At 60.3% G+C, this 47,629-nt stretch carries 40 protein-coding genes and 1 tRNA gene; 32 read left to right on the top strand and 9 right to left on the bottom strand.

What is annotated here, in order from left to right:
- The first annotated feature begins 393 nt into the window (after window positions 1-393).
- Window positions 394-1,836 (top strand): magnesium transporter, encoded by a 1,443-nt coding sequence (mgtE, locus tag GYA94_RS02400; RefSeq protein ID WP_110678699.1) that lies wholly within the window; start codon window positions 394-396, stop codon window positions 1,834-1,836.
- Between the two features lie 213 nt (window positions 1,837-2,049).
- On the opposite strand, the gene GYA94_RS02405 is transcribed toward mgtE, so the two are convergent.
- Window positions 2,050-2,376, bottom strand: a complete 327-nt coding sequence (locus tag GYA94_RS02405; RefSeq protein ID WP_009681471.1) for an Arc family DNA-binding protein — start codon at window positions 2,374-2,376, stop codon at window positions 2,050-2,052.
- A 346-nt stretch (window positions 2,377-2,722) separates the two neighbouring features.
- Here GYA94_RS02405 and phnN point away from each other — a divergent pair, with 346 nt between their 5' ends.
- From phnN to GYA94_RS02420, 3 genes are all read left to right on the top strand, one after another.
- On the top strand, window positions 2,723-3,319 hold the full coding sequence (phnN, locus tag GYA94_RS02410) for a phosphonate metabolism protein/1,5-bisphosphokinase (PRPP-forming) PhnN (RefSeq protein WP_110678701.1): 597 nt from the start codon (window positions 2,723-2,725) through the stop codon (window positions 3,317-3,319).
- Between the two features lie 108 nt (window positions 3,320-3,427).
- A tRNA-Arg gene (locus tag GYA94_RS02415) sits at window positions 3,428-3,504 on the top strand.
- Between the two features lie 216 nt (window positions 3,505-3,720).
- Window positions 3,721-4,719: a sensor domain-containing diguanylate cyclase gene (locus GYA94_RS02420; RefSeq protein ID WP_110678703.1), complete on the top strand. Its 999-nt coding sequence runs from the start codon at window positions 3,721-3,723 to the stop codon at window positions 4,717-4,719.
- Between the two features lie 81 nt (window positions 4,720-4,800).
- Here the strand turns inward: GYA94_RS02420 and lpdA are convergent, their stop codons facing one another.
- Genes lpdA through GYA94_RS02440 form a run of 4 tightly spaced genes read right to left on the bottom strand, consistent with a single transcriptional unit; the run spans window position 4,801 to window position 9,735 of the window.
- The gene (gene lpdA, locus GYA94_RS02425) at window positions 4,801-6,180 is read right to left on the bottom strand and encodes a dihydrolipoyl dehydrogenase (RefSeq protein WP_161891725.1); all 1,380 of its coding nucleotides are present in this window, start codon (window positions 6,178-6,180) and stop codon (window positions 4,801-4,803) included.
- 2 nt (window positions 6,181-6,182) lie between these two features.
- The gene (locus GYA94_RS02430; protein ID WP_161891726.1) at window positions 6,183-7,442 is read right to left on the bottom strand and encodes a dihydrolipoamide acetyltransferase family protein; all 1,260 of its coding nucleotides are present in this window, start codon (window positions 7,440-7,442) and stop codon (window positions 6,183-6,185) included.
- Complete coding sequence (locus GYA94_RS02435) at window positions 7,443-8,501, bottom strand: alpha-ketoacid dehydrogenase subunit beta (protein WP_110678709.1); 1,059 nt, start codon at window positions 8,499-8,501, stop codon at window positions 7,443-7,445.
- Window position 8,502: 1 nt separating this feature from the next.
- Entirely contained in the window at window positions 8,503-9,735 is a 1,233-nt protein-coding gene (locus tag GYA94_RS02440) for a 3-methyl-2-oxobutanoate dehydrogenase (2-methylpropanoyl-transferring) subunit alpha (RefSeq protein WP_029887003.1), read from the bottom strand.
- 198 nt (window positions 9,736-9,933) lie between these two features.
- Here GYA94_RS02440 and bkdR point away from each other — a divergent pair, with 198 nt between their 5' ends.
- Together bkdR and GYA94_RS02450 are read left to right on the top strand one after the other, a co-directional pair.
- Window positions 9,934-10,419 (top strand): Bkd operon transcriptional regulator BkdR, encoded by a 486-nt coding sequence (gene bkdR / locus GYA94_RS02445; protein WP_003254485.1) that lies wholly within the window; start codon window positions 9,934-9,936, stop codon window positions 10,417-10,419.
- A 231-nt stretch (window positions 10,420-10,650) separates the two neighbouring features.
- Complete coding sequence (locus tag GYA94_RS02450) at window positions 10,651-11,991, top strand: MFS transporter (RefSeq protein ID WP_054904782.1); 1,341 nt, start codon at window positions 10,651-10,653, stop codon at window positions 11,989-11,991.
- 390 nt (window positions 11,992-12,381) lie between these two features.
- Here GYA94_RS02450 and GYA94_RS02455 read toward each other — a convergent pair whose 3' ends face one another.
- From GYA94_RS02455 to flgA, 4 genes are all read right to left on the bottom strand, one after another.
- Window positions 12,382-13,125, bottom strand: a complete 744-nt coding sequence (locus GYA94_RS02455; protein ID WP_110678711.1) for a flagellar brake protein — start codon at window positions 13,123-13,125, stop codon at window positions 12,382-12,384.
- 79 nt (window positions 13,126-13,204) lie between these two features.
- Complete coding sequence (locus tag GYA94_RS02460) at window positions 13,205-13,672, bottom strand: flagella synthesis protein FlgN (protein WP_054913401.1); 468 nt, start codon at window positions 13,670-13,672, stop codon at window positions 13,205-13,207.
- A gap of 49 nt (window positions 13,673-13,721) precedes the next feature.
- Window positions 13,722-14,036 carry a flagellar biosynthesis anti-sigma factor FlgM gene (gene flgM / locus GYA94_RS02465; RefSeq protein ID WP_009684251.1) on the bottom strand — a complete coding sequence of 105 codons (315 nt, stop codon included), beginning with the start codon at window positions 14,034-14,036 and terminating at the stop codon, window positions 13,722-13,724.
- 163 nt (window positions 14,037-14,199) lie between these two features.
- The gene (gene flgA, locus GYA94_RS02470; RefSeq protein ID WP_054913400.1) at window positions 14,200-14,952 is read right to left on the bottom strand and encodes a flagellar basal body P-ring formation chaperone FlgA; all 753 of its coding nucleotides are present in this window, start codon (window positions 14,950-14,952) and stop codon (window positions 14,200-14,202) included.
- Window positions 14,953-15,029: 77 nt separating this feature from the next.
- Between flgA and GYA94_RS02475 the strand changes: the two genes are divergently transcribed.
- The 26 genes from GYA94_RS02475 to fleQ all read left to right on the top strand — a co-directional run bounded on the left by GYA94_RS02475 (window position 15,030) and on the right by fleQ (window position 47,524).
- Window positions 15,030-15,959, top strand: coding sequence for a chemotaxis protein CheV (locus tag GYA94_RS02475; RefSeq protein WP_009684249.1), 930 nt, complete (start codon window positions 15,030-15,032; stop codon window positions 15,957-15,959).
- Between the two features lie 49 nt (window positions 15,960-16,008).
- Entirely contained in the window at window positions 16,009-16,836 is an 828-nt protein-coding gene (cheR, locus tag GYA94_RS02480) for a protein-glutamate O-methyltransferase CheR (protein WP_009684248.1), read from the top strand.
- 323 nt (window positions 16,837-17,159) lie between these two features.
- Window positions 17,160-17,570: a flagellar basal body rod protein FlgB gene (flgB, locus tag GYA94_RS02485; RefSeq protein WP_009684247.1), complete on the top strand. Its 411-nt coding sequence runs from the start codon at window positions 17,160-17,162 to the stop codon at window positions 17,568-17,570.
- 2 nt (window positions 17,571-17,572) lie between these two features.
- Window positions 17,573-18,016, top strand: a complete 444-nt coding sequence (flgC, locus tag GYA94_RS02490) for a flagellar basal body rod protein FlgC (RefSeq protein ID WP_025340101.1) — start codon at window positions 17,573-17,575, stop codon at window positions 18,014-18,016.
- 15 nt (window positions 18,017-18,031) lie between these two features.
- Complete coding sequence (flgD, locus tag GYA94_RS02495; protein ID WP_054913399.1) at window positions 18,032-18,736, top strand: flagellar hook assembly protein FlgD; 705 nt, start codon at window positions 18,032-18,034, stop codon at window positions 18,734-18,736.
- 31 nt (window positions 18,737-18,767) lie between these two features.
- Entirely contained in the window at window positions 18,768-20,123 is a 1,356-nt protein-coding gene (flgE, locus tag GYA94_RS02500; protein WP_161891727.1) for a flagellar hook protein FlgE, read from the top strand.
- 72 nt (window positions 20,124-20,195) lie between these two features.
- Entirely contained in the window at window positions 20,196-20,381 is a 186-nt protein-coding gene (locus GYA94_RS02505) for a hypothetical protein (protein WP_161891728.1), read from the top strand.
- Window positions 20,382-20,671: 290 nt separating this feature from the next.
- Window positions 20,672-21,412, top strand: coding sequence for a flagellar basal body rod protein FlgF (locus GYA94_RS02510; protein ID WP_054913402.1), 741 nt, complete (start codon window positions 20,672-20,674; stop codon window positions 21,410-21,412).
- Between the two features lie 47 nt (window positions 21,413-21,459).
- A complete protein-coding gene (gene flgG, locus GYA94_RS02515) occupies window positions 21,460-22,245 on the top strand; it encodes a flagellar basal-body rod protein FlgG (RefSeq protein ID WP_015271239.1) in 786 nt (261 codons plus the stop codon).
- Window positions 22,246-22,295: 50 nt separating this feature from the next.
- Window positions 22,296-22,991, top strand: coding sequence for a flagellar basal body L-ring protein FlgH (gene flgH, locus GYA94_RS02520; protein ID WP_054913397.1), 696 nt, complete (start codon window positions 22,296-22,298; stop codon window positions 22,989-22,991).
- A 12-nt stretch (window positions 22,992-23,003) separates the two neighbouring features.
- On the top strand, window positions 23,004-24,113 hold the full coding sequence (locus GYA94_RS02525) for a flagellar basal body P-ring protein FlgI (protein WP_009684238.1): 1,110 nt from the start codon (window positions 23,004-23,006) through the stop codon (window positions 24,111-24,113).
- 11 nt (window positions 24,114-24,124) lie between these two features.
- Window positions 24,125-25,279 (top strand): flagellar assembly peptidoglycan hydrolase FlgJ, encoded by a 1,155-nt coding sequence (gene flgJ / locus GYA94_RS02530; RefSeq protein ID WP_161891730.1) that lies wholly within the window; start codon window positions 24,125-24,127, stop codon window positions 25,277-25,279.
- A gap of 12 nt (window positions 25,280-25,291) precedes the next feature.
- A complete protein-coding gene (flgK, locus tag GYA94_RS02535) occupies window positions 25,292-27,322 on the top strand; it encodes a flagellar hook-associated protein FlgK (protein WP_054913395.1) in 2,031 nt (676 codons plus the stop codon).
- A 13-nt stretch (window positions 27,323-27,335) separates the two neighbouring features.
- On the top strand, window positions 27,336-28,919 hold the full coding sequence (locus GYA94_RS02540; RefSeq protein ID WP_110680020.1) for a flagellar hook-associated protein 3: 1,584 nt from the start codon (window positions 27,336-27,338) through the stop codon (window positions 28,917-28,919).
- A gap of 72 nt (window positions 28,920-28,991) precedes the next feature.
- Window positions 28,992-32,570: a glycosyltransferase gene (locus tag GYA94_RS02545; RefSeq protein WP_161891731.1), complete on the top strand. Its 3,579-nt coding sequence runs from the start codon at window positions 28,992-28,994 to the stop codon at window positions 32,568-32,570.
- 227 nt (window positions 32,571-32,797) lie between these two features.
- Entirely contained in the window at window positions 32,798-33,568 is a 771-nt protein-coding gene (locus GYA94_RS02550) for a class I SAM-dependent methyltransferase (protein ID WP_054911396.1), read from the top strand.
- Window positions 33,565-34,170: an HAD-IB family phosphatase gene (locus tag GYA94_RS02555; protein WP_054911395.1), complete on the top strand. Its 606-nt coding sequence runs from the start codon at window positions 33,565-33,567 to the stop codon at window positions 34,168-34,170. Before GYA94_RS02550 ends, GYA94_RS02555 begins: the two co-directional genes overlap by 4 nt.
- Entirely contained in the window at window positions 34,146-34,808 is a 663-nt protein-coding gene (locus GYA94_RS02560; RefSeq protein WP_161891732.1) for an NTP transferase domain-containing protein, read from the top strand. Before GYA94_RS02555 ends, GYA94_RS02560 begins: the two co-directional genes overlap by 25 nt.
- Window positions 34,801-40,803, top strand: coding sequence for a CDP-glycerol glycerophosphotransferase family protein (locus GYA94_RS02565; RefSeq protein WP_161891733.1), 6,003 nt, complete (start codon window positions 34,801-34,803; stop codon window positions 40,801-40,803). The genes GYA94_RS02560 and GYA94_RS02565 overlap by 8 nt, the downstream gene beginning before the upstream one ends.
- Window positions 40,804-41,035: 232 nt before the next feature.
- Window positions 41,036-41,971, top strand: a complete 936-nt coding sequence (locus GYA94_RS02570) for a ketoacyl-ACP synthase III (RefSeq protein WP_110679962.1) — start codon at window positions 41,036-41,038, stop codon at window positions 41,969-41,971.
- 308 nt (window positions 41,972-42,279) lie between these two features.
- Complete coding sequence (locus GYA94_RS02575; protein WP_110679961.1) at window positions 42,280-43,128, top strand: flagellin domain-containing protein; 849 nt, start codon at window positions 42,280-42,282, stop codon at window positions 43,126-43,128.
- 72 nt (window positions 43,129-43,200) lie between these two features.
- On the top strand, window positions 43,201-43,566 hold the full coding sequence (locus tag GYA94_RS02580; protein ID WP_054911391.1) for a flagellar protein FlaG: 366 nt from the start codon (window positions 43,201-43,203) through the stop codon (window positions 43,564-43,566).
- Window positions 43,567-43,640: 74 nt separating this feature from the next.
- Window positions 43,641-45,038, top strand: a complete 1,398-nt coding sequence (fliD, locus tag GYA94_RS02585; protein ID WP_161891734.1) for a flagellar filament capping protein FliD — start codon at window positions 43,641-43,643, stop codon at window positions 45,036-45,038.
- Window positions 45,039-45,170: 132 nt separating this feature from the next.
- The gene (fliS, locus tag GYA94_RS02590) at window positions 45,171-45,566 is read left to right on the top strand and encodes a flagellar export chaperone FliS (RefSeq protein WP_054911389.1); all 396 of its coding nucleotides are present in this window, start codon (window positions 45,171-45,173) and stop codon (window positions 45,564-45,566) included.
- A 14-nt stretch (window positions 45,567-45,580) separates the two neighbouring features.
- Window positions 45,581-45,877, top strand: coding sequence for a flagellar protein FliT (gene fliT, locus GYA94_RS02595; protein WP_110679959.1), 297 nt, complete (start codon window positions 45,581-45,583; stop codon window positions 45,875-45,877).
- 171 nt (window positions 45,878-46,048) lie between these two features.
- Window positions 46,049-47,524 (top strand): transcriptional regulator FleQ, encoded by a 1,476-nt coding sequence (fleQ, locus tag GYA94_RS02600; RefSeq protein ID WP_054911387.1) that lies wholly within the window; start codon window positions 46,049-46,051, stop codon window positions 47,522-47,524.
- Window positions 47,525-47,629: the final 105 nt, after the last annotated feature.

The raw sequence follows: 47,629 nt of genomic DNA on the forward strand, positions 1-47,629 counted from the left end.
CGCCTCCTACTCGATTCTGCGTGTCACAGAATTGTCGACCATGGCCATCTAAGCTTTTCTGTAAAGGTTGTGCCGTGGCCGGGGCGCTTCGCAGCTCCAAGGCCGCACTGCCGCGACATATGCGAAATTCAATGTGCTTTCGTACCCATGACAACCGTCGCACTGTTGGCTTCGTGCGTTGTCCCAGCTTTATCGCGCAAACGATTGTTCTAGCCAAAAATTTAAGCGATCTGACAGCTTTAGCAGTGTATGATTGCGCCCGTCAGCCCCGCCGGGGCTTGTGGAAAACCACCATGGACTTACCCAGTAGTTACTCGCTAACACGATTCATACCGAAAGATCTGACCGATTGATTCTCCCGGCGTGCTCCGCTGCTGGGAGTGGAGTTCGCCTATGACCGAAGTAGAAGTAAAAAAAGCACAGGACAGCCTGCAGGATCGCTTGGCCCAGGTGATCGAGTTGCTGCAGCGCCAGCGTGTGGTCGAAGACCTGACCCACCGCCAGGAAGGTGCGCACAACGACCTGGTCGAGAACCTGGTCCACCGCCAGAACCTCGTCGAGTTGCAGCGCAAGCTCGATGACCTTCACCCCGCCGACGTCGCCTACATCCTCGAAGCCTTGCCGCTGGAAGACCGCCTGACGGTCTGGCAGCTGGTGCGCTCGGATCGCGACGGCGACATCCTGCTCGAAGTCTCCGACTCCGTACGTCAGTCGCTGATTGCCGACATGGACGACCACGAGCTGCTGGCGGCGGCCAAGGAAATGGACGCCGACGAACTGGCTGACCTGGCGCCTGAGTTGCCGCGTGACGTTGTCCACGAGCTGATGGAAACGCTGGATGCCCAGCAACGCGAGCGGGTGCGTTCCGCGCTGAGCTACGACGAGGAGCAGGTCGGTGCGCTGATGGACTTCGAGATGGTCACCATCCGCGAAGACGTCAGCCTGGAAGTGGTGCTGCGCTACCTGCGCCGCCTCAAAGAACTGCCCAACCATACCGACAAACTGTTCGTGGTCGATTACGACGGCATCCTCAAAGGGGTGTTGCCGATCAAGCGCCTGTTGGTCAACGACCCGGAGAAGAAAGTCGCGGATGTCATGGCGACCGACCCCGTGTCTTTCCAGCCCGAGGAAGATGCCTACGATGCCGCGCAGGCCTTTGAGCGTTACGACCTGGTATCGGCGCCGGTGGTCGACAAGAGCGAGCGCCTGATCGGCCGTTTGACCATCGACGAAATGGTCGACCTGATTCGTGAGGAAAGCGAGAGCGAAGTCCTCAACATGGCCGGTCTGCGCGAAGAAGAGGACATCTTCGCCTCGGTCTGGCGTTCGTTCCGCAACCGCTGGGCCTGGCTGGCGATCAACCTGATCACCGCGTTTCTGGCTTCTCGGGTGATCGGCGTGTTCGAGGGTTCGATTGAAAAACTGGTGGCCTTGGCCGCGTTGATGCCGATCGTTGCTGGTATTGGTGGCAACTCCGGTAACCAGACCATCACCATGATCGTCCGTGCCATGGCGCTGGATCAGGTGTCGCCGGGCAATACCAGTCGTTTGATGCGTAAAGAGCTGGCGGTATCGCTGATCAACGGCCTGGTGTGGGGCGGGGTGATCGGTGCGGTGGCTTTCTGGCTGTATGGCAGCTGGTCATTGGGGGTGGTGATGACCGCAGCGATGACCCTCAACCTGTTGCTGGCCGCGCTGATGGGGGTGCTTATCCCGATGACCCTGGCGCGACTGGGGCGGGACCCGGCGATGGGGGCGAGTGTGATGATCACGGCTGTGACCGACAGTGGCGGGTTCTTCATCTTCCTGGGGCTGGCGACGCTATTCTTGCTGTAACCCCTTTCTTGCCTTACGCGATCCCTGTAGGAGCGGCCTCGTGTCGCGAAAGGGCCGCAGCGCGGCCCCGGCAATGTCGGCTGTAACGCCAGAACCCGGGGCCGCTGCGCGCCCCATCGCGACACAAGGCCGCTCCTACAGGGGGGCGAATTCCCTGTGGTGACCCACAAAAAAGCCAGCTGACGCTGGCTTTTTTGTATCCGCTGGCAACCTTCAGGAAGCGTCGGCTGCCATCTCTGCATCGTGCGCGATCAGCGCAACCAAGGCGTTTTGCTGGCGGTGGGAGAGCTGACGGAAACGTTGCAGCAACTCGCGTTCATGCAGGGACAGCTCCGGGCTGTCCAGGCGCATGCTCAGCTCGTCACCCAACGCGCCTTCCTGGATAAGGCTTTGCTCCAGGCGTGCGATGATTTCGGAGTTCATGCTGCGGTGATGGTTGCGCGCTACCTCGGCAATGCGCTCACGCATTCCGTCTGGCAGGCGGACGACGAACTTGTCAGCGGTGCGGCTCGAATAAATAGCCTGTTTCATTGGGCGCATATAAATTGACCGGATTTTGGTTCAGGGGAAGCGGTTCTCAAATTGGCCGCACGGGGGTGAAAATACGACCGTCGTGGCGACAAAATGTTCAACCGTCAGTGAAAATTGGATGCTCATCTTGCCTCAAGGTCGCCGTTTCCTTGGCGTCAATTCTGTGACAAATAGTGGGCCGGGTAAAGGCTTTGTGCCAGTACCAATTATCAGAAATGAGTACTGGTTTGAAAAGTTTTACATGCTCCGGCTCGCCTGACCGTCAGCCTTTTGCCGTCAAAAACTGGTAAAAAACAGCAAAAGACCAGGAAAACCCCTAGAATGCGCCGGGTTCCCTCCATAGAGCATAGTGGCTATGCAACATGACGCAAGCGACCGCCGATCAGGGGCAGGGCGGCTGATATTTTTGATGGGCCCGTCAGGGTCCGGGAAGGATTCCATCCTGGAAGCTTCCCGTGAGCAACTGGCTGCCGCCGGCGTGGAAATCGCCCGCAGGGTCATTACCCGCTCGGCAGAAGCGCGGGGCGAAGCGGCCCATGGCGTAACCCCGCAGCAATTTGCGGCCCTGCTCGCGCAGGGCGCGTTCGCCATGCATTGGCAGGCCAATGGCCTGGAGTATGGCATTGCAGTGCAGGTGGACCACTGGCTGCAGGCGGGCAGGCCGGTGCTGGTCAATGGCTCGCGCGCCTATTTGGCCGAAGCCCGTGCGCGTTACCCGGACCTGTTGGCGGTGCTGGTCGAAGTCAGCCCCGAAGTGCTGCGCGAGCGCTTGTTGGCCCGCGGGCGGGAAACGGCGGCGCAAGTCGAGCAGCGCCTGGCCCGTAATGCACGTTTACAGCACACCAGCGACCCCACCGTGCATGTGCTGGACAATTCCAACCGCCTGGAAACAGCCGTCGCCGGCCTGTTCACACTGCTGCGCGAAACGGGCGTGCTGCCCGGGGCGACGTAGTGCCAGAAAAGGATTACGCGAAAAAGCCCGGTACAGGCATGACAAACGCTGGCATGCTGGTTAACATGCTCGCCGTCCCGCTGTGCAGCGCTCGCTGCCGGTGTTTGCGTCTCAGTAGCTCAATTGGATAGAGCATCCCCCTCCTAAGGGGAAGGTTGCAGGTTCAATTCCTGCCTGGGACGCCATTTCCCCCTCTGTTTGCCTACCTCTCCAAAGCCCTGAGGCTTGCCGCCGATCAGGCCGTCATGGCCGGTAAAAATATACGCCGTTGGATCTCTTCCGGTCTCCCAGCGCCAGGCTTATGCTTGCCACTGACAGACATGATCTTGCCGCCTGCGGCAAACACATAATGTCGGCAGCCCCTTGATGGGCACGCAGTTGCTGGGCATCAGGGAGAGCGCATGAATCAGGAAACCAGGCCGGCGCCCGCCGGCTTCAGTGAGCAGCAGTTGCACACCTTGTTCGAGTTGGTCAGCGATGGCATCTGGGACTGGAACGCCAACACCGGCTACGTTTATCGCAACCCCGGTTGGTACGCCATGCTGGGCTATGCCAACCATTCCAAGGCCAACTCGGTATTCACCTGGGAAAGTGTGATCCATCCCGAAGACTACCCCCGGGTGATGGCGCATTTCGAGGCCTACATCGAGCAGCGCACCGAGCGTTACCTTATCGAGTACCGTTGCCGCTGCCAGGATGGCAGTTACCTGTGGATCGAGGACACTGGCTATATCATCGACCGCAACGCCGATGGCTCGGTGGCACGCATGCTCGGTGCGCACCGCAACATTGACGCTGGCAAGCGCCTGGTTGCGCAACTGCAACAGAAAAACCAATCACTGGAGAGCCTGGTTGCCGAACGCACCCGCGAACTGTCCTGGGTCAACCAGCAGTTGCAGCGCCAGCTGGATGAAAACCGCGAGCTGGCCGAACGCGATGCCCTGACCCGCGTCGCCAGTCGCTACCGGCTGGAAAAGGAGCTGCAACTGGAGTGTCAGCGCGCTCAGCGCTTTCGCCAGCCGTTGTCACTGATTGCCATGGACATGGATGATTTCAAGCCGATCAATGACCGCTATGGCCACGCGCAGGGTGACAGGGCATTGGTGCAGGTGGCGGAAAACCTGCGCAGCTGCCTGCGTGATTTTGACCTGTTGGCGCGTTGGGGGGGTGACGAGTTCATCATCGTGCTGCCGCAGACCGCCCTGAGCGAGGCGTTGGATGTGGCAACACGCTTGCGCCAGGCCGTACAGCAGCTGGAGCCGGTAGGCGACTGCCGGTTGACCATGAGCTACGGCGTGGTGCAGCGGCGCGGCGGTGAGGACCAGGTTGAGCTGCTGGCGCGGGCGGACCAGGCGCTGTACCGGGCCAAGGGCAATGGCAAGAACGTCATAGCCGAGTAGCCTGTGCCGGCCCCGTGAGTAAAAAAAGACCCGCGGCGCCTCACGGCGCAGCGGGCCAAATCGGCCTTGGCCGCTTCAGTGTCAGATATGCAGGGCGTGCCCCAAGGCGCGCAGTGCCGCTTCCTGTACCGCCTCACCCAGTGTCGGGTGGGCATGGATGGTACCGGCCACATCCTCCAGGCATGCGCCCATCTCCAGCGACTGGGCAAACGCCGTGGACAGCTCGGAAACGGCCACGCCAACCGCCTGCCAACCCACGATCAGATGGTTGTCACGGCGCGCCACCACGCGCACGAAACCGCTTTTCGACTCCAGGCTCATGGCCCGGCCATTGGCAGCAAACGGGAACTGCGCGACGATGCAGTCCAGGCCCTGCTGGCTGGCCTGCTCCGGGGTCTTGCCGACTACCACCACTTCCGGGTCGGTGAAGCACACGGCGGCAATGGCTGCCGGCTCGAAACGGCGGGTTTTGCCGGCGATGATCTCGGCCACCATCTCGCCTTGGGCCATGGCCCGGTGCGCCAGCATCGGCTCGCCAGCCACGTCGCCGATGGCCCAGACATTGTGCATGCTGGTCTGGCAGCGCTCGTCGATGGCGATGCCGGCGCCGTTCATTTTCAGGTCCAGGCATTCCAGGTTGAAGCCGCGGGTGCGTGGTCGGCGGCCGACCGCCACCAGTACCTGGTCAGCCTCCAGGCGCAACTGCCCACCCTGGCCATCATTGGCCAGCAGGCAGCCATCTCGGTAACCCTCGACGGTATGGCCCAGGTGCAGGGCGATGCCCAGCTTTTTCAGCGACTCGGCCACCGGTGCCGTCAGTTCAGTGTCGTAAGTCGGCAGAATGCGCTCGCGCGCTTCCACCACGCTGACCCGCGCGCCCAGTTTGCGATAGGCGATACCCAGCTCCAGGCCGATGTAACCACCGCCCACCACCACCAGGTGTTGGGGCAGGGCTTTGGGTGCCAGCGCTTCGGTGGAGGAAATGACCGCGCCACCCAGCGGCAGCATCGGCAGTTCAACGCTGCTGGAGCCGGTGGCCAGTAGCAGGTGTTCGCACTGGATACGTTGGCCATCGACCTCGACCTGCTTGCCGTCGAGCAGCTTGGCCCAGCCATGCACAACCTTGACTCCGTGTTTTTTCAGCAAGGCGGCGACCCCGGTTGTCAGGCGGTCGACGATCCCGTCCTTCCAGGCCACGCTCTGGCCGATGTCCAGGCGCGGCGAAGCCACGCTGATGCCCAGCGGTGAGGCTTCGGTGTAGCGGGTTGCCTGGTGGAACTGCTCGGCCACGTGGATCAGTGCCTTGGACGGGATGCAGCCGATGTTCAGGCAAGTGCCGCCCAGCGCCTGGCCCTCGACCAGCACCGTGGGTATGCCCAGTTGCCCGGCGCGGATGGCCGCGACATAACCGCCAGGGCCGCCGCCGATGATCAGCAAGGTGGTTTGTAGGGTTTGTTGCATGATCACTCCACGAACAGACAGGCAGGTTGTTCGAGCAGGCCACGCACGGCCTGGATGAACAGGGCGGCGTCCATGCCATCGACCACCCGGTGGTCGAACGAGCTGGACAGGTTCATCATCTTGCGCACGACGATCTGGCCGTCGATCACCACCGGCCGCTCGACCATGCGGTTGACGCCGACGATCGCCACCTCCGGCGTGTTCACCACGGGCGTGCTGACGATACCGCCCAGCGCTCCGAGGCTGGTCAGGGTGATGGTCGAACCGGACAGTTCTTCGCGGTTGGCCTTGTTGTTGCGCGCGGCATGGGCCAGGCGCGTGATCTCGCTGGCGTTGGCCCACAGGCTGCCTGCTTCGGCGTGGCGCAGCACCGGCACCATCAGCCCGTTGTCCCCTTGCGTGGCGATGCCGACATGCACCGCACCATGGCGGGTGATGACCTGCGCTTCGTCGTCGTAGGTCGCGTTGATCTGCGGGAAATCACGCAGCGCCACCACCAGCGCACGCACCAGGAACGGCAGCAGGGTGAGTTTGCCGCGGCTGTCGCCGTGCTTGCTGTTGAGCTGCTGGCGCAGGGCTTCGAGGGCCGTGACGTCGATTTCTTCCACGTAGCTGAAGTGCGCGACCCGGCGCTTGGCGTCCTGCATGCGCTGGGCAATCTTGCGGCGCAGGCCGATCACCGGCACCTGCTGGCTGTCGCTGCGCTTGGCATAGCCATTCGGCGCCTGCCCAGTGCTGCTTTGCGGCTTGCTCATGAAGGCGTCGAGGTCTTCGTGCAGAATGCGCCCGGCCGGGCCGCTGCCATGCACGTAGCGCAGTTCGATACCCGCATCCAGGGCGCGCTTGCGCACGGCGGGCGAAGCCAGCGGCTTGTCGCCCGGCTGACGCGGCACGATGGGCGCGGTTTCATGGTTGGCCGGTGCCTGGCAGGCGACCGGTTTCACGGGTTCCTGCGGCGCTGCCGGCGCAGCTGCCGTTTCCACCTGTTTGGCCTGCGGCACATCCACATGGTTACCGCTGCCTTCCACCTCGATGCGGATCAGCTCGCTGCCGACCGCCATCACTTCCCCGGGTTGGCCGCCCAAGGCCAATACTTTGCCACTGACCGGCGAAGGGATTTCCACAGTTGCCTTGTCGGTCATGACATCGGCCACCACCTGGTCTTCGGCGATGGTGTCGCCGACCTTGACGAACCATTCCACCAACTCGACCTGCGCGATGCCTTCGCCAATGTCCGGCATCTTGATGACGTGCGTGCCCATTCAGACCTCCATGACCTTTTTCAGTGCCGCACCTACCCGCGAAGGCCCAGGGAAGTAAGCCCATTCCTGTGCGTGAGGGTAGGGGGTGTCCCAGCCGGTGACGCGCTCGATTGGCGCCTCCAGGTGGTGGAAGCAGTGCTCCTGCACCAGCGAAACCAGTTCGGCACCGAAGCCGCAGGTGCGGGTGGCCTCGTGCACTACCACGCAGCGGCCGGTTTTTTTCACCGACGCCACAATCGCCTCGAGGTCCAGCGGCCAGAGGCTGCGCAGGTCGATCACTTCGGCATCGACGCCGCTCTCTTCGGCTGCCACCTGGGCGACGTACACGGTGGTGCCGTACGTCAACACGGTCACGTCATTGCCTGGCCGGGCAATGGCGGCCTTGTCCAGCGGTACGCTGTAGTAGCCGTCGGGCACGGCACTGTGCGGGTGTTTCGACCAGGGTGTCACGGGGCGGTCGTGGTGGCCGTCGAACGGGCCGTTGTACAGGCGCTTGGGCTCCAGGAAAATCACCGGGTCGTCGCATTCGATCGAGGCGATCAGCAGGCCCTTGGCGTCGTACGGGTTCGATGGCATGACCGTACGCAGGCCGCACACCTGGGTGAACATGGCTTCCGGGCTCTGGCTGTGGGTCTGGCCACCGTAAATGCCGCCGCCGCAGGGCATGCGCAGGGTCAGCGGGGCGATGAATTCACCGGCCGAGCGGTAACGCAGGCGGGCCATTTCGGAAACGATCTGGTCGGAGGCAGGGTAGAAGTAGTCGGCAAACTGGATTTCCACCACCGGGCGCAAACCGTAGGCGCCCATGCCAACCGCGGTGCCGACGATACCGCTCTCGGAGATCGGCGCGTCGAATACGCGCGACTTGCCGTACTTGGCCTGCAGGCCCTCGGTGCAGCGGAACACACCGCCAAAGTAGCCGACGTCCTGGCCGTACACCACTACATTGTCGTCGCGTTCAAGCATGACATCCATGGCCGAGCGCAGGGCCTGGATCATGGTCATGGTGGTGGTGGCCATGGCGGTTTCCGGGTTGATGCTGTTGTTGTGGTCGTTCATGTCAAACCCCCAGTTCCTGGCGTTGGCGGCGCAGGTGGTCGGGCATTTCCTTGTACACGTCCTCGAACATCGAGGCAGCGCTCGGGATGTGACCGTTGGCCAGGGTGCCGTATTGCTCGGCCTCTTTCTGCGCGGCGATCACCGCCGCTTCGAATTCGGCGGTGGTGGCCTGGTGTTCTTCTTCGGACCAGTGGCCGATCTTGATCAGGTGCTGCTTGAGCCGGGCGATCGGGTCACCCAGCGGGAAGTGGCTCCAGTCATCGGCGGGGCGGTACTTGGACGGGTCGTCAGAGGTCGAGTGCGGGCCGGCGCGGTAGGTGACCCACTCGATCAGGCTGGGGCCCATGCCACGGCGCGCGCGTTCGGCGGCCCAGCGCGAGGCGGCATACACCGCGACGAAGTCGTTGCCATCGACCCTCAGCGAGGCGATGCCGCAGCCCACGCCACGGCCGGCGAAGGTGGTCGATTCGCCACCGGCAATGGCCTGGAAGGTCGAGATGGCCCACTGGTTGTTGACCACGTTGAGAATGACCGGCGCCCGGTACACGTGAGCGAAGGTCAGGGCGGTGTGGAAGTCCGACTCGGCGGTGGCGCCGTCGCCGATCCATGCCGAGGCGATCTTGGTATCGCCCTTGATCGCCGAGGCCATCGCCCAGCCGACGGCTTGCACGAACTGGGTGGCCAGGTTGCCGCTGATGGTGAAGAAGCCGGCCTCGCGTACCGAGTACATGATCGGCAGCTGGCGGCCCTTGAGCGGATCGCGCTCGTTGGACAGCAACTGGCAGATCATGTCCACCAGTGACACGTCGCGGGCCATCAGGATGCTTTGCTGGCGGTAGGTGGGGAAGCACATGTCGGTGCGGTTCAATGCCAGTGCCTGGCCGCTGCCGATGGCTTCCTCGCCCAGGCTCTGCATGTAGAAAGACATCTTCTTCTGGCGCTGGGCAACCACCATGCGGCTGTCGAACACCCGGGTCTTGAGCATGGCGCGCATGCCCTGGCGCAGGACCTGCGGGTCGATGTCTGCAGCCCACGGGCCCTGAGCGTTACCTTGCTCGTCAAGGACGCGGACCAGGCTGTAGGAAAGGTCGGCGGTGTCGGCAGCATCGACATCCACAGGGGGCTTGCGGGCTTGACCTGCGTCGTTCAGGCGCAGGTAGGAAAAATCGGTCTGGCAGCCTGGCCGGCCGGTGGGCTCGGGCACATGCAAACGCAGGGGGGCGTACTCGTTCATGCTTTTTACGCTCGCTCGGGTATTTGTTTTTGTGAGCTTTGAAGCGGCCGCCGCTGAGTGCCGGCTTGTGACTGGCAGGTCAGCGTCACCTACATCTTAGTGGCCCGGCAGGAGAATTTTTCTCTCAAGTTGATTGCCTTTGCCGTGCGCGGCAGATAAACATTCCGCATAACCAAAAAAAACCGGTGATTTTGTCTCATGCGCAAACTCGATCGTACCGATATCGGCATTCTCAACAGCCTGCAGGAGAACGCCCGCATCACCAACGCCGAGCTGGCACGCTCGGTGAACCTGTCGCCCACGCCCTGTTTCAATCGGGTGCGGGCCATGGAAGAGCTTGGCGTGATCCGGCAGCAGGTGACGTTGTTGTCCCCCGAAGTGCTGGGGCTGGATGTGAACGTGTTCATTCATGTCAGCCTGGAGAAACAGGTGGAGCAGTCGCTGCATCGCTTCGAGGAAGAAATCGCCGAGCGGCCCGAGGTGATGGAGTGCTACCTGATGACCGGTGACCCGGACTACCTGCTGCGGGTACTGCTGCCCAGCATCCAGGCGCTGGAGCGGTTTCTCGATTACCTGACCCGGTTGCCGGGTGTGGCCAATATTCGCTCGAGTTTTGCCCTGAAGCAGGTGCGCTATAAAACCGCCCTGCCGCTGCCAGCCAATGGCATGACCTTGCGCGAGTGAGCCATGCAGCGCCGTTGGCGTGGGAACTGTTGAACTGCGAATTCATCGAAGGCTAGGTCGCCAGCAACCGTGCCAAGCAGCGCGTGCTGGCAGTACCAGCCTGATCGCGACACCACCTGCACCGGACACGCCGCCATGGCGGCAAATCGCTCAAAGGGGGCCTGCGCCGAGCGGGTTTTGCCCTTATGCTGCTAGCAGCCCGCCACCTGACCAGGGAGCTCCTCGGTACCTATGCGAAATGTATGGAAGCCGTTTCAGTCGTTGTATTTCGCCGCGCTGATGATGTTGATCGGCTCGGGTCTGCTCAGTACCTACCTCGCCTTGCGCCTGGCTGCCGACCACGTCGACAGCCTGTGGGTAGGTGCCTTGATGGCGGCCAACTACTTTGGCCTGGCAGTGGGCGGCAAGGTCGGCCACCGGCTGATCGGTCGGGTCGGGCACATACGCGCTTATGCCACCTGCGCCGGCATCGTTGGCGCGGCGGTGCTCGGCCATGGCCTGACCGACTGGCTGCCGGCGTGGGTCGGCCTGCGCATGATTGTTGGCCTGGGCATGATGTGCCAGTACATGGTCATCGAGAGTTGGCTCAACGAGCAGGCGGATGTGAAGCACCGCGGCGCGGTGTTCAGCGGGTACATGATTGCCTCGTACCTGGGCCTGGTGCTCGGCCAGCTGATTTTGGTGGTGCACCCGGCGCTAGGCCCGGAACTGCTGATGCTGGTGGCTATGTGCTTTGCCCTGTGCCTGGTGCCGGTGGCCATGACCCGGCGTATTCACCCGGCACCCTTGCGCCCGGCCCCGATGGAGCCGAAGTTCTTCATCAAGCGCGTGCCGCAGTCGCTCAGCACCGTGCTCGGCTCGGGGCTGATCGTGGGTTCGTTCTACGGCCTGGCGCCGTTGTATGCCTCCAGCCAGGGCATGAGCACGGAGCAGATCGGTCTGTTCATGGGTAGCTGCATCTTTGCCGGCCTGCTGGTGCAGTGGCCGCTGGGTTGGTTGTCCGACCGTTACGACCGGGCGGTACTGATCCGCAGCGTGGCGGTGGGCCTGGCGCTGGCGGCAGCGCCGTTGGCGGTACTGCCCAGCGTGCCGCTGGAGTTGCTGTTCGGCATCGGCTTCGTGATTTCGCTGTTGCAGTTCTGTCTGTATCCGCTGGCGGTGGCGTTTTCCAACGACCACGTGGAAAGTGAGCGGCGGGTGTCGTTGACCGCGATGCTGCTGGTGACTTACGGCGTTGGCGCCTGTATCGGGCCATTGGCGGCTGGCGTGCTGATGAAGGTGCTGGGCGCGCAGATGCTGTATGCCTTCTTCGTGTTCTTTGCGCTGGTGCTGGTGTGGCGCATCCGGCCGAAGGCGGTTACCGGCTTGCACCAGGTGCAGGACGCACCGCTTGGTCACGTGGCGATGCCGGCGGCCGGTTCGCCATTGTCGGCGGCCTTGGACCCGCGCGTGGATGAGCAGACCGTGCAGGATGTAATGCAGGCGCCGGTGGCGGCAGAGGATACCGAGGCGGAAGAGAAGGGGGCCGAGCAACAGGCGCCCGAGGCTGAAGACGCGAGCAAGTCAGTGTAAGCCTGTGCCGGCCTCTTCGCGGGCTCGCCCGCTCCCACAGGTTCTGCACAGCCTTCGAGGCTGGCGATGACCCTGTGGGAGCGGGCAAGCCCGCGAAGGGGTCAGCACTGGAGAAACACAAACGCAAACGCCACCTCGAACGGTGGCGTTTCGCTGACGCTGGGCTAGTTGTCCGAGCAACAGGCGCCCGAGGCTGAAGACGCGAGCAAGTCAGTGTAAGCCTGTGCCGGCCTCTTCGCGGGCTTGCCCGCTCCCACAGGTACTGCACAGCCCTCGAGGCTGGCGATGACCCTGTGGGAGCGGGCGAGCCCGCGAAGGGGCCAGCACTGGAGAAACACAAACGAGAACGCCACCTCGAACGGTGGCGTTTCTGCTTCAACCAGCCGACGGTCAGTAGTCGTCTTTGTCGAACCGCCGCGCCTCACGCTGCAGCTGGTACACGAAACTCTCGACCTTGCGCTGTGCCGGGCCGCTGAGGTTGTGGAAGCGTACGCCGGCAAAGGTGGTGTTGATGCGCTCTTCATAATGCAGGTGGCGCAGCTCGACCATGGTGTCGACCAGGCCCAGCGGGTTACCCGCCTTGAAGCGCTCATACACCTGGCCCAGTTGCAGGCGGCTTTCGACATCGCCCTCGAAGCGCAGTTTGCAGCCGGTGGCGGAGATGTCCAGCAGCTTGCCGCGCAGGGCACCGTTGCCTTTGAGGTGGGTCCCGTCAAGGATCACGTCGACCAGTTGCGACAGCTTCAGCGCGGCGCGGAAGGCATTGCGGCGCTGGTGGTAGGTCATCTCGACTGGCATGGGGCCGCTGTAGCAGCGGTGGCCGTTGACTTCGCTGATCTTCAGTGCGTGGTTGCATTCCCAGGCAATACGCACGCCGTCGTGGAAGCCTTCGACACGGAAGTGTTCACCGCTCTCGATGAACTTCTCGCCGTCACGGGGGATCATTTCATCCAGCGCCAGGGTATTGCTTTCACGGTCCACGTGCGTCACGTAGCTCTGGAAGCGGTGGCTGCGGTCATGGAAGGTGATGATCAGCGGGTCGTGGCTTTCTTGCAGTTGCCGCAAGTTGGCCGCAATCTCCAAAGGGGTGCTCAGCACCTTTGGCGGTTGCGGGGCATCTGATTCATTGAACACGGCTTATCGTTCTCCAGGCAAAAGCGACTCACGCAAGTAACGGCATTTTGCCAGTATGTTCCGTGCCTTGATAGAAAAATCAGACTTGGCTGAGGGCGCGTGGCTTGCTCAGCAGCGACGTGCCGCCACGGCTATTGTACAGCGACGGTGAATCACCGCCTTGAAGGATGCGGATCTGGTTATTGGTGACGTGTTGCTGCACCTGGATGATACGGCCATTGGTCTCATTGACTTGCTGGCAGGCTTGCATCAGCTGGCTAATGACGTCGAGTTGCTGCAGTAGCAATGCACCATTTGGCGATTGAGCGGCAACGGCCTCGACCCCTGCGCGATCGGCGCTAAGGCCTAGGCTGGTGAGCAGGTTGCCGCGACGGATCCCTTGCTGCTCGAGCAGCACGATCAAAGACTGCTTGCGCGCCAAGATGCTCTCCAGTGGCGACATGTCGCGACCATGCAAAGCAACGGCTTCTTTCTGCAGGAGCTCAAGCAGTTCCTGCAGCGGGGCAATGTCATCTTCGATCAGTTGCAGCAATGTGGTGTCGTGCATGGCTAACTCTTGGCTTTTCTAGCGTCCGTGAAGTCAGCGCGCCGCTCGGTCAGCGCTGGGCTTCGAAATCAAGCAGTTTGCTGGCGACCCGGCCGGCATCGACCTGGTAGCTGCCGTCGGCGATAGCCTGTTTCAACTGAGCCACACGGGCGCTGTTGACCACCGGTTCGTCGCGCAGCTTGTCGCTGATCTTCTGCAACTGCTGGGCCTCTTGGCTGAGGTGTACCGCTTCTCCGCTGGCGCCGGTGTCTTTCACCGCTTCCTGGCTGGCTGCCGGTTTTTCGGCGCTGCCGGTGGCGCTGTTACCGCGCACGCCGCCCGTGACGGACGGAGAGTTATTCAAACGACTGAAGTCGATGACCATGATCAGAAACCTCTGGGTATTTGGACGCTTGCCTTGTTTTCGGCCAACCCGATAGAAACTTTAGGCACAAATGCGTTGCCGCCTGTCAGCAAGCTCGCCACCCGTTTTCTGACACAGTTTAGGAAATGCGGTTCCGCACCGCCAGCGCCTTCTGGCGATTGGTCTACATGCTGACCTCGACCTGGCCAGGGCCGGTGACCCTGGCCTTGACCACCCGTTTCGAATTGAGGTTGCGTACCCTTATCTGCTCGCTGAGGCCGCCCTTGCTCAGGGCTTCGCCTGGCATGCGCACGCTCAGGCTGCCGGTGCGCGCCACGATGACCACCTGATCACCCTTGCGCACCACCTCGGCCTGCTCCAGGTGCTGCGGGGTGAGCACCTGGTCGATCACCGTGGGGCGCAGCATCTTCATGCCCACGGCTTGGTCCAGTTCGCTGAGGAAGCCCTGGCCCAGGGTGCCGACATCCCGTTCGCGCAGGGCCACGTCGCCTTCACCAACGACGTTGTCACGCTTGAGCGGGCGGGTTACCACCACCACGTCGCGGAACAGCCGCACCGTGGCGGGAACGAATACCGTCCACGGCGCGGCGCCGTTGCAGCGCACCCGCACGGTCACCCGGCCCAGTGGCTGCGCGGGGCTTTCCAGCGAGGCGTCCAGTTGCTGGCTGCACAACGGCATGCGCAGGCGCGGGTCCAGCGAGCTGACCTCGATTTCATAGCGGCCGGCGGTCTGGGTGCTGGCCAGATAATCTTCGACGGTAAATTCAAGAAACCCTTGGGTGACACCGATAAGCTGTTCAGGCAAGGTGAACGCGTCCGCTAGCGTGCGAACGCCGGGCATCAGCAGGCACAGCGTGGCCAGCGAGCCAGTCAGCAGGCGCGTCAATCGTCGGAAAAATGTCGTTTTCGTGTACATGACGCTCAAAAAAGCAAAGCCCGTGCCGACTCACTGTTCGAGTTGCAACGTAAGGCTGAAATGTTAAGGAGTCTGGCATGGCGGGTGTGATGGATTCGGTCAACCAGCGCACGCAGCTGGTGGGGCAGAATCGCCTGGAGTTGCTGCTGTTCCGCCTCAATGGCGAACAGCTTTACGGCATCAACGTATTCAAGGTCAGGGAAGTGCTGCAATGCCCTGCGCTGACCCTGCTGCCCAAGGCGCACCCGGTGGTGCGCGGGGTGGCCAACATTCGTGGGGCGACCATCCCGATCCTCGACTTGTCGATGGCGACCGGGCTGCGACCGCTGCAGGAAGACACGCGCAAGAGTTTCGTGATCATCACCGAGTACAACACCAAGACCCAGGGCTTTCTGGTGCATTCGGTCGAACGCATCGTCAACATGAACTGGGAAGAGATCCACCCACCACCCAAGGGCACCGGCCGGGACCACTACCTGACCGCCGTCACCCGGGTGGATAACCGCATGGTCGAGATCATCGACGTGGAGAAAGTGCTGGCCGAGGTGGCACCTTCTTCCGAATCGGTATCGGCCGGGGTGGTCGATGCCGAGGTGCAGGACAAGGCCGTGCTGCTGCGGGTGCTGACCGTCGACGATTCGTCGGTGGCACGCAAGCAGGTCAGCCGCTGCCTGCAGACCGTCGGGGTGGAAGTGGTGGCGCTCAATGACGGCCGCCAGGCCTTGAACTACCTGCGCCAGCTGGTGGAGGAGGGCAAGAAGCCGGAAGAGGAGTTTCTGATGATGATCTCCGACATTGAAATGCCGGAAATGGACGGCTATACGCTTACCGCGGAAATTCGCAGTGACCCGCGCATGCAAAAACTGCACATCTGCCTGCATACTTCGCTTTCCGGGGTGTTCAACCAGGCGATGGTCAAGAAGGTCGGCGCTGATGACTTCCTGGCCAAGTTCAAGCCGGACGACCTGGCCCAGCGGGTGGTCGACCGGATCAAGGCAGCGCATTGAAGCAGCCGGGGCTAGCCCTGGCACCAGTGATTGAAAAGAGGCGGCAGTAGTGTCTACGGGTAATTTGGATTTCGAACAGTTCCGGGTCTTCCTGGAGAAAGCCTGTGGCATCCTGCTGGGGGAAAATAAGCAGTACCTGGTTTCCAGCCGTCTCAACAAGCTGATGGAGCAACAGGGCATCAAGAGCCTGGGTGAGCTGGTGCAGCGCATCCAGACCCAGCCGCGCGGCGGCCTGCGCGAGCAGGTGGTCGATGCCATGACCACCAACGAGACCTTGTGGTTTCGCGACACCTATCCGTTCGAAGTGCTGAAGAACAAGGTCATTCCCGAGTTCATTCGCAACAACCCTGGGCAGCGGCTGCGCATGTGGTCCGCTGCCTGCTCGTCGGGCCAGGAGCCGTATTCCATCTCGATGGCCATTGACGAGTTCGAGCGCAGCAACCTCGGCCAGCTGAAGATGGGTGCGCAAATCGTGGCTACCGACCTCTCCGGTACCATGCTGACCAACTGCAAGACCGGTGAGTACGATAGCCTGGCGATTGCCCGCGGTTTGTCCCAGGAGCGCCTGCAGCGTTATTTCGACCCCAAGGGGCCTGGGCGCTGGGCGGTCAAGCCGGCGATCCGCAGCCGCGTCGAGTTTCGTGCCTTCAACCTGCTCGACAGCTATGCCAGCCTGGGCAAGTTCGACATCGTGTTCTGCCGCAACGTGTTGATCTACTTCTCGGCGCAGGTGAAGCGCGACATCCTGCTGCGTATTCACAGCACGCTGAAGCCGGGTGGCTACTTGTTCCTCGGTGCCTCGGAGGCGTTGAACGGGTTGCCGGACCATTACCAGATGGTGCAGTGCAGCCCGGGGATCATCTACCAGGCCAAGTAAGCAGAAGGCCGGCGGCGAAAGTTGCCGGCCTTTTTGTTTGCCTGTACCGCCTTCAGGCTTGCATGGCCCCTGTGGGAGCGGGCATGCCCGCGAAGAGGCCGGCTCAGGAAAACCCTGACGTCAAATTTTTGTTTTGCCGCTTTTGCCAACCGGTAATTGCCGCTTTCACTGCCAAAGGCGGAAGGCCTTTGCCGCTTTTCTGGCATCACCCTGACAGCATGCCGCGCGCATACCCCGTATTTTCGGGGGTCCGGGGGGTTGGCACAGCCCTTGCTATAGCTTGCTCAACAAAACTCCGGTCAACCTCTGAAGGTTTCCCCGATATGAGCATCAGTTTCGACAAGGCGCTTGGCATTCACGAAAAGGCACTGGGCTTCCGCGCCCAGCGCGCCGAAGTGTTGGCCAACAACATTGCCAATGCCGACACGCCCAACTACAAGGCGCGTGACATGGACTTCTCTTCGGTACTCGCCGCCGAAACCAGCAAGCAGCAAAGTGGCCGCTTTGCCATGGAGCGGACCAACAGCCGGCACATCGAAGCCGAAGGCCTGGCCGTCGCTGCTGACGACACGCTTAAATACCGCACGCCGCTGCAGCCTTCGATCGACCAGAACACCGTCGACGCGCAGATCGAGCAGTCGAACTACACCGAAAACGCCATTGGCTTCCAGGCCAGCTTCACCTTGCTCAACAGTAAATTCAAAGGGCTGGTTTCCGCCCTGCGGGGAGAATGACCATGTCCCTTTCCAGTGTCTTCAATATTGCCGGTAGCGGCATGAGCGCGCAGAACACGCGCCTGAACACCGTCGCTTCCAACATCGCCAACGCCGAGACGGTCTCGTCGAGCATCGACCAGACCTACCGCGCTCGCCATCCGGTGTTCGCCACGACCTTCCAGGATGCACAGGCTGGCGGCAGCCAGTCGCTGTTCGAGGACCAGGGTGAAGCCGGGCAGGGCGTGCAGGTAAAGGGCATCGTCGAAGACCAGAGCAACCTTGAAGCCCGCTACGAGCCGAACCACCCGGCGGCGAACAAGGACGGCTATGTCTACTACCCGAACGTCAACGTGGTCGAGGAGATGGCTGACATGATCTCGGCCAGCCGCGCGTTCCAGACCAACGCCGAGCTGATGAACACGGCCAAGAGCATGATGCAGAAAGTGCTGACCCTCGGGCAGTGATAAGGAATCCAGACCATGGCAATCGAGACTACCGGCGTCAACCTCAATGATGTGCTCACGGCGTCCGGTGTGGGTAGCAGTACGAAGAAAACCACGGATACCGCTTCCAAGACCGGCACTGATTCGTTGGGTAAGGATGCTTTCCTGCAGCTGCTTGTAACGCAGATGCAGCATCAGAACCCGCTGGACCCGCAGGACAACGGTGAATTCGTTGCTCAGTTGGCGCAGTTCAGCAGCTTGGAAGGTATTACCTCCCTGAATGAGTCGGTTAGCAGTATCACCAATGCCATGGCGTCGTCGCAGGCGCTGCAGGCTTCATCGTTGGTAGGCCGATCGGTGGTGGTGCAGAACGATAAAGCTGTGGTTGATACCACTGAAAGCTTCAATGCCCAGTTCGTTGTGCCTCAGGCTATCAGCGAAGCGAAGATCACCATCAAGGACAAGGACGGCAACACCGTCAAGACCATCGAGTTGGGTGAGCAGAAGGCGGGTTACGCTGACTTCATCTGGGATGGCACCAACAGCAGCGGGGAGAAAGTCGACCCGGGCACCTACACGTTCACTGCCACCACCACAGTAGATGGACAGTCGGTGCAGATGAACACCCTCTTGCCGGCCAAGGTGACCAGCGTCAGCTTCAGCGCAACGGGTGAAATGGTGCTCAACCTCGCCGGTGTCGGCAAGGTGTCTCTTTCCGACGTACAAACCATTGGTATCTAAGGCCCGTTAGCGCGGCACAAGGAGCGAATTCATGTCTTTCAATATCGGCCTTAGCGGTCTGTCTGCGGCGAACAAGCAGTTGGACGTCACTGGTAACAACATCGCCAACGTCAATACAACTGGCTTCAAGTCTTCGCGTGCCGAGTTCGCGGATGTCTACGCGGGTGCCAACCGCTTGGGTGTCGGCAAGAACCAAGTGGGCAACGGGGTGCGCCTGGCTGCCATTTCCCAACAGTTCACCCAGGGCGATGTAAACACCACAGGCAACGTGCTGGACATGGGAATTCAAGGGCAGGGCTTCTTCGTGTTGTCCGATAATGGCTCGCGTGTCTACACCCGTGCAGGTGCTTTCCAGGCCAGCAAGGACAACTTCGTGGTGACTTCCGACGGCTTGCGCCTGCAGGGCTATACCGCTGATGCGGCTGGCAATATTCAGAAGGGTGTACTGAAGGACTTGCAGATTGATACCTCGGCGCTGCAGCCAAAGGCGACCTCCCTGATCGATCAGGGTATCAACCTGAATTCTTCGGCCGCCGATATCCCTCTCGAGGTCGATGACGGCAACGGCGCGATGGTGCCTAACCTGCCGTTCGATCCTGCCAGCGCGTCGACGTATACCAAGTCGTTCCCGACCAAGGTGTATGACAGCCAGGGCAACGAGCACACCATGGAGCAGTTCTACCGCAAGACCGGCACCAATGAGTGGACCATGTACACCCTGGTCGATGGGCGCAACCCGTTCGACCCATCCTCCACTACACCGCTGACCGGCACCATCAGCTTCAACAGCGATGGCTCGGTCAAGAGCATGGCGGCTGATAACACCGGTCACCCGGCGGGCTCGTCGTTCACCGTCACCAATAACACCTTCACCATGACCGGTTGGGTGCCTGCGGTGGAGGATTCGGCAGGTAACTGGGCTTCCAACGGCGCGGTGGGTAATGCCGATGGCATGCGCCTGTCGATGAACAGCACCACCTCGTACAACACCGAGACCGCGCGCATGTCGCAGTCCCAGGATGGTTACGCGACCGGTATTCTGTCGAGCCTGAGCATCGACTCGACGGGCGTGCTGTTCGCCAGCTTCAGTAACCAGCAATCCCGTGCCATCGGCCAGGTGGCCCTGGCCAGCTTCGCCAACGAGCAGGGCCTGCAGCAGATTGGTGGTACCCGCTGGACCGAAACCTACACTTCCGGCATTCCTGGTATCGATGCGCCGAAGACCGGTACGCTGGGTAGCGTCGAGTCCAATGCATTGGAGGGCTCGAACGTCAACCTGACCCAGGAGTTGGTCGAGCTGATCAAGGCGCAGAGCAACTACCAGGCGAATGCCAAAACCATCTCTACCGAAAGCACCATCATGCAGACCATCATTCAGATGGCCTGATGGTCGCTGGCTGAGCGTGTGTGGACGAACCCCTTTGTCGTGAAGGGGTTTGTCGTCTTTGCAGGGGGGGTTATGAAAAGACTGGTTGTGGCAGTGATCGCCGCTTTCTGTCTGTGCCAGGCCCTGGCCGGTACCGCGCCCTGGTGGCGTTGGGAAAGCCAGGTGGATGGTCGGCTGGTGTGCTCGCAATGGTCGCCGGGGGATGGCTGGAAGAAGTTCGCCGGCCCCTACAACAATGGTGGTTGCCGCGAGCGTTGATGAAGCCTGTACCGGCTCTTCGCGGGCACGCCCGCTCCCACAGCAAGCGCAGACCTCAAGGCCAGCGCTCTACCTGTAGGAGCGGGCGCGCCCGCGAAGAGGTCGGTACAAGTTTGCCGCCATCGGCAACCCGGCGCCGGATAACCGGCGTCCGCTACTTGAACACGACCCCCGAAAAGCCCGTATTCATGGGCTTTTTCACGATTTCAGAAAGTTGGTTCGGAACTTGCTTCTTTGCCAGTAAAGCAGCGGCGTACGGCAAACGAGCGCCAGTGCAGCGGAGGATGACTGTGGACAAGATGCTTTACGTGGCCATGACCGGCGCCAGCCAGAACGCGCTGGCGCAGAAGGCCCACGCCAACAACCTGGCGAACATTTCCACCAACGGTTTTCAGCGTGACCTGGAGCAGGCGCGTTCGATGCCGGTGTTTGGCGACAGCTTTCCGGCGCGCGCCTTTGCCATGACCGAGCGTCCGGCCACCGACTTCAGCGAAGGGCCGATGGTCGAAACTGGTCGAGATCTGGACGTGACGGTAACCGGCAAAGGTTTCATCGCTGTACAAGCCCCGGACGGTAGCGAGGCCTATGTTCGTACAGGCAGCCTGAATATCGATGCTTTGGGGGTGCTGCGTGCCGGCAACGGCATGCCCGTGATCGGCAACGGCGGCCCGATTGCCATCCCGCCAGAACAGAAGGTGGAGGTGGGCGCCGATGGCACCATCAGCATTCGTTCCATGGGTGAAGACCCGCGAGTGATGGCCGAGGTCGACCGTATAAAGCTGGTCAACCCGGACACCAAGGGTCTTACCAAAGGCCTCGATGGCATGATCCATACCACCTCTGGCCAGCCAGCCGACGCCGACGTCAACGTGCGGGTGGTATCTGGTTTTCTCGAGGGCAGCAACGTCAACGCCGTCGAAGAGATGACCTCGGTCCTGGCGCTGTCGCGTCAATTTGAACTGCACGTGAAGATGATGAATGCGGCCAAGGAAGGCGACGAAGCCATGGCGCGTGTTTTGCAAATCGGCTAATCACTTTTGAACGGGTGCCGTAAAACAGGCGCACGAGGAGAACACTAATGCTTCCGGCTCTTTGGGTCGCTAAAACCGGCCTGTCCGCCCAGGACACTAACCTCACGGTCATCTCCAACAACCTGGCCAACGTCTCGACCACCGGTTTCAAGCGTGATCGTGCCGAATTCCAGGACCTGCTTTACCAGATCAAGCGCCAGCCTGGCGCACAGTCTACCCAGGACAGCGAACTGCCCTCGGGCCTGCAGGTCGGTACCGGCGTGCGCATTGTCGGTACGCAGAAAAACTTCCAGACGGGTAGCCTGCAAACGACCGAGAACCCGTTGGACATGGCGGTCAACGGCCGTGGTTTCTTCCAGGTGCTGCAGCCTGACGGCACCGTTTCGTACACACGTGACGGGACCTTCCACCTGAACTCTGACGGCCAGATCGTCACTGCCAACGGTTTTGCCCTGGAACCCGCCATCGTTGTGCCTAACGACGCGCAGACCTTTACCGTCGGCCAGGACGGCACCGTGTCTATCACGACCGCCGGCAACCCTGCAGCGCAGGTGATCGGCAACATCCAGACCGCCGATTTCATCAACCCGGCCGGCCTGCAGGCAATCGGCGACAACCTGTTCCTGGAAACCGCGGCCAGTGGCGCGCCGCAAGTCGGCACCCCGGGCCTGAACGGTTTCGGCACCACCCTGCAGCAGACCCTGGAAAACTCCAACGTCAGCACCGTAGAAGAGCTGGTGAACATGATCACCACTCAGCGCGCCTACGAGATGAACTCCAAGGTCATCTCCACCGCCGACCAGATGCTGTCGTTCGTTACTCAACAGCTCTGAGGCCGGCAGCTCTGAGCCTGGTAGTTTTTTGCACTCGTGAGGTAAGCGTCATGAATCGTCTGTTGTCCGTTTTCGCCCTGGGGGGGGCGGTGTTGCTGGCAGGTTGCGTCGCGCCGACGCCCAAGCCCAACGACCCGTACTACGCGCCGGTTCTGCCGCGCACCCCACTGCCGGCAGCGGCCAACAACGGTTCGATCTACCAGGCCGGTTTCGAGCAGAACCTGTACAGCGACCGTAAAGCGTTCCGGGTGGGTGACATCATTACCATTACCCTCAACGAGCGTACATCGGCTAGCAAGAACGCCGGCTCGCAGATCGCCAAGACCAGCAAGACCGATATTGGCCTGACCTCGCTGTTTGGAGGCTCGCCGAATACCAATAACCCATTCGGCGGGGGTGATCTGTCGCTGGAGGCCGGTTACAGCGGTGACCGCGCCACCAAAGGCGACAGCAAGGCGACCCAGGGCAATACCCTGACGGGTTCGATCACCGTTACCGTGGCCGAGGTGTTGCCCAACGGCATCATCGCCGTGCGCGGCGAGAAGTGGATGACCTTGAATACCGGCGAGGAGCTGGTGCGCATTGCCGGCATGGTCCGTGCCGACGACATCGCCACCGATAACACCGTACCGTCCACCCGTGTGGCCGACGCGCGCATTACCTACTCCGGTACCGGCTCGTTCGCCGATGCCAGCCAGCCTGGTTGGTTGGACCGCTTCTTCCTCAGCCCGCTTTGGCCTTTCTGAGTACGGATGACCATGTTCAACGTAAGGCAGCTGATTGCCGCAACCCTGCTCCTGTCCTGTGCCTGTGTGGCCCAGGCCGAGCGCCTGAAGGACATCGCCAGTATTTCTGGCGTGCGCTCCAACCAGTTGATTGGCTATGGCCTGGTGGTTGGCCTGAACGGTACGGGTGACCAGACCACCCAGACCCCGTTTACCCTGCAAACCTTCAACAACATGCTGTCGCAGTTCGGCATCAAGGTACCACCAGGCTCCGGTAACGTGCAGTTGAAAAACGTCGCTGCCGTGTCGGTGCATGCCGACTTGCCGCCGTTCGCCAAGCCGGGCCAGGTGGTCGACATTACCGTGTCCTCGATCGGTAACTCGAAGAGCCTACGCGGCGGCAGCCTGCTGATGACCCCGCTCAAGGGGATTGACGGTAACGTCTACGCCATCGCCCAGGGCAACCTGGTGGTCGGCGGCTTCGACGCCGAGGGCCGTGACGGCTCGAAGATCACCGTCAACGTTCCGTCGGCGGGTAGGATTCCAGGTGGTGCCAGCGTGGAGCGGGCCGTGCCAAGCGGCTTCAACCAAGGCAATACCCTGACCTTGAACCTGAACCGCCCCGATTTCACCACTGCCAAACGTATCGTCGACAAAGTCAACGACCTGCTGGGCCCGGGTGTGGCCCAGGCGGTGGACGGTGGCTCGGTGCGGGTCAGTGCGCCGATGGACCCAAGCCAGCGCGTGGACTACCTGTCGGTCCTGGAAAACCTGGAAATCGATCCCGGCCAGGCGGTGGCCAAAGTCATCATCAATTCGCGTACCGGTACCATCGTCATTGGCCAGAACGTGAAGGTTTCGCCAGCGGCGGTGACCCACGGCAGCCTGACCGTGACCATTACCGAAGACCCGATCGTCAGCCAGCCGGGCCCGCTCTCCAACGGCCAGACTGCCGTGGTGCCACGCTCGCGGGTCAATGCGGAGCAGGAGGCCAAGCCGATGTTCAAGTTCGGCCCAGGCACCACGCTGGATGAAATCGTCCGTGCCGTGAACCAGGTGGGCGCGGCACCTGGCGACCTCATGGCCATCCTCGAAGCCCTGAAACAGGCCGGCGCCTTGCAAGCCGACCTGATCGTGATCTGAGGACGGCACCGATGAACAGCAAAAGCCTGGTTTCTGGCAGCGGCGACAGCGGTGCTTACACCGACCTCAATCGCCTCAGTGCGCTCAAGCATGGTGACCGCGACAGCGATGCCAACGTACGCAAGGTGGCCCAGGAGTTCGAGTCGCTATTCATCAGCGAAATGCTCAAGGCCTCGCGCAAGGCCAGCGACGTGCTGGCCGACGACAACCCGATGAACACCGAAACGGTCAAGCAGTACCGCGACATGTATGACCAGCAATTGGCCGTGAGCATGTCCCGCGAGGGGGGCGGTATCGGCCTGCAGGACGTGCTGGTGCGCCAGTTGTCGAAAAAGAAGAGTGCATCGGTCAATACCAGCCCGTTCCCGCACGTTGAAGGCCGCGCCCCGGCGCTATGGGGCAACAAGGTGGCTGAGCCCGTACAAGCCACCCTGGCGAGCGCTAACCGCAACGATGTAGCGGCGCTCAATTCGCGGCGCCTGGCCTTGCCGAGCAAACTCACCGACCGCCTATTGGCTGGTATCGTGCCGTCGGCGGCCAGCCCGAACAACGCCGCCGTACCTGCCCGTGACGGCCAGCAACCGGCCAAGGTCTTTGCCGTGCCGGACAACGGCCTGCGTATTGTCGGTCGCGCGGTGGCCCAGCCGCCGCTGGCGCCGAAAAAGGCGTTCGCCGACAGTGATGAATTTGTCGCCACCATGCTGCCGATGGCCGAGCAAGCCGCCAAGCGCATTGGTATCGACCCTCGCTATCTGGTAGCCCAGGCCGCCCTGGAAACCGGTTGGGGCAAGTCGGTGATGCGCAACAGCGACGGCAGTAGCAGCCACAACCTGTTTGGCATCAAGGCAACTGGCAACTGGGAGGGCGGCGAGGCGAGAGCGATTACCAGCGAGTTCCGCGATGGCCAGTTCGTCAAGGAGACGGCAGCGTTCCGTTCGTACGATTCCTATCAGGACAGCTTCCATGACCTGGTAAACCTGTTGCAGAACAATTCGCGCTATCAAGATGCGGTGAAAGCCGCCGATAAACCTGAACAGTTCGTGCAAGAGTTGCAAAAGGCCGGGTACGCCACCGACCCGAATTACGCCAGCAAGATCTCGCAGATAGCAAAACAGATGAAGTCGTACGAGCACTACGCACTGCTCGGTACCGCAACGAAAATTTAAAGGTAGGAAACCATGGCGAGTCTGATCAACATTGGTATGTCGGGGCTGGGTGCCGCGCAGTCGGGGATGTATACCCTCGGTAACAACATTGCCAATGCCGACGTCGAGAGCTACTCGCGCCAGCAGAACGTACAGAAGAGCAAGGGCGGCCAGCAGGTCGGCCAGGTCTTTATTGGCAGTGGCACTACTTTGGCCGATGTGCGTCGAGTGTATAACGCGTTCCTCGAGAACCAGCTGCGTACTACAACGTCGCTCAGTAGTGAGGCGAGCACGTACCTTAACCAGATCACCCCGCTGGATACTGCCCTGTCGAGTAGCGATACCGGTATCACCGCAGCGTTGCAAAGTTTCTTCACTGCCATGCAGGACTCTGCGGCCAAGCCCACCGAGGACGCCTCGCGGCAGTTGCTGTTAACCAGCGCGCAGTCCTTGGCCAAGCGCTTCAACACGCTGTCGGCGCAGCTCAACCAGCAAAACAGCAACATCAACGCCAATATGGCGTCGCTCACCGATCAGGTTAACAACCTGACCAAGACCATCGCTGATCTGAATGAGCAGATATCTCGCGTCAGCGCAATCTCCGGCCAACCCAATGACCTGCTCGACCAGCGTGATGGTGCGGTACGTGAGCTGAACAAATTGATTGGCGCCGATGTGGTCGAGCGCGACGGTAACTACGATATTTACCTGAAGAATGGCCAGGCGCTGGTGCTGGGCAAGACCACGCAGACCTTGGGGGTGGCGCCAAGCGCGACGGACCCGACCCGTATGAGTCTGATCCTCAATCGCGGCTCGACCAAGATGGATATCACCAGCACCACCAGCGGTGGCGAACTTGGCGGTTTGATCCGCTATCGCTCGGAAACGCTCGACCCTGCGCTCAACGAGCTGGGGCGTGTTGCCTTGGTAGTGGCGGATGCCATCAATAGCCAGTTGGCCCAGGGCATCGACAAAAATGGTGATTTCGGGGCGACCTTGTTTGGTGATATCAACAGCGCTGCGGCTATCAGCCAGCGCAGTATCGCCAAGCAGAACAACAGCCCAGGCTCAGGCAACCTCGATGTGACCATCAAGGATACCGGTAAGCTGACCACCAGCGATTATCAGGTGACCTTCACCAGCGACAAGCAGTACACGGTCCGCAAGTTGCCCGATGGCACCGACATGGGTAGCTACAGCCTCGATGATGACCCGGCCCCGGTGATCGACGGTTTCACCCTTGCCCTCAATGGCGGAGGCCTGAGCGCGGGTGACAGTTTCAAGATCACACCCACCCGCAACGCCGCAGCCAATATCGAGACGGTTCTGACCGACCCCAAACGCTTGGCGCTTGCCGCGCCGCTGAGCGCCACCAGCGGTTCTGGCAATAAGGGGACTGGCGTCATAACCCAGCCGACCCTGACATCCGAGCTGGACATCTCCGATGCAGCCCAGCGTTCGTTGTTGCAGACCGGCCTGAAGTATTCCACCCCGGTCAAGCTCGTTTTCGGTGACAACAGTACCTCCCCTCAGGCCTACAAAATGTATGACGCCAAGGGCACCGAGATTGGCAGCGGCACCATCGTGCCGGGCCAAGACAACAAGCTGCAGCTATCGGTACCAATGGTCGATGGGAACGGCAACTCGCTGGGTAGCAGCTTCACTTTCGAGATGAACGTTTCCGGCGCCCCGCAAAATGGCGACAGTTACACCGTGGCGTTGACCGGCGCAGGTTCTGCGGACAACCGCAACAGCCAGTCGGTGATCGATTTGCAGACCAAGCCTACGGTCGAGGTGGGGGCCAATGGCAAGGGTATCAGCTTCACTGATGCCTACGCCAAGCTGGCATCCGGCGTTGGTGGCAAGGCCGGGCAGGCGCAGATGGACGGCGATGCTACCAGCGCGCTCCACACTTCTGCGCAGGACAGCCGCGACGGTGTGTCGGGTGTGTCGATCGATGAAGAGACCGGTAACCTGATCAAGTTCCAGCAGTACTACACCGCGTCGTCGCAGATCATCAAGGCGGCCCAGGAAACCTTCGCCACCCTGATCAACAGCCTTTAAGGAGCCTTAGATCGTGAGCGTACGCATCTCGACTTCCCAGTTCTACAACACCAATAGTGCCAACTATCAGAGCAACTTCGCCAAGACGGTGAAGACTCAGCAGGAGGCCAGCGATGGCATTCGCGTGCGCTCGGCCAAGGATGATCCGGTGGGCGCGGCGCGGTTGTTGCAGTTGGAGCAGCAGCAGAACATGTTGAAGCAGTACGGCAGCAACATTACCAACGTGCGCAATGCGCTGGGCACGGCCGAGAGCACCCTGAATTCGATCGGGAACATTTTGCAGCGGGTCAACGAGTTGGCGGTGAGCTCGGGTAACGGCGCCTTTACCGATGCCGATCGCAAGGCCAACGCTGATGAACTGGCTTCGCTGGAGGATCAACTGTTCAACCTTATGAACAGCAGGGACGAGAGCGGCAAATACATTTTCTCCGGCTCCCGGGGCGATACGCCACCGTATGTGCGTAATGCAGACGGTACCTACAGTTACCAGGGTGATCAGGGCAAGCTCAATCTTCAGGTTGGTGACATGCTTAGCCTGGCGGCCAACGAAACCGGTTACGATGCTTTCGAACAAGCACTGAATACCAGCCGCAGCGAGACTACGCTGACCGCCCCAGCCACTGATGATGGCCGCATCAGCCTGTCCAATGGCCAGGTTTCCGGGAACTCCGCCTTCAATGATCAGTTCCGCAGCGGCGAACCTTACACCATCGAATTCACCAGCAGCACCGAATACAAGATCACCGATGCCAATGGCAATGACGTGACGCTGGAAGCCAGTCAGGGCGGCAAATTCGATCCTGATAGCGACAACGCCACCATCAGTTTCCGAGGTGTCGATCTACGCCTGGACGTCAACTTCAAAGAGGGTGACAAAGGCAACGAGGATGCGGTCATTGCAGGACATTCGTTCAGTTTGAGCTCCAAGGCCGATGAAGTGTCCGGTACACGGAGCCCTGGCAATAGCTCCTCGGCACAGGTCACTGGCGCTACCATCACGGATCAAGATGTTTACAAAGCGGCGTTTCCTGCCGGCGGCGCAGTGTTGAAGTTTACCGGTGCCAACGCTTTTGAGTTGTACGCGTCACCTGTGACTGAAGACAGCCGCCCGGTTGCCTCCGGAACACTGGGTGGGCCCAATGGCACCACCGCGAGCGCCCTGGGGGTCAGCTTCGAGCTGTCTGCCGCGCCTGGCGCCGGAGACTCGTTCGGGGTCAAGGTTGATACCCATCAAACCCAGAATGTGCTCGATACCATCAGCAAACTGCGCGCTGCACTGAGTACCCCGCAGGACGGCGACGCGACAGCTCGGCAGAACTTCCTGGCGTCGTTGGATTCGGCCGTTGGCAACGTCAGCAGCGCGATCAACCAAGTGTCTTCGTCGGTCAGTTCTATTGGCGGGCGCGGCCAGGCGCTGGATGTCCAGGCTGAAACCAACGAAGCATTGGGTACCGAAAACGCCAAGACTCAAAGCTCGATCCGTGAGAGCGACCCAGCCGAGGTCATGTTGCGCCTGCAGATGCAGACCAACATGTTACAGGCCTCTTTGCAGGCCTATGCCAAGGTGGCCGGGCTTTCGCTGGTCAATTACATCTGATAACGCGGCCTGCGTTATCAAGCATGCGTCGTCACCCTCAGGTGCGGCGCATTTTTTTTAAAGGTCATCAACGTGAACCAACAGCCCCTTGTCAGTATCGTCATTCCTGCGTTTAACCCACGTTATTTCAACGAGGCGCTGAAGAGTGCGCTGGACCAGACTTACCCGAATCTTGAAATACTGATCGGGGACGATAGCGAAGGTTCTGCAATCGAAGCTATGGTCGAGGTCGCCAGTGGACGACTGCCTGGGCGTGTGCACTATCGGCGCAACCCGAGGCGTTTGGGTTTGGCAGCCAACGTGCTGGCCTTGCTCGAAGCTGCTCAGGGCGAACTGGTCAAAGTGCTGTGTGACGACGACCGCTTGCTGGCGCGCTGCGTGGAGCAGCAGGCTGCCGCTTTCCAGCATGCCGAAGTCAAAGTGTCGCTCGCTCAGCGGGTGTTCTGCGATGCGGGTGACTTCGTCTTGCCTCAGCGCCTGCAGAACGTGGCGTTCGCCAACACCGACAGCATGTTCAAGGGGTCCGATGTGCTGGCGATCCTGGCGGGCAGCCCGGTCAACTTCCTTGGCAATTTTTCGTCGGCGCTGTTCTATAGACGCGAAGCCGCGGAGATCCTCAAGGTTCTTATCAATCAGGAACAACAGTTCGAGGCACTGCTTGATCTGGTGCTGTTCGTTTGTCTGATGCGTCACGGTGAAGTCGCCGTCATGCGCAGCGCTGCTATTATCGAGCGCCTGCACCCGGAGCGACTCAGCCTGGATGACTCGGTCAAGGCATCCACGCAGCAGGAGTGGGGGTGGCTCACGCAGATGCTCAAGGCCCGCGGTGGAGATGCACCAGTTGCTTCCGGCTGGGTGCGCTTTGTTGAAATGGCGCGAGTGTCTGAAGTGCCTCGGCAGTGGCAGGAACTGTGCCTGTTGCGCACCTTGTCGACTTGGCAGTGTCGCCTCAATGGCAGGGTTGGTAGCAACAGCGACAGTTATGAAGCTTTTTACCGCCAGTGGCTGCAGGACCGGCAGTTAAGTAGTGCGCAACTGCGGATGACCTCAGATGTGGTTGCCGCGTGGCCCGTGCGGCCGCGTATCGCGGTGATCGTGCGCGACCTCGATGGCGATTCGAAGGGGCTTGAGGTGACGTTGGCGAGTATTGCAGCTCAGCACTATGGCGCCACCACTACCATAGTGGTCAGCGAGCTGGATTTGGCGGCACAAGCTGGTCGCGTAAGCCTAGCGCCGGCTACGGACTGGACGCGCCAACTGAATGAAATCATAGGCGGGCTGGATGCTGCCGATTGGATCTACCTGCTGCAGTCGGGAGACAAGCTTGCGCCGACCGCTCTGCTGGTCATGGCCGAGCGCGCGGCGCTGCAATCTTCCGTGGGCTGCCTGTACAGTGATGAGGGCGGCCTCAAGGAAGACGGGCCGTGTGAACCGGTGTTCAAGCCGGATTTCAATCTCGATCTGTATCGTTCCTATCCGTATCTAGGGCGTACCCTGGCGTTACGGCGTGAATGGGTGTTGGCCCTTGGCGGGCTCGATGGTCGATATCGTGCGCTGGCCACCCATGATCTGGTCTGGCGCCTGGTCGAGAATGTTGGTCCCCAGGCGGTAGAACATATTCCAGAAATTCAGGTCCAGTCTGGCGCTGATTACGCGCAGTGGTTGTCTTCGCGCGATGTGGCGGAAGAAAGCGAGCTGGTTGTTGCCGCGCATTTGAGCCGACTGGGCGTTGCCCACCAGATCCGTCATGATGAGATGGCACTGCTCAATCGTATCGATTACCTGCATGAGCAACAGCCACTCGTGTCCGTGCTGGTGTGCGTCGATGAGCGGCAGGCAGGTTTGCAGGCGACTCTCGAAAGCGTATTGCAGCATACCGCCTATGAGCGCTACGAGATCATCGTCGTGCACGATGATCGGGTAACGCCGGCAACATCGGACTGGTTGCGGCGGATGCAAGGGTTTTCCTCAATGTTGCGAATCCTGCCAGTGGCGGGGGAATGCTCGGTCGCGCATATGCTCAACCATGCGGTTCAAGCCAGTCTGGGCGACTATCTGGTTACGCTGGGGTGCAGCTATTGTGTGCTGAACGACACTTGGCTTGATGAGTTGCTCAACCATGCCGGCCGCCCGGAAGTCGCCGCGGTGGGCGGCAAGCTGTTCGACAGCCAGGGCAACATTGCCAGCGCGGGCATGGTGCTGGGGGTGGGTCGGGGTGCGCAGGCGGCATTCGGTGGCGAGTCGGGTCAGGCGCGTGGCTACTTGCAGCGATTGCAGGTAGTACAGAACTGGTCGGCTCTGAGCCAGGATTGCATGATGCTTCGGCGAGAGGTAATCGACAGTCTGCAGGGTTTCGACGAGAAGAATCATTCGCAGGGGCTGGGGGATGTAGACCTGTGCCTGCGCGCTGCTGCCCAGGGTTACCTGATGGTCTGGACCCCTTACGCGCAATTGCAGCAAGCTGCCGTCAGCCTAATGGCGCAAGCGAATGATGATGGTCGGCGCAGCGTGCGCGAAGATGAGCAGTACCGCTTCTGTGAACGTTGGCTGTCGGCACTGGTGCGCGACCCTGCGTATAACGTCAACCTCAGCCTGTTGTCTGCGGACTTCAGCCTTACACCCACCTTGCGGGGCTCATGGAACCCGCTGATTTCACGGGTGGTTCCGAGCGTGTTAGGGTTGCCGATCAACGACTCGGCGATTGGTCATTATCGCGTTACCGAACCTTTGTTGCAGCTTGAGCAGGCTGGGCTGATTACGGGCTTTTCCAGCTACGAATCGATGAGTACGGCGCAGTTGGCGCGAATGGCCCCCGATGTTGTCGTGGTGCAGTTACGTCACAATCGTGAGTCGGTTCAGGAAATCGAACGGATTGCGCGTTTCAGCAATGCCCGGCGGGTATTCGAAATCGACGATTATGTGATCAGTACCCCGGTCAAGAATACCCACGGCAGGAACAAGCCAGCGGATATCGAGCAGCACTTGCGAGAAGCCATCGGGCTGTGTGATCGGCTGGTGGTCACGACCGAGGCCCTGGGTAATGCGCTCAGCGGCATGCACCGAGACATCCGGGTGGTACCGAACATGCTTGCACCGCACCTGTGGTCGAACCTGCCCAGGAGCCGCCGCGGGGTATCTTCCAAACCTCGTGTGGGTTGGGGGGGCGGGACCAGCCACAGTGGTGACCTGGAGATCATCGCCGAGGTAGTACGTGAACTTGCCGACGAAGTGGAGTGGGTATTCTTCGGTATGTGTCCGCAGGCATTGCGCCCCTTCATTCATGAATACCACCCGGGCGTATCGCTCCAGGCGTATCCGGCCAAGCTTGCCAGCCTCAACCTCGACTTGGCCCTGGCGCCGCTGGAATTCCATATCTTCAACGACTGCAAGAGCAACCTACGCCTGCTCGAATACGGCGCTTGTGGCTACCCGACCGTATGTTCGGATACCGCTGCATACCGCGGTAACCTGCCATGCAGCCGCGTTTACAGCAACAGCACTCAGGAGTGGCTCGAAGTAATCCGAACCCACCTCAATGACCCGGCTGCCAGCTATCGAATGGGTGACGCGCTGCGAGAGCAGGTCATGCGTGATTTCATTCTGCAGGGCGAGAACCTGCGGCACTGGCAGCGGGGTTGGCTTGCGGACTGACTAACGTGGTGTTACGCAATCGGGCTGCTTATGCAGCCCGATTGCGTTATGTCAGCTGTAAGGCAACCGCACAGTTGACTTGGCTCAATCATGGGCGTGGCACTTGCCGCCGTGTGGCATTGTCGGCTGCTCGTTGGCAGATATCTTGCTTTGTCCCCCGCAACGCCAAGCCAAGGTGGTGATTTTTTGACTGCGGCGCATCGGCATTGCAGGAACTAGGAGAAATCTTGAACGACTCTCGACGTATCAAGGGTAGGAACGTCGTCATCGATTACGACGCCACCCGCGCATTTTTCGAATCACGCGGGCAGCGTGAGTATTCCAATGTGCTCAGTGCGACCATGTACCAGGATCATGACGCCAAGCTGGTCGAACAACGCGATCTGGCCGAAAAAGCCGCGGTCGTGGGCATCCTGGACCTAGGCAATACCCATCGGGTGCTCGACGTGGGTTGCGGTGTCGGTCGCTGGGCCTGGTTGCTTGCGCAGCGGTGTGAAGGCTTGCAGTACCTTGGTCTGGACTTCTCCGCGAGTCTGATCGAAAAAGCCCGAGCCGAAAGCGCCATCCGGCAATTAGAAAATGTGCACTTCCAAGTCATGTCGGCAACCGATATCCAGCCGCAGGCAATGCTGTTGCAAGGGGCTTTCGACCTGGCGCTGATCTCTGGCCTGCTGATTTACCTCAACGACAACGATTGCGTGAAGGTCCTGCGCGACACCGCACAACTGTGCAAGCCGGGGGGCGCGCTGTACCTGCGTGAACCTGTGGGCGTGGCCGAGCGCTTCACGCTTGACCGCTTCTACTCCGAAGAGCTGTCTGACGAGTATTCGGCGATCTACCGCACGGTGGACGAATTGCATGCCTTGATGGCAACGGCTTTCGCAGGTATCGGAATGACGGTCGAGCGCGAACAGTTACTTTTCCCGCAAGATCTGGAAAAGCGGACCGAGACGCGCCAGTACTTTTTCGTATTGCGACGTGACGAGGGGGCGGTATGAACACGGCTTATTGTTTTGACCTCGATGGCACGCTCACGCGCCAGGAGCTATTGCCGCTGATCGCGTCCTCGGTCGGCCTGGAGGACGAAATCAGTGCGCTGACGCAAGCCACCATCGAAGGCCTGTTACCGTTCGACAAGTCGTTCAAGCTGCGCGTCAGGCTGCTACGCGATGCACGACTGGACTGGATTCACGAGGCCTTGGAGCGTGATGTTGAATTTGACGAGGCCATCCTGGAGTTCATTGCCGCCCATCCTGATCAATCCTTCGTGGTTACGGGCAACCTCGATCTTTGGGTGCGGCCCGTGCTGGACAAGCTCGGCATCCGCAGTTTCACCTCGCTGGCTCGGCTGGATGAACAAGGGCAGTTGGATGGCGTGGAGCGCATCCTGCACAAGGGTGACGCCGTAAACAGCCTACGCTCTCGCTTCGAGCGCATCGTCGCCGTGGGCGAGGGGATGAACGATGTCGCCATGTTCGAGGCAGCCGACTGGCGTATCGCATTTGGCGGCGTGCATGCGCCAAACAAGGAGCTGGTGAAACTGAGTGATTTCGTTACTTACAATGGGAAGGCACTATGTCGCTTGTTAAGCACGTTGTAATCAGCGCTGCCGGCATCGGCTCGCGCCTGGGTCTCAACAAGCCGAAGTGCCTTGTCGAGGTAGCGGGTCGTTCGCTGCTGGATTGGCATCTTTCACGCTTGCAGTGGGCCGAAACGGTCTGGCTGGTAGTCGGCTTTCATGAAGAGGACGTGATCGAGCACGCCATTGCGCTGCGCCCTGACCTGATCGTGGTACGCAATCCAGATTACGCACGCACCAATACCTTGCAAAGCATCTATCGGGTTTCTCGCCACCTGCGGGAGCGTATGCTGGTGCTCGATGCAGACACGGTTATGGAGCCTGAAAGCTTCAAAGCTTTCCTGCAAGCTTCTCAACATCACGAGCAACTGATTGGGGTTTCTCCCTATACCACCAGTGACGGCGTGCGTGTACTGATGGATGAAAAAAACGCGAATGTTTCAGGGTTCACCCGCGAAACTCAGCACTCGATGGAATGGACAGGCATTGCCGTGATCAAGCCGGAAGTCATCTTCGACAGGCCCATGTACGTCTACGAAGCGCTGGAACCCTGGTTACCATTGCCTGCATTCGAACTCAAAGCGTTCGACATCGATACGGTCGAGGATCTGGATATGGCGCGTAAAGTCTTTGCGGCGGAATGGGGCAACCATGATTGAGCAATCCTTCAACCGCTCCGCTCCTGGCACAGACGAGCAGACTTGCGCCACCCCGACTGTGACGGATCTGCTGCAATGCCTTGAGTCACAGGTATTGCCAGCTTTGCCAGTTGCCGGGCATCTGTTGCAGATCGGCTGCGCGGACCCAGAGCTGACGTTGCTGCTGGCACAGCATGCCGCACAGGTGGTGGTATGCGAATGGCGAGATGAAGTGCTCGCAAAGGCGCGTGCCCTTGTCAGCCAGGCCGGTATCGAGCATGTGCGGTTTCATCAGGCGGTCGCCCTGGCATTTACATCGGCAGAGCGCTTCGATGTGATCTGCCTGATGGGCGTGCTGGCTACGATCGATGATGACAATGACGTGGCTCGCCTGGTGTTGCATGCGCTGTCCATGCTCAAACCCGACGGCCGGATCATCCTGCAGCATGATCCGGCGGACGTGAAGGCTGTGGGCGATGCTGCCGAGCGCTCTGCGCCCCGCTGTGTTGCGCTCGTACGGTCGCTTGGGTTGCGAGAGGTGTTCTGCCATCACTTGCAGGGGGCTGTGCTGTATGGGTTCGCGCCGATCCTTGGGAAGCTGCAGGCACTGCCCATTGCAGGCCTGAGGGTGGCGTGCTACGGCAGCATGCCTTTCCACTTCCGCTCGTTGCGACCACTGGCAGCCTGCTTTGAAACCAGTTTACTGAGCCTTTCTATCGATGATGTCATGGCTTGGAAGCCTCAAGTCATCGTCGTTGCCGATGGTTGGTCGGTGGAATTCTGGCGTGATTACTGCGATGCGCACGGGGTGTTGTTGGTTGGCATGCGCCATGGCTCGGTTACCCGCTACGGTTTTGCCGAACCGCAGTATCGCTGTGCCGACTACATGTGTGGCAGCGTCTGGGATATCGAAGACACGCTGCTGTCCAATGTTCGCCCCCGTCATGGTTTCCTGCTGACGGGCAACGCCTGGGTCGACCAGGTCTTCCGCCTGGCCCCAAGGACGCATGCCCAAGGTGAGCCCACCATCCTTTTCGCACCGACTTATAACCCGGAGATCAGCGCTGCGGTCTACTTTGGCGACCGCGTGGTGTCTTTGATCCGTTCGGTGTACCCGCGTGCGAAGATCATTATCAAGCCTCACCCCGCTATTGTTCAGCACGAGCACAGCTTTGTCGTCGACAAGGCGCTGTTCCGCAACCTCATGGGTACCTGGCGCGAACAGGCCGCAGCCGACCCCTTAGTGAGCCTGGTAGATGATCCCGAGGCCAGTATCGCTGACAGCTTTGCCGAGGCCGACATTCTTGTCGCCGACAGGTCGTCCCTGCTGTTCGAATTCATGGTGTTGGACCGCCCGATCCTGTTGTATTCCAGCGAAAAGCGCGTGGGCCGTTGGCAATACAACCCTGACGCGCCAGGCAACGCCTGGCGTGATATCGGCATGGAGTTCGCAGACGATACAGCGTTTCTCGAGTTGCTCAGCGATGCCCATCATTGCCATGCAGAGAATTGCCGCGCCGCTCAGCGCGAGCGGGTCCGGCATTTGTACGGCGACTTCCAGGACGGCCGCTCGGTAGAGCGGGTTGCGGCTGCCATTGCCACGGTCCCGCGGTTGCATGTGATTGTGGACGGTCGGCTCGGCCTACGTCCCGAGGTGGTAGAAGCGCTGGATGACCGCTTGGCGTTCAAACGCATCTCCGTGCTCCAGGGGGACGACAAGGGGGCTGCTGCAACTGCATGGTTGGCGCAGCGCTGGGCGGATGCCCAGCAGGATCTGGGCTTCATGCTCGTGGACGGGGAGGCCGCTTACATTCCTGGTAGCGCCCATCAGGTCAGTGATGGCCTTGCGGCATTGGCCAGTGGTGAATGCGAGGCGCTGGTGTTGAGCGAACCGCAGGCTTTGCCGGCGCCGATGGCCAGTGCAGACAAGCAACAATGGATCAAGCAGCGCTTGCAAGCGGCGTTGGCACAGCGCCAAGGTCGTCAGGCATGGCAGTTGCTGCCGGCGCATGTCATGCACAGAGCGCTTGGGCAATTGCCCGAGTGCGTGGATGACGAGGTGTTCTCGGTCCTCTGGCAGACATTGGGGGCACATGGTGTCCACCGTGCGTGGCAAAGTGAACAGCTCAATGTGGTGCTGGGGCCTTCGCTTATTCGCGTGGTGGGTGCGCGGCAAGCGCAGTATTTGGCAGGCCCGCAGGCTTCGCTGCGGCTTCAGCCTGCCGTGCTCGGGCACGCACGTCAGCCAACCGGCGTGGAGGTGCTCCTGTGTTGTGCGGCCGGGCAACAGTACGATGTCTTCCCTTTTACCACCGAGCTTTGGATCAACGGCCACCTGCAGTGTGAACTGCATTTCAGCGATACGCGTGCCCAGCGCGTGCTCTTGCCATACCGGCCAGACGAGCAGGGTACCACCACGGTTGAGCTGCGCAGCGCTGGTGCATTCCCGGGCATGCCCGGGCTTGCTGGCCCTTTGTCATTGTATCTGGCATTCGTCGATCCGCAGCCTGTCACAGGCCCATCGCAAGCCCATATCCATCAGATTTTCTATTCCGAAGAAACTCGAGCGATGCTCGAGCCTGGGTTTACTCCCTTCGACAATACCGGGCAGCGTCCCGATTGGGCCGAATACTGGCCGATGCGTACACTGCTGCTCGATAAGCAGCTGGACGAGAACGCGTTCTACGGCGTGTTGTCGCCAAGGTTCAAGCAGAAAACCGGCCTCAATGCCCAGCAGGTGCTTGAGTTTTGTAGCTCGGCACCTGCAGAAGCCGATGTGCTGCTGTTTCCGATGTTCTTCGATGAAAGTGCCCTGTACGAGAATGTCTTCATTCAGGGGCTCATCTATCACCCGAATATCTGGCCAGCATTTGTCGAGATGGCCCGTAGGCTTGCACCAGGCGTCGATATCGAAACTCTGGTAATGGATGCCCGGCACTCCCAGTTCTGCAACTATTTCATTGCTAAGCCGCGCTTCTGGCGCCACTGGCTAAGCCAGGCCGAAAGCATTTTCCAGGCCGCCGAGCAGGCACGCGACGCCCGGTCGCCGTCGCCCTACGGCGCTGCCTTGAATGCGCCAACCTATCATCGCGGCACTGCTGGCTACGAGAGCAAGGTCTTCGTAATGGAGCGCTTGTTGCCGTTGATTCTGGCCACGCAGGGCCAGTGGAAGGTACACGCCTATGATCATTTGAAATTGCCGGTGATGCGCCACCCAATCAATGCCGACTTCATTGAGCTCAACGAGCTGAAAGTGCGGATGCGCAGCGCTGACAGCCCAGAGCTGCGTGCGGCCTATGTACAAATGCGCGACCAGATCCTGCGGCAGAAGGCTCTTGAGAAGAACCCGGAGGGTGCAGGCCTGGTAAGGCCAGTTGCAGAGACGATTCGCATCGCCATGGCGCAATACCCGCGTCTGCCAGTGCCGACCGATGTCAGCACATGGCTAGCCGAGCGTGTTCCCAGTTCCGCCCAACAACGCCTGATAAAGGCGCGCCTTGAGGATAAAGTCGCCCCCCTTATCGGTGTAGTGGTGATCGATCGTGCCGGAGATGCTGATGCACTGGCGGCAACGTTGGAGAGCTTCACGCCCGATCGTCATCTTTATGCTGATGTGAAGATCGTCGTGTTACGCCCGGGTGAGCCCCAGGAGCCGACTGCGGCCGAGGGAAAACTGCGCTTCATGCAGCTTGAGGATGATCAATTGCCTGTCATCCAGCGGGCAGTAGCCGAGGCCGGCTGCAACTGGTTCATGCTGGTTGAGGCCGGTACCACCTTTACTGCCAGTGGCTTGTTGATCGCTGCCCTCGATCTGCTCGACACACAAGGGCTTCGCGCTGTATATGGCGATGAGGTGGTGCAAGGGGACGGCGACGAGCTTGGTCTCGCGCTGCGCCCGGACCTGAATTTGGACATGCTCTTGAGCCTGCCGGCGGTGTTTGCGAGCCACTGGCTGTACAACAGCGACGCATGGCTGGCAGCCGGTGGTTTCCGCAGCGATGCAGGCCAGGCTTATGAGCTGGATTACATCCTGCGACTGATCGAAGACAAAGGTTTGGAGGGCTTGGGGCATATCAGCGAGCCTCTGCTGGTGCGTCGGCCACCTTTGCTGCAGAACTGTGCGGATACCCAGCGGGCTGTCGGCCGGCATCTGCAGGCGCGGGGTTATACGCAAGCGCGGGTTGACTCGCGGGTGCCTGGCCAACTGGATGTGCATTACGGCGCCGAGCAAGCGCTGGTCAGTATTCTACTGTCCACCCAGGGTGGTTTTGCCCGGGCGCGACGCTGCATGGAAAGCATACTCGAAAAAACGCTTTACCCGGCCTTCGAAGTGCTGTTACTGGATCACGGTAACGACGAGCCAAGTTTGCAGACCTGGCTGGCGGGTGTCGAAGGCCTTGGAACGCAGACCGTTCGGGTGCTGCGGCTGCCCCATGGGCTGTCGTTGGCCCAGGCGCGCAACCAGGCTGCATTGAGCGCGCGTGGCGAATATTTGCTCTGGCTGGATGCCGGGGTCGCGGTGCTGGAAGACGATTGGCTGCGTCGGTTGGTCAACCACGCGTTCCGCCAAGAAGTGGGGGCTGTGGGGGCCAAGCTGGTCGGTGCAGACTTCACCGTTCGCCAAGGCGGGCTGATTCTTGGTCTCAACGGCCCGGTGGGCCAGATTTTCATGGGTCAGCCGTTGCATGCCGGTGGCTATATGCAGCGGTTGCAGGTGGACCAGAACGCCGCTGCGGTCAGTGGTAAATGCCTGATGATCCGCAAAAGCAGATTCCTCGACGAAGGGGGGTTCGATGCGCGCGCCGAGTTGGCTCCTTGGGCCGATGTCGACCTGTGCCTGCGCCTCCAGGCCTCGGGATACCTCAATGTGTGGGCGCCCAGCGTTGCTTTGCTCATCAGCGATGCAGATGAGCCGGTAGCCACTGCAGAGCAGGAGGAGGCCATGTACGACCGCTGGCTGCCAGTGCTGGCCCGCGACCCGGGGTACAACACCAATTTCTCCCTGAGTGCTGGCGAGGACTTTTCCATCGCCCCGGCCAACCTGAACTGGAACCCGCTGTCGTCCTGGTCGCCCATTCCGACCGTCCTGGCCGAAGTGCACCATGATCAGCACGCTGCTCAGCCTCGCTGCGCGGAGTCTCTGGCGGTGCTAGGCCGTGCTGGGCTGATCCGGAGCGTCCCAGTGGACACGCCGTTGTCACTCGTAGAACTGGAACGCTTGGCGCCGGACAGTATCGTGCTTCAGGCCCCGGTCAATCAGGAGCAGGCAGACCGCATGCGTCGCCTCCGGCTGTTGTCGAGAGCATTCAAGGTCATCGACCTGGATGACTGTCTGCGTCCAAGCGAGACCAACTGGCAGTGCGCACTGTCTCACGCCGACCGCCTGGTTGTTTCCAGCGAAGCTCTGGCGCAGGCATTTGGGTCGCTGCATGAGCGTATCGTCATGCTGCCTAACCGGCTCGACCCATTGGCCTGGGGAGGGGTGGCCAGCCATCGCGGTGCCGCTGAAAAGCCAAGGGTCGGCTGGTCTGTTGTTGGCAGCACTGTCGAAGACCTGCAATTGATAGCCCCAATGGTTCAGGCATTGGCGGGTGATGTGCACTGGATCTTCATCGGTGCATGCCCGCAAGCACTCCGCCCCTACGTGCATGAATACCATGCCGTCTCGCCGGGGGCGGACTACCCTGCGCAGTTGGCCGGGTTGAGCCTGGATCTTGCGTTGTTGCCGCTGCTGGATAACCGTGTCAACGCCTGTAAGAGCAATTTGCTGCTGCTGCAGTATGGCGCTTGTGGCATCCCAGTCGTCTGCAGCGATGTGCTGCTCGACAGCGCTGGGCTGCCCGTGACGCGGGTGAAGAACAGTGAAGCGGCCTGGCGTGAGGCTGTCGGCGCGTACCTGGCCGACCCTGTAGCCTCTGCGCAAGTGGGGGATTTGCTGCGAGCCACTGTTCAGCGCGACTGGATGCTGGACGGCGAGAGCCTGCAGCGCTGGCGTGAGGCCTGGTTGCCCGGTTGATCCACTGGCTTTAGCGCGCTGGAAAATGAGTAGGCCCGCCCTGCAAGGGGGTGGGCCTGACCAGCCGCTGGGCGGTGTCGCGTTGACTCATTTATTCCAACGGTGACTTGGCAGTCGAAACGTGCATCTCTAATCTATTGAGCCAGCGAGAAGCTGCAACAGCGTCCAGTGCTTGTCCCTGGGCGGTAGCTTCTATGCCGCACATTTTTGCCATTTCCATCGGGAAGCCACAATGATTGGCATTAAAAGCATCGCCAGTTACGTACCTGTCGAAGGTGTCGACAACTACGCTCAGGGCGCGAAATTCGGCAAAGACCAGGATTTCATCTTCGGTAAGATTGGTTCGACCTTCTTGCCGCGCAAGGCCGACGGCCAGGAAACTTCAGACCTGTGCGTCGAGGCTGCAAAAAATTTGTTCGCCATCAACCCAGCCCTTGACCCAGCTTCGATCGATGCCGTGATCGTGGTGACCCAGAACGGTGACGCTGAGGGCTTGCCGCACACCGCTGCAATCGTCCAGCACAAGCTTGGCTTGCCGACACATGTCGCGGCCTTCGATATCTCTCTCGGATGCTCGGGTTACGTCTATGGCATCTATGCACTGAAAGGCTTCATGGAGGCTGCAGGTCTGAAGAACGGCTTGCTCATTACTGCCGATCCGTACTCCAAAATCGTCGATCCCGAGGATCGCAATACCACCATGCTGTTCGGCGATGCCGCCACGGCAACCTGGATGGGCGAAGATGCCTACTGGCAACTGGGCAAAGCGCTGTTCGGCAGTGATGGCGCGGGTGCCGAGCACCTGCGTACCACTGATGGCAAGTTTTTCATGAACGGCCGACAAGTCTACAACTTTGCACTGATCAAGGTGCCTGCCCACCTGCACCAATTGCTCGAGGCCAGTCACCTGCAGGCCGGCGATATCGATCTGTATTGCTTGCATCAGGGTAGTGCGGCGATTGTCGACGCCGTTTCGCACCGGTTCAACGAGGGTGCGCAGCGCGAATGTTTCGTCAAGGACATGGTCGAGACGGGCAATACGGTATCGTCGAGTATCCCACTTCTACTTGAAAAGCATGTGATCGGCTCACAGCACAAACGTGTGGCGTTGAGCGGTTTTGGTGTGGGGTTGTCCTGGGGCTCGGCCATTCTTGAACGTCGTGGCTGAGCCTATGTGCTTAAGGAAACGCCGCCGCATTCCGGCGGCGTTTTTGTGTGCGCCAGGCGAGACGGGGTGCGTCCAGTGCGACTCAGTTGCCCTCGGCGTGGCCTGGATTCAGGCCTGCCTGGCGGCGCTTGAATAATGGCGCCAAATCATTGATTTCAATGGGCTGGCAGGATGCCAGCAATTTTTTTTGAAAAACCGCTAAAGAAACGCGCTCTGACGAAGATAACTATTACGAAGGTTCTCTGTGCCACACCCGGCGAATTGCCAAGGCCGGAAGCCGTAGTACCCAATCCAACGAGGAATTCGTCATGGCTTTGACTGTTAACACCAACACCACCTCTCTGGGCATTCAGAAAAACCTGAATCGTGCTTCCGACGCGCTGAGCACCTCGATGACCCGTCTGTCCTCCGGTCTGAAAATCAACAGTGCCAAAGACGACGCCGCCGGCCTGCAGATCGCTACCCGCATGACCTCGCAGATCCGTGGCCAGACCATGGCGATCAAAAATGCCAACGACGGTATCTCCATCGCCCAGACCGCTGAAGGCGCGATGCAAGAGCAGACCAACATCCTGCAGCGTATGCGTGAACTGGCCGTTCAGTCTCGAAACGACTCGAACAGCGAGGAAGACCGTAATGCGCTGAACAAAGAGTTCGCGGCCATGTCCGACGAACTGACCCGTATCGCCAACAGCACCCAGCTCAACGGCAAAAACCTGCTGGACGGTACCGCTGGCACCATGACCTTCCAGGTAGGCTCCAACACGGGTACTTCGAACCAGATCACCATCACTCTGGCTTCGGGCTTCGATGCTGCCACCCTGAGCGTAGGTTCGGGTACCATCGCCATCAGCGGTACTTCGGCTAACATCGAAGATAACTTCAGCGCTGCGGTGACCGCCATTGACGCCGCCCTGCAGAGCATCAACAGCTCGCGTGCCGACCTGGGTGCCGCTCAGAACCGTCTGACCAGCACCATCAACAACCTGCAGAACATCAACGAAAACGCCGAAGCTGCTCGTGGCCGTGTACAGGATACCGACTTCGCCGCAGAAACCGCCCAGTTGACCAAGCAGCAAACTCTGCAGCAGGCCTCCACTTCGGTTCTGGCCCAGGCCAACCAGCTGCCATCGGCAGTACTGAAACTGCTGGGTTAATCTTTCCAGTAGTGTTCGGCGGAGCGGCGCGATTCACGTGCTTCTCCGCTTTTTCATTACGAGGTGCTGGCAATGGATATGAGCGTCAAGTTGAATCTGTCGTACCCGGCCGTTCGCCCGGTGGAGCAGGTTGCAGATCGGTCGGCGTTCCGGTCCGTCGAAGCGACTCTGAAGGGCGACGATATCGAACCTGACGGAATCAAGCCTGCGACTGATGTCGAAAAGGTCAAAAGCGCAGTTTCTGAAATTGAAAAATTCATGACGTCGACCCGACGTAATCTGGAGTTCTCCATGGATGAGGAATCCGGCAAAATCGTGGTCAAGGTCATTGCAAGTGAAACAGGTGAAGTCATTCGTCAATTGCCTTCCGAGGAGGCCTTGCGAATTGCCAGCAGCCTGAGTGATGTCAATAGTCTTCTGTTCGATGCCAAGGTCTGACTGGCCACTGGCGTCGAAGTGGTGAGGGTCGGATCCGCAGGAGTGGCTCTGACGTAAAGTAGAGGGAAAAGAGCATGGCAACGATTACGCCTAGTACGGGCCTGGGTTCTGGTCTGAACATCACCGAGATCGTAACCGCCCTTGTGCAGGCAGACACGGCCGCCAAGCAGGCGCAGATTACTCGGCAGACGAGCAACAACACTGCTTACATCTCTGGGGTTGGCGCGTTGCGTAGTGCCCTCACTGCCTTCACCACGGCCATGAGCAAGCTCAATGACAAGACCGCGCCGTCCTTTAACGCTTACGCGGCTACCTCAGCCAGTGAAACCGTGGTCAAGGCTACCGCCAGCAACACAGCCGTAGCCGGTACTTATAACGTAGAGGTGAAGAACCTCGCCACCAGTTCAAAGGTGGCAAGCCAGTCGTTTAGCGGAGGAGCGAGCACCGCCATTCCCGCTGGTGAATTGAGCATCAGCCAGAACGGCAAGACCTACAAGCTTACAGTAGGTGATGGTGCGACACTGCAGACGGTGCGTGACCAGATCAACAAAGAGTTGGGGGGCGACGGCCTGTCGGCGAACATTGTCTCTGGCAAGGATGGTGCGCGTCTGGTACTTGGCTCGACAACAACCGGGGCGGGGAGTGATATTTCTGTCAGCGGTATTGCTGAGTTGGAAATTGATGGCACCCAATCGATGGCGGACAATGGCGCGGGTTACATCGACTCGGTCGCCAAAGACGCGTTGATCAAGATCGATGGCCTGGAGGTTTCCAGTGCATCGAATACAGTCAAGGATGCCGTCAGTGGCCTTACGCTCGAGCTGACCGGCAAAAGTGCTGAGAACGTGACCACTCGCGTGACGGTTGCCGGCAACAATGACGGCCTGAAGACCTCTGTTCAAAGCTTCGTTGACGCTTATAACACCCTGCAGAAAGCCATCACTTCGCTCACCAGCACCAGTCAAGATGAGGACGGCAATACCATTCTGGGGTCTTTGACCAATGACCCGACCACTCGCTCCCTGCTGGCGGACATCCGGGGTGTGCTGTCGGAGGTTGGTAGCGGCGACCGTTTGACCACGCTGGGGCAGTTGGGTATCAACACTCAAAAAGACGGTACCCTGGAGTTCAACAGCACCAAGTTTACTGCTGCTCTGAACGATAAGAAGCTTGGCCCTGAGATCCAGGAGTTGTTCACCGGTACCGATGGTGTCTTCGAGCGGATGAAGAAAGCTATAGATCCCTATAATGCCACGGATGGTAGCCTAGCCAGTCGTAAATCCAGCCTGGACAAGATAGCCAAAAACCTCAGCGACCAACAAGCCGCCTTGGACCGTCGCACAGAGTCCTTGACTGAATCGCTGACCAAGAAATACGTCGCCCTCGACACCGCCCTGGGCAAGATGAAAGCCCAGGCCGACCAGATCACCTCGATCTTCGAGGCGATCAACGCCCAGGCCAAGAAGTCCTGACCGCCTGAGTCTGCCAAAAGCCCGGCGGCGTCCTGTGGATGCCCGGGCTTTTCGCTTTTCCGCTAAAGTTTTTTGACGGCCCGGCGATACACAGGATACAAGCAATCTTTTTCGCTGCAACGAGGTAGATCCATGAACCCGATGTTGGCCCTTCGGCAATACCAGAAAGTCAATGGCGTGGCGCAGACTTCCGTCGCCAGCCCACATCGATTGGTACAAATGCTGATGCAAGGTGGGCTCGATCGCCTAGCGCAAGCCAAGGGCGCCATAGCGCGCAAGGATGTAGCCCAAAAAGGCATCCTCATTGGCAAGGCTATCGACATCATCGGCGGCCTGCGTGAAGGGCTGGATCTTGAAAACCATGCTGACACCCTGGCTGACCTGGATAACCTCTACACCTACATGAGCCGTCGCTTGATCGAGGCGAACGTGAAAAGTGATCCGGCGATCATCGATGAAGTGGCGCGCCTGCTGATTACCGTCAAGGAAGGCTGGGACGCGATCGGCGACGAGTCGACAGCTTCCTGAATCAGGAGAAAGACATGAGCGAGGTGATCGAACGTATCGAGCACACCCGAGACGCCTTGCTGGCGGCGTTGGCGGATCGGGACTGGAGTGCGGTCGGCGAACTGGACCTCGAGTGCCGGTTGTGTGTTGATGATGTGCTTGCCGAGGCTCGTGAAAACGAGGCTCAGATACGGGGGAGCCTGGAGCAGCTAATGGCCGTTTACCGGCAGCTAATCGAGGTTGCAAGTGGCGAACGTCAATCCTTGGTTGAAGAAATGACGAAAATCCGTCAGGCGAAAAACGCCGCGAAGGTATACCATCTCTTCTCGTAACCACGGACGTTGCAAACAAACCGAGCGCCATTAATTTGACTGGCACAGGTTTTTTGACTTAACTAGTGGCTGTTTTCGAATTCCAGACGTCCGAACACTGACCATTCAGTCGGAATGATGTCGAGCATGCCCCTTGCAGGGTGCCGATATGACTAGGGAAGTTGCTATTGCATGTGGCGTGAAACCAAGATCCTGCTGATCGATGACGACAGCGCGCGCCGCCGCGACCTCGCGGTGGTGCTGAACTTTCTCGGCGAAGAAAACCTCGCGTGCGCCAGCCACGACTGGCAGCAGGCGGTGGAGCCTTTGGCCTCGAGCCGTGAAGTGCTGTGCGTGCTTATCGGCGCTGTAAACGCCCCTGGCAATGTGCTTGGGTTGCTTAAGACAGTGGCTGCATGGGATGAGTTCCTTCCAGTTTTGCTTTTAGGTGAAATTTCTTCCGCAGAGTTCCCGGAAGACCTTCGCCGCCGCGTGCTTTCCAACCTGGAAATGCCGCCCAGCTACAGCCAGTTGCTGGATTCGCTGCACCGTGCCCAGGTCTACCGCGAAATGTATGACCAGGCGCGTGAGCGCGGCCGCCAGCGTGAGCCCAACCTGTTCCGCAGCCTGGTGGGCACCAGCCGGGCCATCCAGCATGTGCGGCAAATGATGCAGCAGGTGGCCGATACCGACGCCAGTGTGCTGATCCTGGGTGAGTCAGGCACCGGCAAAGAGGTGGTCGCGCGCAACCTGCACTATCACTCCAAGCGCCGCGAAGCGCCGTTCGTGCCGGTCAACTGCGGCGCGATCCCTGCCGAGTTGCTGGAAAGCGAGCTGTTCGGCCACGAGAAGGGCGCCTTCACCGGGGCGATCACCAGCCGTGCCGGGCGTTTCGAGCTGGCCAACGGCGGCACCCTGTTTCTCGACGAAATCGGCGACATGCCGTTGCCGATGCAGGTCAAGCTGCTGCGCGTGCTGCAGGAGCGCACCTTCGAGCGCGTGGGCAGCAACAAGACCCAGAGCATCGATGTGCGCATCATCGCCGCTACGCACAAGAACCTCGAGAACATGATCGAGGACGGCACCTTCCGCGAAGATCTGTACTACCGGCTGAACGTGTTCCCCATCGAGATGGCGCCGCTGCGCGAGCGGGTGGAAGACATTCCGCTGCTGATGAACGAGCTGATCTCGCGCATGGAGCACGAGAAACGCGGTTCCATCCGTTTCAATTCCGCTTCGATCATGTCGTTGTGCCGCCATGGCTGGCCGGGCAACGTGCGTGAGCTGGCCAACCTCGTTGAGCGCATGGCCATCATGCACCCTTACGGGGTGATCGGGGTTTCCGAGCTGCCGAAGAAATTCCGCTATGTCGATGATGAAGACGAGCAGATGGTCGACAGCCTGCGCACCGACCTGGAAGAGCGTGTGGCGATCAATGGCCATACGCCTAACTTCAGCAACCCGGCGATGCTGCCCCCTGAAGGCCTGGACCTCAAGGATTACCTGGGGAGCCTGGAACAGGGGTTGATCCAGCAGGCGCTGGACGATGCCAACGGGATTGTGGCGCGCGCTGCGGAACGGTTGCGTATTCGCCGGACCACCTTGGTCGAGAAAATGCGCAAGTACGGCATGAGCCGCCAGGGCGGCGAGGAGCAGGCAGAGGATTGATGGGGGGTCGGGGTGTTCACCTCGACCTTTCTAGTGCCTGTCAGATCGAGCGCCGCCCGCGCGGCGCATCGCGAGCTGGCGCTCGCTCGTTTGTTTCGGGCCAGT

Source organism: Pseudomonas juntendi, from assembly GCF_009932375.1.
Classification (GTDB): Bacteria; Pseudomonadota; Gammaproteobacteria; order Pseudomonadales; family Pseudomonadaceae; genus Aquipseudomonas; species Aquipseudomonas juntendi.

Coding starts and splice junctions, on each gene's coding strand:
- mgtE (WP_110678699.1), top strand. CDS start 394: ATGACCGAAGTAGAAGTAAAAAAAGCACAGGACAGCCTGCAGGATCGC.
- GYA94_RS02405 (WP_009681471.1), bottom strand. CDS start 2,376: ATGCGCCCAATGAAACAGGCTATTTATTCGAGCCGCACCGCTGACAAG.
- phnN (WP_110678701.1), top strand. CDS start 2,723: ATGCAACATGACGCAAGCGACCGCCGATCAGGGGCAGGGCGGCTGATA.
- GYA94_RS02420 (WP_110678703.1), top strand. CDS start 3,721: ATGAATCAGGAAACCAGGCCGGCGCCCGCCGGCTTCAGTGAGCAGCAG.
- lpdA (WP_161891725.1), bottom strand. CDS start 6,180: ATGCAACAAACCCTACAAACCACCTTGCTGATCATCGGCGGCGGCCCT.
- GYA94_RS02430 (WP_161891726.1), bottom strand. CDS start 7,442: ATGGGCACGCACGTCATCAAGATGCCGGACATTGGCGAAGGCATCGCG.
- GYA94_RS02435 (WP_110678709.1), bottom strand. CDS start 8,501: ATGAACGACCACAACAACAGCATCAACCCGGAAACCGCCATGGCCACC.
- GYA94_RS02440 (WP_029887003.1), bottom strand. CDS start 9,735: ATGAACGAGTACGCCCCCCTGCGTTTGCATGTGCCCGAGCCCACCGGC.
- bkdR (WP_003254485.1), top strand. CDS start 9,934: ATGCGCAAACTCGATCGTACCGATATCGGCATTCTCAACAGCCTGCAG.
- GYA94_RS02450 (WP_054904782.1), top strand. CDS start 10,651: ATGCGAAATGTATGGAAGCCGTTTCAGTCGTTGTATTTCGCCGCGCTG.
- GYA94_RS02460 (WP_054913401.1), bottom strand. CDS start 13,672: ATGCACGACACCACATTGCTGCAACTGATCGAAGATGACATTGCCCCG.
- flgM (WP_009684251.1), bottom strand. CDS start 14,036: ATGGTCATCGACTTCAGTCGTTTGAATAACTCTCCGTCCGTCACGGGC.
- flgA (WP_054913400.1), bottom strand. CDS start 14,952: ATGTACACGAAAACGACATTTTTCCGACGATTGACGCGCCTGCTGACT.
- GYA94_RS02475 (WP_009684249.1), top strand. CDS start 15,030: ATGGCGGGTGTGATGGATTCGGTCAACCAGCGCACGCAGCTGGTGGGG.
- flgB (WP_009684247.1), top strand. CDS start 17,160: ATGAGCATCAGTTTCGACAAGGCGCTTGGCATTCACGAAAAGGCACTG.
- flgC (WP_025340101.1), top strand. CDS start 17,573: ATGTCCCTTTCCAGTGTCTTCAATATTGCCGGTAGCGGCATGAGCGCG.
- flgD (WP_054913399.1), top strand. CDS start 18,032: ATGGCAATCGAGACTACCGGCGTCAACCTCAATGATGTGCTCACGGCG.
- flgE (WP_161891727.1), top strand. CDS start 18,768: ATGTCTTTCAATATCGGCCTTAGCGGTCTGTCTGCGGCGAACAAGCAG.
- GYA94_RS02505 (WP_161891728.1), top strand. CDS start 20,196: ATGAAAAGACTGGTTGTGGCAGTGATCGCCGCTTTCTGTCTGTGCCAG.
- flgG (WP_015271239.1), top strand. CDS start 21,460: ATGCTTCCGGCTCTTTGGGTCGCTAAAACCGGCCTGTCCGCCCAGGAC.
- flgH (WP_054913397.1), top strand. CDS start 22,296: ATGAATCGTCTGTTGTCCGTTTTCGCCCTGGGGGGGGCGGTGTTGCTG.
- GYA94_RS02525 (WP_009684238.1), top strand. CDS start 23,004: ATGTTCAACGTAAGGCAGCTGATTGCCGCAACCCTGCTCCTGTCCTGT.
- flgJ (WP_161891730.1), top strand. CDS start 24,125: ATGAACAGCAAAAGCCTGGTTTCTGGCAGCGGCGACAGCGGTGCTTAC.
- flgK (WP_054913395.1), top strand. CDS start 25,292: ATGGCGAGTCTGATCAACATTGGTATGTCGGGGCTGGGTGCCGCGCAG.
- GYA94_RS02555 (WP_054911395.1), top strand. CDS start 33,565: ATGAACACGGCTTATTGTTTTGACCTCGATGGCACGCTCACGCGCCAG.
- GYA94_RS02560 (WP_161891732.1), top strand. CDS start 34,146: ATGTCGCTTGTTAAGCACGTTGTAATCAGCGCTGCCGGCATCGGCTCG.
- GYA94_RS02565 (WP_161891733.1), top strand. CDS start 34,801: ATGATTGAGCAATCCTTCAACCGCTCCGCTCCTGGCACAGACGAGCAG.
- GYA94_RS02570 (WP_110679962.1), top strand. CDS start 41,036: ATGATTGGCATTAAAAGCATCGCCAGTTACGTACCTGTCGAAGGTGTC.
- GYA94_RS02575 (WP_110679961.1), top strand. CDS start 42,280: ATGGCTTTGACTGTTAACACCAACACCACCTCTCTGGGCATTCAGAAA.
- GYA94_RS02580 (WP_054911391.1), top strand. CDS start 43,201: ATGGATATGAGCGTCAAGTTGAATCTGTCGTACCCGGCCGTTCGCCCG.
- fliD (WP_161891734.1), top strand. CDS start 43,641: ATGGCAACGATTACGCCTAGTACGGGCCTGGGTTCTGGTCTGAACATC.
- fliS (WP_054911389.1), top strand. CDS start 45,171: ATGAACCCGATGTTGGCCCTTCGGCAATACCAGAAAGTCAATGGCGTG.
- fliT (WP_110679959.1), top strand. CDS start 45,581: ATGAGCGAGGTGATCGAACGTATCGAGCACACCCGAGACGCCTTGCTG.
- fleQ (WP_054911387.1), top strand. CDS start 46,049: ATGTGGCGTGAAACCAAGATCCTGCTGATCGATGACGACAGCGCGCGC.